The sequence below is a fragment of the Streptomyces sp. NRRL S-350 genome, from assembly GCF_000719705.1.
Taxonomy (GTDB): domain Bacteria; phylum Actinomycetota; class Actinomycetes; order Streptomycetales; family Streptomycetaceae; genus Kitasatospora.
Genome location: NZ_JOHO01000004.1, coordinates 228,498 through 285,397 on the forward strand (window position 1 = coordinate 228,498; position 56,900 = coordinate 285,397).

At 73.3% G+C, this 56,900-nt stretch carries 45 protein-coding genes and 4 tRNA genes (1 of these 49 only partly in view); 28 read left to right on the forward strand and 21 right to left on the reverse strand.

Features of this window, described 5'->3' with window-relative positions; translation table 11 throughout:
- From gyrB to IF30_RS0106445, 8 genes are all read left to right on the forward strand, one after another.
- Positions 1 to 433, forward strand: the 3' end of a protein-coding gene (gene gyrB, locus IF30_RS0106410) for a DNA topoisomerase (ATP-hydrolyzing) subunit B (RefSeq protein ID WP_030233172.1). 1,583 nt of this gene lie to the left of the window's left edge; the window shows 433 of its 2,016 coding nt (coding positions 1,584–2,016); its start codon lies beyond the left edge, outside the window; the stop codon is at positions 431 to 433.
- A 130-nt stretch (positions 434 to 563) separates the two neighbouring features.
- Positions 564 to 3,101: a DNA gyrase subunit A gene (gene gyrA / locus IF30_RS0106415; protein WP_420791124.1), complete on the forward strand. Its 2,538-nt coding sequence runs from the start codon at positions 564 to 566 to the stop codon at positions 3,099 to 3,101.
- 150 nt (positions 3,102 to 3,251) lie between these two features.
- On the forward strand, positions 3,252 to 3,986 hold the full coding sequence (locus IF30_RS0106420; protein WP_030233176.1) for a DUF3566 domain-containing protein: 735 nt from the start codon (positions 3,252 to 3,254) through the stop codon (positions 3,984 to 3,986).
- A 258-nt stretch (positions 3,987 to 4,244) separates the two neighbouring features.
- Positions 4,245 to 5,639, forward strand: coding sequence for an SAM-dependent methyltransferase (locus tag IF30_RS0106425; protein ID WP_078891172.1), 1,395 nt, complete (start codon positions 4,245 to 4,247; stop codon positions 5,637 to 5,639).
- Between the two features lie 16 nt (positions 5,640 to 5,655).
- Positions 5,656 to 5,732, forward strand: a tRNA-Ile gene (locus IF30_RS0106430).
- Positions 5,733 to 5,817: 85 nt separating this feature from the next.
- A tRNA-Ile gene (locus IF30_RS0106435) sits at positions 5,818 to 5,891 on the forward strand.
- Between the two features lie 368 nt (positions 5,892 to 6,259).
- Positions 6,260 to 6,388 (forward strand): DLW-39 family protein, encoded by a 129-nt coding sequence (locus tag IF30_RS49110; protein WP_014137031.1) that lies wholly within the window; start codon positions 6,260 to 6,262, stop codon positions 6,386 to 6,388.
- Between the two features lie 188 nt (positions 6,389 to 6,576).
- A tRNA-Ala gene (locus IF30_RS0106445) sits at positions 6,577 to 6,649 on the forward strand.
- Between the two features lie 82 nt (positions 6,650 to 6,731).
- Here the strand turns inward: IF30_RS0106445 and IF30_RS0106450 are convergent.
- Positions 6,732 to 7,448 (reverse strand): DUF5324 family protein, encoded by a 717-nt coding sequence (locus tag IF30_RS0106450; protein WP_051709341.1) that lies wholly within the window; start codon positions 7,446 to 7,448, stop codon positions 6,732 to 6,734.
- 241 nt (positions 7,449 to 7,689) lie between these two features.
- Between IF30_RS0106450 and IF30_RS0106455 the strand changes: the two genes are divergently transcribed.
- On the forward strand, positions 7,690 to 8,583 hold the full coding sequence (locus tag IF30_RS0106455) for a rhomboid family intramembrane serine protease (RefSeq protein ID WP_030233184.1): 894 nt from the start codon (positions 7,690 to 7,692) through the stop codon (positions 8,581 to 8,583).
- Positions 8,584 to 8,915: 332 nt separating this feature from the next.
- On the opposite strand, the gene crgA is transcribed toward IF30_RS0106455, so the two are convergent.
- Positions 8,916 to 9,164 carry a cell division protein CrgA gene (gene crgA, locus IF30_RS0106460; protein WP_030060915.1) on the reverse strand — a complete coding sequence of 83 codons (249 nt, stop codon included), beginning with the start codon at positions 9,162 to 9,164 and terminating at the stop codon, positions 8,916 to 8,918.
- A gap of 168 nt (positions 9,165 to 9,332) precedes the next feature.
- Between crgA and IF30_RS0106465 the strand changes: the two genes are divergently transcribed.
- The 5 genes from IF30_RS0106465 to IF30_RS0106485 all read left to right on the forward strand — a co-directional run bounded on the left by IF30_RS0106465 (position 9,333) and on the right by IF30_RS0106485 (position 13,076).
- Positions 9,333 to 10,097 carry a DUF881 domain-containing protein gene (locus IF30_RS0106465; RefSeq protein WP_030233188.1) on the forward strand — a complete coding sequence of 255 codons (765 nt, stop codon included), beginning with the start codon at positions 9,333 to 9,335 and terminating at the stop codon, positions 10,095 to 10,097.
- Between the two features lie 69 nt (positions 10,098 to 10,166).
- Complete coding sequence (locus tag IF30_RS0106470; RefSeq protein WP_030060913.1) at positions 10,167 to 10,346, forward strand: hypothetical protein; 180 nt, start codon at positions 10,167 to 10,169, stop codon at positions 10,344 to 10,346.
- A gap of 69 nt (positions 10,347 to 10,415) precedes the next feature.
- A complete protein-coding gene (locus IF30_RS0106475; RefSeq protein WP_030233189.1) occupies positions 10,416 to 11,078 on the forward strand; it encodes an aminodeoxychorismate/anthranilate synthase component II in 663 nt (220 codons plus the stop codon).
- A 5-nt stretch (positions 11,079 to 11,083) separates the two neighbouring features.
- Complete coding sequence (locus tag IF30_RS41035) at positions 11,084 to 12,223, forward strand: class E sortase (protein WP_030233190.1); 1,140 nt, start codon at positions 11,084 to 11,086, stop codon at positions 12,221 to 12,223.
- A gap of 37 nt (positions 12,224 to 12,260) precedes the next feature.
- A complete protein-coding gene (locus tag IF30_RS0106485; protein WP_030233191.1) occupies positions 12,261 to 13,076 on the forward strand; it encodes a class E sortase in 816 nt (271 codons plus the stop codon).
- Positions 13,077 to 13,231: 155 nt separating this feature from the next.
- On the opposite strand, the gene pknB is transcribed toward IF30_RS0106485, so the two are convergent.
- The 6 genes from pknB to IF30_RS0106515 all read right to left on the reverse strand — a co-directional run bounded on the left by pknB (position 13,232) and on the right by IF30_RS0106515 (position 21,746).
- On the reverse strand, positions 13,232 to 15,349 hold the full coding sequence (gene pknB, locus IF30_RS0106490; protein ID WP_030233194.1) for a Stk1 family PASTA domain-containing Ser/Thr kinase: 2,118 nt from the start codon (positions 15,347 to 15,349) through the stop codon (positions 13,232 to 13,234).
- 259 nt (positions 15,350 to 15,608) lie between these two features.
- Positions 15,609 to 17,066, reverse strand: a complete 1,458-nt coding sequence (locus IF30_RS0106495) for a peptidoglycan D,D-transpeptidase FtsI family protein (protein ID WP_030233197.1) — start codon at positions 17,064 to 17,066, stop codon at positions 15,609 to 15,611.
- Positions 17,063 to 18,439, reverse strand: a complete 1,377-nt coding sequence (locus tag IF30_RS0106500) for an FtsW/RodA/SpoVE family cell cycle protein (protein ID WP_030233200.1) — start codon at positions 18,437 to 18,439, stop codon at positions 17,063 to 17,065. Before IF30_RS0106500 ends, IF30_RS0106495 begins: the two co-directional genes overlap by 4 nt.
- Before the next feature lie 160 nt (positions 18,440 to 18,599).
- The gene (locus IF30_RS0106505; protein ID WP_030233203.1) at positions 18,600 to 20,228 is read right to left on the reverse strand and encodes a PP2C family protein-serine/threonine phosphatase; all 1,629 of its coding nucleotides are present in this window, start codon (positions 20,226 to 20,228) and stop codon (positions 18,600 to 18,602) included.
- A 53-nt stretch (positions 20,229 to 20,281) separates the two neighbouring features.
- Complete coding sequence (locus IF30_RS0106510) at positions 20,282 to 20,836, reverse strand: FHA domain-containing protein FhaB/FipA (RefSeq protein ID WP_030233206.1); 555 nt, start codon at positions 20,834 to 20,836, stop codon at positions 20,282 to 20,284.
- Positions 20,837 to 20,882: 46 nt separating this feature from the next.
- Complete coding sequence (locus tag IF30_RS0106515) at positions 20,883 to 21,746, reverse strand: FhaA domain-containing protein (RefSeq protein ID WP_030233209.1); 864 nt, start codon at positions 21,744 to 21,746, stop codon at positions 20,883 to 20,885.
- A gap of 418 nt (positions 21,747 to 22,164) precedes the next feature.
- Here IF30_RS0106515 and IF30_RS0106520 point away from each other — a divergent pair.
- Positions 22,165 to 22,248 (forward strand) — tRNA-Leu (locus IF30_RS0106520).
- 95 nt (positions 22,249 to 22,343) lie between these two features.
- Here IF30_RS0106520 and IF30_RS0106525 read toward each other — a convergent pair.
- The gene (locus IF30_RS0106525) at positions 22,344 to 23,492 is read right to left on the reverse strand and encodes a sensor histidine kinase (RefSeq protein ID WP_030233212.1); all 1,149 of its coding nucleotides are present in this window, start codon (positions 23,490 to 23,492) and stop codon (positions 22,344 to 22,346) included.
- On the reverse strand, positions 23,489 to 24,142 hold the full coding sequence (locus IF30_RS0106530) for a response regulator (RefSeq protein WP_234322617.1): 654 nt from the start codon (positions 24,140 to 24,142) through the stop codon (positions 23,489 to 23,491). The genes IF30_RS0106525 and IF30_RS0106530 overlap by 4 nt, the downstream gene beginning before the upstream one ends.
- Before the next feature lie 337 nt (positions 24,143 to 24,479).
- Between IF30_RS0106530 and IF30_RS0106535 the strand changes: the two genes are divergently transcribed.
- Positions 24,480 to 26,309 (forward strand): phosphatidylglycerol lysyltransferase domain-containing protein, encoded by a 1,830-nt coding sequence (locus IF30_RS0106535; RefSeq protein ID WP_078891174.1) that lies wholly within the window; start codon positions 24,480 to 24,482, stop codon positions 26,307 to 26,309.
- A 277-nt stretch (positions 26,310 to 26,586) separates the two neighbouring features.
- Positions 26,587 to 27,279 (forward strand): hypothetical protein, encoded by a 693-nt coding sequence (locus IF30_RS47545; protein WP_158834796.1) that lies wholly within the window; start codon positions 26,587 to 26,589, stop codon positions 27,277 to 27,279.
- A gap of 57 nt (positions 27,280 to 27,336) precedes the next feature.
- Here IF30_RS47545 and IF30_RS43255 read toward each other — a convergent pair whose 3' ends face one another.
- Entirely contained in the window at positions 27,337 to 30,240 is a 2,904-nt protein-coding gene (locus IF30_RS43255; protein ID WP_063752507.1) for a SpoIIE family protein phosphatase, read from the reverse strand.
- A gap of 276 nt (positions 30,241 to 30,516) precedes the next feature.
- Between IF30_RS43255 and IF30_RS47550 the strand changes: the two genes are divergently transcribed.
- The 5 genes from IF30_RS47550 to IF30_RS0106570 all read left to right on the forward strand — a co-directional run bounded on the left by IF30_RS47550 (position 30,517) and on the right by IF30_RS0106570 (position 36,838).
- The gene (locus IF30_RS47550) at positions 30,517 to 31,770 is read left to right on the forward strand and encodes a rhodanese-like domain-containing protein (protein ID WP_063752509.1); all 1,254 of its coding nucleotides are present in this window, start codon (positions 30,517 to 30,519) and stop codon (positions 31,768 to 31,770) included.
- A 126-nt stretch (positions 31,771 to 31,896) separates the two neighbouring features.
- Positions 31,897 to 32,559: a DUF5819 family protein gene (locus IF30_RS0106555; protein ID WP_051709343.1), complete on the forward strand. Its 663-nt coding sequence runs from the start codon at positions 31,897 to 31,899 to the stop codon at positions 32,557 to 32,559.
- Positions 32,556 to 33,851 (forward strand): HTTM domain-containing protein, encoded by a 1,296-nt coding sequence (locus IF30_RS0106560; RefSeq protein ID WP_051709345.1) that lies wholly within the window; start codon positions 32,556 to 32,558, stop codon positions 33,849 to 33,851. The genes IF30_RS0106555 and IF30_RS0106560 overlap by 4 nt, the downstream gene beginning before the upstream one ends.
- A 9-nt stretch (positions 33,852 to 33,860) precedes the next feature.
- On the forward strand, positions 33,861 to 35,996 hold the full coding sequence (locus IF30_RS0106565; RefSeq protein WP_030233236.1) for an FUSC family protein: 2,136 nt from the start codon (positions 33,861 to 33,863) through the stop codon (positions 35,994 to 35,996).
- Positions 35,997 to 36,085: 89 nt separating this feature from the next.
- Positions 36,086 to 36,838, forward strand: coding sequence for a TrmH family RNA methyltransferase (locus IF30_RS0106570; protein WP_030233239.1), 753 nt, complete (start codon positions 36,086 to 36,088; stop codon positions 36,836 to 36,838).
- Positions 36,839 to 36,861: 23 nt separating this feature from the next.
- On the opposite strand, the gene IF30_RS0106575 is transcribed toward IF30_RS0106570, so the two are convergent.
- The 5 genes from IF30_RS0106575 to IF30_RS0106595 all read right to left on the reverse strand — a co-directional run bounded on the left by IF30_RS0106575 (position 36,862) and on the right by IF30_RS0106595 (position 43,610).
- Positions 36,862 to 38,211 carry a peptidoglycan-binding protein gene (locus IF30_RS0106575; protein ID WP_234322603.1) on the reverse strand — a complete coding sequence of 450 codons (1,350 nt, stop codon included), beginning with the start codon at positions 38,209 to 38,211 and terminating at the stop codon, positions 36,862 to 36,864.
- 219 nt (positions 38,212 to 38,430) lie between these two features.
- Entirely contained in the window at positions 38,431 to 39,360 is a 930-nt protein-coding gene (locus IF30_RS0106580; RefSeq protein ID WP_030233245.1) for a pyridoxamine 5'-phosphate oxidase family protein, read from the reverse strand.
- A gap of 74 nt (positions 39,361 to 39,434) precedes the next feature.
- Entirely contained in the window at positions 39,435 to 39,905 is a 471-nt protein-coding gene (locus tag IF30_RS0106585; protein ID WP_030233249.1) for a VOC family protein, read from the reverse strand.
- Between the two features lie 214 nt (positions 39,906 to 40,119).
- Positions 40,120 to 41,136 (reverse strand): hypothetical protein, encoded by a 1,017-nt coding sequence (locus IF30_RS0106590; protein WP_051709347.1) that lies wholly within the window; start codon positions 41,134 to 41,136, stop codon positions 40,120 to 40,122.
- Between the two features lie 299 nt (positions 41,137 to 41,435).
- Complete coding sequence (locus IF30_RS0106595) at positions 41,436 to 43,610, reverse strand: protease pro-enzyme activation domain-containing protein (RefSeq protein WP_078891175.1); 2,175 nt, start codon at positions 43,608 to 43,610, stop codon at positions 41,436 to 41,438.
- 256 nt (positions 43,611 to 43,866) lie between these two features.
- On the opposite strand from IF30_RS0106595, the gene IF30_RS0106600 reads away from it, so the two are divergent.
- Positions 43,867 to 44,433, forward strand: coding sequence for a CGNR zinc finger domain-containing protein (locus tag IF30_RS0106600; protein WP_234322604.1), 567 nt, complete (start codon positions 43,867 to 43,869; stop codon positions 44,431 to 44,433).
- A 90-nt stretch (positions 44,434 to 44,523) separates the two neighbouring features.
- Here the strand turns inward: IF30_RS0106600 and IF30_RS0106605 are convergent, their stop codons facing one another.
- The 3 genes from IF30_RS0106605 to IF30_RS0106615 all read right to left on the reverse strand — a co-directional run bounded on the left by IF30_RS0106605 (position 44,524) and on the right by IF30_RS0106615 (position 49,279).
- Positions 44,524 to 46,014 carry an FAD-dependent monooxygenase gene (locus IF30_RS0106605; protein WP_030233261.1) on the reverse strand — a complete coding sequence of 497 codons (1,491 nt, stop codon included), beginning with the start codon at positions 46,012 to 46,014 and terminating at the stop codon, positions 44,524 to 44,526.
- Between the two features lie 147 nt (positions 46,015 to 46,161).
- Positions 46,162 to 47,862, reverse strand: coding sequence for a phenylacetic acid degradation protein PaaN (gene paaN / locus IF30_RS0106610; protein ID WP_030233262.1), 1,701 nt, complete (start codon positions 47,860 to 47,862; stop codon positions 46,162 to 46,164).
- Positions 47,863 to 48,013: 151 nt separating this feature from the next.
- Positions 48,014 to 49,279: a membrane protein gene (locus IF30_RS0106615; RefSeq protein WP_030233264.1), complete on the reverse strand. Its 1,266-nt coding sequence runs from the start codon at positions 49,277 to 49,279 to the stop codon at positions 48,014 to 48,016.
- Between the two features lie 129 nt (positions 49,280 to 49,408).
- Here IF30_RS0106615 and IF30_RS0106620 point away from each other — a divergent pair, with 129 nt between their 5' ends.
- A complete protein-coding gene (locus IF30_RS0106620; protein ID WP_030233266.1) occupies positions 49,409 to 49,993 on the forward strand; it encodes a TetR/AcrR family transcriptional regulator in 585 nt (194 codons plus the stop codon).
- A gap of 37 nt (positions 49,994 to 50,030) precedes the next feature.
- Here IF30_RS0106620 and IF30_RS0106625 read toward each other — a convergent pair whose 3' ends face one another.
- The gene (locus IF30_RS0106625; RefSeq protein ID WP_030233268.1) at positions 50,031 to 50,492 is read right to left on the reverse strand and encodes an Lrp/AsnC family transcriptional regulator; all 462 of its coding nucleotides are present in this window, start codon (positions 50,490 to 50,492) and stop codon (positions 50,031 to 50,033) included.
- 149 nt (positions 50,493 to 50,641) lie between these two features.
- Here IF30_RS0106625 and pdhA point away from each other — a divergent pair, with 149 nt between their 5' ends.
- The 4 genes from pdhA to IF30_RS44940 all read left to right on the forward strand — a co-directional run bounded on the left by pdhA (position 50,642) and on the right by IF30_RS44940 (position 56,099).
- Positions 50,642 to 51,781: a pyruvate dehydrogenase (acetyl-transferring) E1 component subunit alpha gene (gene pdhA, locus IF30_RS0106630; RefSeq protein ID WP_030233270.1), complete on the forward strand. Its 1,140-nt coding sequence runs from the start codon at positions 50,642 to 50,644 to the stop codon at positions 51,779 to 51,781.
- Positions 51,781 to 52,782 carry an alpha-ketoacid dehydrogenase subunit beta gene (locus tag IF30_RS0106635; RefSeq protein ID WP_030233273.1) on the forward strand — a complete coding sequence of 334 codons (1,002 nt, stop codon included), beginning with the start codon at positions 51,781 to 51,783 and terminating at the stop codon, positions 52,780 to 52,782. The genes pdhA and IF30_RS0106635 overlap by 1 nt, the downstream gene beginning before the upstream one ends.
- Positions 52,782 to 54,173 carry a dihydrolipoamide acetyltransferase family protein gene (locus IF30_RS0106640; RefSeq protein ID WP_030233276.1) on the forward strand — a complete coding sequence of 464 codons (1,392 nt, stop codon included), beginning with the start codon at positions 52,782 to 52,784 and terminating at the stop codon, positions 54,171 to 54,173. Before IF30_RS0106635 ends, IF30_RS0106640 begins: the two co-directional genes overlap by 1 nt.
- Positions 54,174 to 54,404: 231 nt before the next feature.
- Entirely contained in the window at positions 54,405 to 56,099 is a 1,695-nt protein-coding gene (locus IF30_RS44940) for a globin domain-containing protein (protein ID WP_234322605.1), read from the forward strand.
- Here IF30_RS44940 and IF30_RS0106650 read toward each other — a convergent pair whose 3' ends face one another.
- Positions 56,100 to 56,642: an NUDIX domain-containing protein gene (locus tag IF30_RS0106650; protein WP_030233282.1), complete on the reverse strand. Its 543-nt coding sequence runs from the start codon at positions 56,640 to 56,642 to the stop codon at positions 56,100 to 56,102.
- Positions 56,643 to 56,900 lie beyond the last annotated feature (258 nt).

Genomic DNA, 56,900 nt, shown 5'->3' on the forward strand with positions numbered 1-56,900 from the left:
CGCCGACGTCGACGGTCAGCACATCCGCACCCTGCTGCTCACCCTGCTGTTCCGCTTCATGCGGCCGCTGGTCGAGTCCGGGTACGTCTACCTCGCCATGCCGCCGCTGTACAAGATCAAGTGGGGCAAGGACGACTTCGAGTACGCCTACTCCGACCGCGAGCGCGACGCGCTGATCGCGGCCGGGGTGGAGGCCGGGCGCCGGCTGCCCAAGGACGACGCGATCCAGCGGTTCAAGGGTCTCGGCGAGATGAACGCCGAGGAGCTGCGGGTCACCACCATGGACGCCGAGCACCGCCTGCTGCTCCAGGTCACCCTGGAGGACGCCGCCCGCGCCGACGAGCTGTTCTCCGTGCTGATGGGCGAGGACGTCGAGGCCCGCCGCTCCTTCATCCAGCGCAACGCCAAGGACGTCCGCTTCCTGGACGTGTGACGCCTGCACCCAGGCCCCGCACGTACCAGTCCGCGTGAAAGGAAACTGACCACCAGTGGTCGACGACAACCGTCCCGACGGCGAACAGCCCGAGACCCCCGAGGCCGCCGAGGCCACCACCCAGGCGACCATGCGGATCGAGCCGGTCGAGCTCGAGACCGAGATGCAGCGCTCGTACCTCGACTACGCGATGAGCGTGATCGTCAGCCGCGCACTGCCCGAGGTCCGCGACGGCCTCAAGCCGGTGCACCGGCGCGTGCTCTACGCGATGTACGACGGCGGGTACCGCCCGGAGAAGGGCTACTACAAGTGCGCCCGCGTCGTCGGCGACGTCATGGGCAACTACCACCCGCACGGTGACACCTCGATCTACGACACCGTGGTCCGCCTGGCCCAGCCGTGGTCGATGCGGATGCCGCTGGTGGACGGCAACGGCAACTTCGGCTCCCCGGGCAACGACCCGGCGGCGGCCATGCGCTACACCGAGTGCAAGATGATGCCGCTGGCCATGGAGATGATGCGGGACATCGACGAGGAGACCGTCGACTTCGCGTCCAACTACGACGGCCGCTCGCAGGAGCCGACCGTCCTGCCCGCCCGCTTCCCCAACCTGCTGGTCAACGGTGCCACCGGCATCGCGGTCGGCATGGCCACCAACATCCCGCCGCACAACCTCCGCGAGGTCTCCTCCGGCGCGCTCTGGTACCTGGAGCACCCCGAGGCCTCCAACGAGGAGCTGCTGGAGGCCCTGATCGAGCGGATCAAGGGCCCCGACTTCCCCACCGGCGCGCTGATCGTCGGCCGCCGCGGCATCGACGACTACTACCGCACCGGCCGCGGCTCGGTCACCATGCGCGCCGTGGTCGAGGTCGAGGAGATCCAGGGCCGCCAGTGCCTGGTGATCACCGAACTGCCGTACCAGGTCAACCCGGACAACCTCGCGCTGAAGATCGCCGACCTGGTCAAGGACGGCAAGATCGCCGGTATCGCGGACGTCCGCGACGAGTCCTCGTCCCGCACCGGCACCCGCCTGGTGGTCGTGCTCAAGCGCGACGCGGTCGCCAAGGTCGTGCTGAACAACCTGTACAAGCACACCGAGCTGCAGACCAACTTCGGCGCCAACATGCTGGCCCTGGTCGACGGCGTGCCGCGCACGCTCTCCCTCGACGCCTTCATCCGGCACTGGGTCAACCACCAGGTCGAGGTCATCGTCCGGCGCACCACCTTCCGCCTGCGCAAGGCCGAGGAGCGCGCCCACATCCTCCGGGCCCTGCTGCGCGCCCTGGACATGATCGACGAGGTCATCGCGCTGATCCGGGCCTCGGCGAGCGCCGACGCCGCCCGCACCGGCCTGATGGGCCTGCTCGACATCGACGAGCTCCAGGCCAACGCCATCCTGGAGATGCAGCTGCGCCGCCTGGCCGCCCTGGAGCGCCAGCGGATCATGGACGAGCACGACGAGCTGCAGCGCAAGATCGACGAGTACAACGCGATCCTGGCCTCGCCGTCCCGCCAGCGGGAGATCATCTCCGAGGAGCTCACCGCGATCGTCGAGAAGTACGGCGACGAGCGGCGCTCCACCCTCATCCCCTCCGACGGCGACCTCTCCATCGAGGACCTCATCGCCGAGGAGGACATCGTCGTCACCATCACCCGTGGCGGCTACGTCAAGCGGACCCGCTCCGACCTCTACCGCTCGCAGAAGCGCGGCGGCAAGGGCGTGCGCGGTGCCCAGCTGAAGCAGGACGACATCGTCGACCACTTCTTCGTGACGACGACCCACAACTGGATCCTGTTCTTCACCAACAAGGGCCGGGTCTACCGGGCGAAGGGCTACGAGCTGCCGGACGCCGGGCGCGACGCCCGCGGCCAGCACGTGGCCAACCTGCTGGCCTTCCAGCCGGACGAGCACATCGCCCAGGTGATGGCCGTCCGCACCTACGAGGACAAGCCGTACCTGGTCCTCGCCACCCGGGCCGGCCTGGTGAAGAAGTCCGCGCTCAAGGACTACGACTCCCCGCGCTCCGGCGGCCTGATCGCGATCAACCTGCGCCAGGACGAGGAGGGCCGGGACGACGAGCTGATCGGCGCCGAGCTGGTCTCCGCCGAGGACGACCTGCTGCTGGTCTCCAAGAAGGCCCAGTCGATCCGCTTCACCGCGACCGACGACGCCCTGCGGCCCACCGGCCGCGCCACCTCCGGCGTCAAGGGCATGGCGTTCCGCGAGGACGACGAGATGCTGTCGATGAACGTCGTCCGCCCGGGAACCTACGTCTTCACCGCCACGGACGGCGGCTACGCCAAGCGCACCGGTGTGGACGAGTACCGTGTCCAGGGACGCGGCGGCTACGGCACCAAGGCGGCGAAGATCGTCGAGGGCCGTGGTTCGCTCGTCGGCGCACTCGTGGTCGACGAAACCGACGAGATCATGGCGATCACCCTCTCGGGCGGGGTGATCCGCACCAGGGTTTCCGAGGTTCGTGAAACCGGACGTGACACGATGGGCGTCCAACTGATCAACCTCGGTAAGCGCGATGCGGTCGTGGGCATGGCTCGCAACGCGGAAGCCGAGGACGAGGAGATCGCGGAGGACGAGGTCGCGGGTACCGAGTCCACCGAGACGGCCGAGGGAACGCCGACGGCGGTCGACGGAGACGTCGAGGCCTGAGCCGAACCGCGAGCCGGTGTCGCCGCGTCCACCCAGTGGGCGCGGTGACACCGGACGCCGACCAGTTCCGGGCAATCCCGCCGGGCGCTGGATGACGAGTGACGAAGCAGGGCGGCGCCGCCGTCCTGGTGGGAAGTGCGGGAGGACCAGGTGAGTGGAGCCACGGGTGCTGCGGGAGGGACCTCCGGCGGCCGTCCGGGCGCGCAGGGCGGGGGTTCGTACGGCGTCCCGCAGCCGCCGACCGAGCACTCGGCCGCGTCCACCTCGCTGATGCCGCAGGCCGGCGGCGCGGGTCAGAGCGGCGCGACCTACGGCGGCCAGACGCCCCCGCCGCCGAGCGGCCCGGCGTCCGCCCCGGGCGGCTTCTCGCCGCCGACCACGTACGCCAAGGGGCAGCCGACCCCGGCCCGGGGCACCCGGACCGCCGGCAACACCCCGCCCGGCGGCACCCCCGTGCCCGGGGCGCCGCGCCGCCCCGCGGCCGCGCCCGCGGCCGGCGGCGTCGGCCTCGGCCGGACCCGCAAGGCCCGGCTCCGGGTGACCAAGGTCGACCCGTGGTCCGTGATGAAGGTCAGCTTCCTGCTGTCGCTGGCCGTCGGCATCATCCTCATCGTGGCCGCGGCCGTGCTGTGGATGACGCTGGACTCGCTCGGCGTCTTCGACTCGCTGACCAAGACCCTCAAGGACGTCACGGGCTCCGACACCACCGGCGGCCTCAACCTGATGGACTACGTCGGCTTCGGCAAGGTGATGACCTTCACCGCGCTGATCGCCGTGGTCGACGTCGTCCTGCTGACCGCGCTGTCCACCCTCTCCGCGTTCATCTACAACGCGGCGGCCGGCTTCACCGGCGGCGTCGAGCTGACGCTGGCCGAGGAGGACTGATCCCGGCCGGATCCTGATCCCCGGTCAGTTCGCCGTCCACGGACGGAATGTACGGGCCCCACCGGCTGTTGCAGCCGGTGGGGCCCGTCGGCATTTCGGGTGACAGCCGGCACCCCGCGGCGTGCCGCCCGGAAGCGGGTCGGACGCGGTGGGATTAGCTGGGTGGCGCCCGTTCCGCGCCTGGGAGTGCCGCAGGCCGCCCCCGGTCCGCCCGACCGGGCCGGTTGAGTTCGCAGGACGACTGGACGGAGGCGCGCGGTGGCGAAGCTCGCAGGTCAACTGGTCGAGGCCCTGGACGGGCTGTTGGGGGTGCCGGTACCGCTGCGGGTACAGGCCTGGGACGGCAGCACCGCCGGGCCGCCGGAGGCCCCCGCCATCGTCCTGCGCAACCGTCGGGCGCTGCGCCGCCTGCTCTGGCAGCCGGGCGAGCTTGGCCTGGCCCGGGCCTACGTCGCGGGGGACTTGGAGATCGCCCCCGGCACCGACCTCTACGAGGTGCTCTCGGTCGTCGGCCGGTTCGCCGAGCGGCCGGAGATCCGCACCCTGGACCTCGGGCCGCGCGTCGTCCTGGGCGCCAAGGGCCGCCGGGCCCTCGCGGCAGCCCTGCGCGCGGGGGCGATCGGCCCCCGGCCGGCCCCGCCCCGGGAAGAGGTCCGCAAGGTCGGCGGGCGGCTGCACAGCCGCAGCCGGGACCGCGCCGCCATCAGCCACCACTACGACGTCGGGAACGACTTCTACGGCCTCGTGCTGGGCCCCTCGATGGTCTACTCGTGCGCCTACTGGACGCCGGAGGCCAAGAGCCTGGAGGCCGCCCAGGAAGCCAAACTCGACCTCATCTGCCGCAAGCTCGGCCTGCGGCCCGGAATGCGGCTGCTGGACGTCGGCAGCGGCTGGGGATCGCTCCTGCTGCACGCGGCCGAGCACTACGGCGTCACCGCGGTCGGTGTCTCCATCTCCCGGGAACAGGTCGCGCTGGCCCGCACCCGGGTCGAGGAGGCCGGTCTGGCCGACCGGGTCGAGGTCAGGCTCCAGGACTACCGGGAGATCACCGACGGGCCGTTCGACGCGATCTCCAGCGTCGGCATGGCCGAGCACGTCGGCTCCGAGCAGTACCGGGTCTACGCCGAGGGCCTGTACCGGCTGCTGACGCCCGGCGGCCGGCTCCTCAACCACCAGATCGCCCGCCGCCCCGACCACCCCGGCGAGCCGCACCGCACCAGCCCCTTCATCGACCGCTACGTCTTCCCCGACGGCGAGCTCTCCCCCGTCGGTTCCACCGTGGCCCGGCTGGAGGAGGCCGGCTTCGAGGTCCGGGACGTCGAGGCGCTGCGCGAGCACTACGGGCTGACGCTGCGCGAGTGGGTGGCCAACCTCGAGGCGCACTGGACGGAGGCGGTCCGGCTGGTCGGCCGCGGCCGGGCGAGGGTCTGGCGGCTGTACATGGCCGCCTCCGCGCTCGCCTTCGAGCAGAACCGGATCGGGATCAACCAGGTCCTCGCCGTCCGCAGCACCGACGACGGCGCGGCCGGCCTCCCGCAGACCCGCCAGGAATGGCTGCTGCGCCCGGCCGCCGGCACGCCGCAGCCGGTCGACGGGTTCGGTGCCGCAGCGCCGGTCGGGCCGGATTTGGGGGATCGGCGGTCGGTCCGCTAATCTTTCAGTGCGGCGAGGGCCTATAGCTCAGACGGTTAGAGCGCTTCCCTGATAAGGAAGAGGCCACAGGTTCAAGTCCTGTTAGGCCCACCACCGCGAAGGCCCCGGAGTGATCCACTCCGGGGCCTTCGACGTTTTCGCGGATCGGGCTGGTTCCGGTACGCTCTCTGTTCGGCGAGGGCCTATAGCTCAGACGGTTAGAGCGCTTCCCTGATAAGGAAGAGGCCACAGGTTCAAGTCCTGTTAGGCCCACCTCCCCGAAGGGCCCGGAGTGATCCACTCCGGGCCCTTCGTCGTCCTCCGGGGAGGCGGGCGTGGCGGACCGGACGCGGTCGCCGGACGGCCCGGGAGGTCGGGCCGGGGCGGGGTTTCCCGGGCGGGTCGTGCGCGGGCGGCCCGCCTGCCAGGAGGTGCGGCGTCAATCCTCGGACCGCGCCGCCGGGTTGGCCGCACCGGTGGCTGGTCACGATTGGGATACCGGTGTGTATCATCGGCCGCAAGGGCAGTCTGGCACCCGGCCGCCCGTTCGCGCTCGAAACACAACTGGACTCGTCGGCCCGGTCACTCCGGCCGGTTCCCGGCTCTTGAGTCCACCAACGCAAGAAGGACGAGGTCCCGCGGTGAAGAAGCTTCTCCTGGTCGCCCTGGTCGCCCTCGGCGGCTTCTTTGTCTACCGTCAGGTCCAGGCGGACCGCGCCGAGCAGGACCTGTGGACCGAGGCCACCGACCCGGTCCCGGCCGGTCGCTGAGCCTCCGGGCGATCTGACGATCGACGGTCTTCGGAGGCGCCGACCGGCGCCTCCCGGGCCGGCCGGGCCCGGTCGACCGACCGGTCCCGGCCGGTTCCCCCCGGGAATGGCACTGTCCGGGGGGACGGCGCTTGGAAAGGCGCCGGACCCGGTACGCTAGTGCCCGTCGGCACGCGCGGTGCCTTCGAGGGGCATTAGCTCAGTTGGTAGAGCGCTGCCTTTGCAAGGCAGATGTCAGGAGTTCGAGTCTCCTATGCTCCACAGCGCCGAAAGGGCGGCTGACCTGTAGCAACAGGTCAGCCGCCCTTCGTCGTTCCCGGGCCCGGCCGGCACCGGTCGGCCGTCAGCGGGATTCCGGCCGGTCGTCCTCGGTGCCTTCGGGAGCGGGCTCGACGACCTCCATTTCGGGGCCGGAGCCGTTCACCGGGGCGGTCGTGGCGTGGGCGCCCACCGGCTGGGACTCCGGTGCGACCGGGGGCTCGACCAGCCACTCCGGGTTGCTGTGCCGGCGCCACCGCTGCCAGGCGACGATGCCGCTGCCGATGGCGAGCAGGCCGGCCACCGCGAGGCCGGTGGCCCAGCCGTTGCACCGCTTCTTCCTGGCGTTCCGGGCCGCGAGCCGGCTGATCTCGGCCGAGCTGACGTTGCCCTGCAGGGCGGTCATCGCGGCGGCGCCCCGGGCTTGGGCCTCCTGGGCGACCGGGGTGACGGCGGCGCGGGCTTCCTCGACGGCGTGGGCGACCCGGGGGACGACCGTGGTCCGCGCCTGATCGGCGGCCCGGGCGGCGGAGAGACGGGCCGCCAGAGCCGCCTCCTGGGCCCGGTGCAGCGCCCTCAGGGTGTTCTGCTGGGCCTCGGGGGGCAGGCTGGCGAAGGCATGGCCGAACTGCGGGGCGAGGTGTTTGTCGTAGTGGACGCGGAGATTGTGGGCGGCCTGGGTGGTTTTCGGCCCGAGGGCGTCCAGGGCGGGCCCGAGACGTTGCAGGGCGCCGTCCGCGATGTGCGAGGCGGTGTCGCGGGTCTTGGTGGCCGTCTCACGGGCTGAGTCCGAAAAGCTCACGAGTCTCTCCTCCTGGGTGGCGTCCTATATGCACATATCCACCTGAATGCTGATCATGCATCCTCATTTGTCCGTCGGCATGCCGGGTGGGCCGTACGCGGGGCCGCTGTGGGAAGTGGGGCGGGTGGGGGCGGGGAACGGCAGGAGGCAGGACGGGATGCGGGGGAGCACGGCCGTCGGGAGGGGCCGCGGCAGTAGGCTGGCGGTTTCGGAGGACGCGTACGGGAAGGGGACACCGCTGATGCTCCCGGACGAGCCGCGGTCGTCGGCCGGTCGGTCCCCGGAACCCGGGCCGCCCGGCTGCTACCGGCACCCGCAGACGCCCACCGGGATCTCCTGCACCCGGTGCGGGCGGCCGATCTGCCCGCAGTGCATGGTGGCCGCCTCGGTGGGCTTCCAGTGCCCCGAGTGCGTCGACGACGGCCACGCCGGGACACGGCGGGCGACCACCCGTTTCGGCGGCGCCCTGAACGCCGACGGAGGCCTGGTCACCAGGCTGCTGATCGGGGTCAACGTGGCGGTCTGGCTGCTGGCCGCCTACGTGCTCGCGCCGCGACTGGGCCAGACCTGGTCATTGCTCAGCGCCGGGCGGGACGTCCCCGGCGGGCCGGCCGGCGTCGCGGACGGCCCGGACCAGTGGTACCGGCTGCTGACCGCCACCTTCCTGCACCTGCAGTGGTGGCACGTCGGGCTGAACATGCTGGTCCTGTTCTGGCTCGGCCCCCCGCTGGAGGAGGCGCTCGGCCGGCTGCGCTTCCTGGCCGTCTACCTGGTCTCCGGCCTCGGCGGCAGCACCTTGGCCTTCGTGGTGGCCGGTGACTGGATGAACTCGGTGGGCGCCTCCGGGGCGATCTTCGGCCTGATCGGCGCCACGATCATGGTGCAGTTGCGGAACAGGGGCCCGGTCGGGCCCACGGTGGCGCTCCTGGTCTTCAACCTGATCATCACCTTCTCGCGCCCGGGGATCGACTGGCGGGCGCACCTCGGCGGCCTGGCGCTGGGCGCGCTGACCACGGCCGGCCTGGTGTACGCCCCGCGCAAGCGCCGCGGCCTGCTCCAGGGCCTGGCAGTGGCGGGAGCGCTGGCCGTGGAGGCGGCGATGCTGTTGGTCGGGATGTCCCTCTACGGCGCGTGAGGCCTCGGGCGGTTGTCCACAGTGGGTGCGGGGTTGTGCACAGGCTGTGCGCCGCCTCGGTTGTGGACTGTTGTTCTACGCGTGTCCTGCTGTGCGGATTCCTCGCGCGCGGGGCGTCGTGCACAGCCGTGGACGGTTCCGGGCGAGATGGTTATCCACAGGCTGGGGAGACTTTTCCCCAGTGTGGATAACCATGTGGATAAGCGTGACAGTCGGATGGTGGGGATAGCCGACCGGATCCCCCGGCGCCGGACACGCCGGACCGCCGCCCCGGGGCCTGCGATCCGAAGCGGCGGGAGAAGGCCCGGCGGGGCCTCAGGACGAGCGGGTCGTCACTTCCACTGGGTGGAGACGCCGAACCCCGCGGCGATGAAGCCGAAGCCCACCAGGATGTTCCAGTTCCGCCAGCTCTCGACCGGGTAGGTGCCGCTGGTCACGTAGTAGGTGACGATCCACACCAGGCCGATCAGGAACAGTGCCAGCATCAGCGGCGCGACCCAGCCGCGGCCCGAGCTGATCTTCACCGTGGCCGTGGTCGGCGGGGTGTAGTCGGACTTCTTGCGGAGTCGAGACTTCGGCACGAGGGGATCTCCTGTCGATGCGCTGGGGGACCGCGCAGCGGTGCAGCGGGTGAGTCGGACGGCGGCCTGCTGAGGAGAACGCCCTGGGGACCGCTCCGCACACGCCACCGGCGTCCGTTAGCGTAGTGGCTCGGCGGGTCTTGAGGAGATAAGGGTACGGTGACTAATTTGTCGATTCCCCCTGAGTCGGCCCCTACTCGCCGTTCCGGTATCCGACATGTCGGACGTGTCCTGACCTGCGCCGTGTTCGCGCTCGCCGGCCTGCTCTTCTACATCAGCGCGCAGACCGCCCGCGGCACCGACCTGCGGACCGACAACTCGCTGCTGAGCCTCGGCGACGTGATCCGCCAGCGCAGCGCGCAGAACCAGCAGGCACAGTCCCAGCTCGCCGACCTCCAGGCCCACGCCCAGGAGCTCACCGAGCAGCAGGGCCACAGCCCCGCCGACGCGGCGCGACTGGACGGCCTGCGACTCGGCGCCGCCCTGGAGCCGCTGCAGGGCGGCGGCCTGACCGTCACCCTCAACGACGCCCCGCCGAACGCCACCGCGCGCATCCCGGGCGTCCCCGAGCCCGGCGTCAACGACCTCGTCATCCACCAGCAGGACATCCAGGCCGTGGTCAACGCGCTGTGGCGGGGCGGCGCCGAGGGCGTGCAGGTGATGGACCAGCGGCTGATCTCCACCAGCGCCGTCCGCTGCGTCGGCAACACCCTGCTGCTCCAGGGGCGGGTCTACTCCCCGCCGTACGTGGTCAGGGCGGTCGGAAGGACGGACGGGCTGCGTTCGGCCGTCGACGCGGACCCGACGATCCGCAACTACCTGCAGTACGTCCAGGCGTACGGGTTGGGCTGGAAGGTCCAGGAGAGCGGGGACCTGACCCTGCCCGGGTACTCCGGCACCACCGAGCTGCGGTCGGCGGGCGGGCAGCAGTAGCGGACCGGCCTCACGGCCGTGGAATGCGGGTCTACTCTTGACCCCAGTCCGCTGCGTCGAGGGAGCACCATGTACGGGTTCATCTGGCGTCACCTCCCGGGGAACATCCTGGTGAAGGCCGTCATCTCGGTGCTCCTCATCCTGGGGATCGTCTACCTGCTCTTCACCTACGTCTTCCCGTGGGCGGAACCGTTGCTCCCCTTCGGTGACGTCACAGTGGACGGCGGCGACGGCGCCGCGGCCGGCTGAACCGGCGGGCCCGGCACTTCCATCCAGCTCCGCCCCCCCAGCACCGCATCCCACGGAGACCACGCGCGCATGACCACCGAGCCGACCCCGCCCCGCATCCTGGTGGTGGACAACTACGACAGCTTCGTCTTCAACCTCGTCCAGTACCTGTACCAGCTCGGCGCCACCTGCGAGGTGGTGCGCAACGACGAGGTGACCGTCGAGCACGCCGTGCGCCGCGCCGGGGCCGAGGGCTTCGACGGGGTGCTGCTCTCCCCGGGGCCGGGAGCGCCGGAGGAGGCCGGGGTCTGCATCGAGATGGTGCACCACTGCGCGCGCATCGGACTGCCGGTGTTCGGCGTCTGCCTGGGCCTGCAGTCGATCGCGGCCGCGTACGGCGCGGTGGTCGGCCGGGCGCCGGAGCTGCTGCACGGCAAGACCTCACTCGTGGAGCACGAGGACGGCGGGGTGTTCGAGGGTCTGCCCTCGCCGCTGACCGCGACCCGCTACCACTCGCTCGCGGTCGAACCGTCCACCGTTCCGGCGGAGTTGGTGGTCACGGCGCGCACCGGCAGCGGGGTCGTCATGGGCCTGAGGCACCGTGAACTGCCCGTCGAGGGAGTGCAGTTCCACCCCGAGTCGGTGCTCACCGAGGGCGGTCACCGGATGCTCGCCAACTGGCTCGCGGAGTGCGGCTTCCCGCAGGCCGTGGACAGGTCGGCCGGGCTCGCCCCGGTGATCGGCCGGGGCTGAGCGGCGTGACCGCGCTGCGTCCGGAGGGGCGTTACCAGCCGGAGGCGGCCCCGTACGGCGGGTCGCAGTACGGAGGCCCGGAGTACGACGGCTCGCAGTACGACGGGAGCCGGTACGAAGGCCCGCAGTACGCGGGGTCGCAGTACGACGGCTCGCAGTACGGCGACGGGAGCCACGGCGGCCGCGCCCAGGCCGTGCCCGAGGACGCCTGGGGCGTCTACGAGCAGGCCGAGTCGCCCCTCGTGGGCGGCCCCGAGTACCCCTGGCTGCCCGACCAGACCCTCCAGTTGAGGCTGCCCGGGATCGGTGCGGAGGCCGCCGAGCCGACCCCGACCACCGGTGGCCGGGCCGAGCGCCGCAGGGCCGCGCAGGGCCGCACCGCGATCCGGTCGGGCAGCGGCCGGCGGCGGGCGAGCAGCCGGGCGGGCGGGCGGGTGCGGCCCAAGGAGTCGGCGGCCGTGGTGGCCGCGCGGCTCGTGGGCGAGCTGTGCATAACGCTCGGCATGGTGATGCTGCTCTTCGTCGCGTACCAGCTCTGGTGGACCAACGTGCAGGCCGACGCGGCCGCGGACGGGGCCCGCAACCAGCTGGAGCAGCAGTTCGACGCGCCCCCGCCGCCCGGCCAGCCGGGGCAGCCGGCCCCGGATCCGAACAAGCCCGAGGTGTTCGAGCCGGGCAAGGGCTTCGCCATCATCTACCTGCCCAAGCTGGGGCTGAAGTTCCCGATCGCCGAGGGCACCTCCAAGTCGGCGGTGCTCGACAAGGGGCTGGTCGGCCACTACCCCGGCACCGGCATGCCGGGCGACAAGGCGGGCAACTTCGCGCTGGCCGCCCACCGCAACACCCACGGCGAGCCGTTCCGGTACATCAACCAACTGTCCAAGGGCGACAAGGTCGTGGTGGAGACCGCCGCCGGGTACTACACCTACGAGATCACCGGGGGCATCCCGGAGACCTCCCCCAGCAACGTGAGCGTGATCAAGCCGGTGCCGAACGGCGCCGGGTACGCAGGCCCGGGCCGCTACATCACGCTGACGACCTGTACCCCGGAGTTCACCTCCAAGTTCCGCCTCATCGTCTTTGGGAAGATGATCGAGGAACGGCCGCGCAGCCAAGGCAAACCGGCCGCGATCTCGGGCGGGTAGCCGCCCGGCCGCCGGGCCCGGAGGGGGAGCACCGCAGATGCAGGACGACGAGAACGAGCAGTCGGCCGAGCCGGGTCCGGAGGCCGCAGGCCTGCCCGATCGGCCGGCGGGAGGGCGTCGACGGAGCCGGGCGCTGGCCGCGCTCGGGGTGTTCGGCGAGCTGCTGATCACCATGGGCCTGGTGCTCGGCCTGTTCGTGGCCTACTCGCTGTGGTGGACCAACGTGCAGGCCGACCGGTCGGCCGCGGCCGCCGCCGACCGGCTGCGCGGCGCCTGGACCGCCGGCCCGACCGCAGCCCCCTCGACCGCGCCCGGCGGCACCCCCGCCCCCGGCGCCCCGCCCGCGCCGAAGCGGTTCGCGGTCGGTGACGACGTGGGCTTCCTGCACGTGCCGGCGATGGGCCGGGACTTCCAGGTGCTGATCCGGATGGGCACCTCCACCGAGGTCCTGGACGAGGGCGTGGCAGGGGTCTACGAGCAGCCGTACCAGGCCGCGATGCCCTGGGACCAGACGGGCAACTTCGCGCTGGCAGCCCACCGGGACGGCCACGGCGCCAAGTTCCACGACCTGGACGCCGTGCACAAGGGTGACGCCGTCGTCGTCGAGACCAAGGACAAGTGGTACGTCTACAAGGTCGACAGCACCCTGCCGGAGACGACGAAGTTCGACACCGGCATCGTGGCGCCCGTCCCGGCGCGCTCCGGGTACGCCGGCCCCGGCCGCTACATCACCCTGACCACCTGCACGCCGGTGTACACCTCGCGGTACCGGATGGCGGTCTGGGGGAGCCTGGTGCGGGTGGACGACGTGGACGCCAAGCGCACCCCGCCGCCGGAGCTGCGGCACTCCTGACGGCCGGGGCGGCCCCGGCACGGCTCCGGACGGGACGGAACGCCCGAGGGCCCGCCGCATCCGCTGCGGCGGGCCCTCGGGCGTCGTCCTCCGGTACTACCGGGCTTCCGGCTCCTCGTTCACCGGTTCAGTTGAACCAGGGGAATATCGGAGGCCTAGTGGTCCCCTTTGGCGGGTGGGGTGGTGGGGTCGCCCCCTTTGGGCGGCTCGGCGGCCTTCGTGAAGAGCTGGACCTGGGTGTTCGGGTCCAGCATGGTGCCGGCGCCCGGGTTGCTCATCTGGACGACCGCGTTCGGGTCCTGCGGGCCGACCACGGTGTAGCCCAGGCCGGCCTTCGACAGCTGGGAGATGGCGTCCGACAGCTTGACGTTCTGCAGCGGCGGGACCTGGGCCTTGTCCGGCGCCTTGAAGATCGTCAGGATGATCTTCGTGTTGGTCGCGGCCTTGGTGTTGGGCGGGGTCGACTGCGAGGCGACCGTGTTGATCTTGGTCGGATCGTTGGTCTGCGTGGTCTTCGTGGAGTCGACCTGGAATCCGAGGCCCGTCAGCGTGGCCTCCGCGGCCTCCTTCTGGGCGCCGACCACGTTCGGGACGTTCACCTTGGCCTTGCCCTGGGAGACCGTCAGCTTGATCGGGGCGGTCGGGTCGGCGGACCCGTTCGCCGGCGGGTCCTGGGCGGTGACGGTGTCTTGCGGGGCGGTGTCGTCGTCCTTGTACTCCGGGGTGCCGACGTTGGTGAAGCCCGCCGCGGCCAGGGCCGCCAGCGCCTGGTCCTTGGGCTTGCCGACCACGTTCGGGACCTGGGCCTTGGCGGGGCCGGAGGAGACCTGCACCGTGATGGTGGCGGTCTCGGCGACCTGGCTGCCGGCCGCCGGGGTCTGGGTGCAGACCTGGTCCTTCTTGACGTTGGCGTCCGGGCAGGCGGTCTTCTCGCCCTCGGTCACCACGAGCTTGGGCCCGGCCGCGGCGGCGGCGGTCCTGGCGTCGGCCACGCTCCTGCCGACCAGGTTCGGCACGGTGACCTTCGCGGCGTCCTTGTTGCCCTTGTCGTTGAACATCGCCTGGGCCACGAAGAAGGTGCCGACCAGGACCAGCACGGCGGCGACCGCCAGCACGATCCAGGAGGTGTTGCTCTTCTTCGGCTGGTCCTCGCCGCGCCGGCCGCCGCGGCCGTGGCCGTCGTCGTAGCCGTCGTTGCCGCCGCCCGGGGCGCCGGCGTAGGTCTGGCCGTAGCCGTCGTCCTGGTAGCCGCCCTGCTGCCCGTAGCCGGGCTGCCCGGAGGCCTGCGGCAGGACGGTGGTCGGGCCGCCGCCGGGCTGCTGCGGCAGCATGTTGGTCTGGCCGTACGGGTCGTGCTGCGGGTAGCCGTTCTGGTCGTAGCCGTAGCCGGCCGCGCCCATCCCGTAGGCGGCCTGCTGGGCCGCGGCCACCGGCAGGCCGTCGAGGAAGCGCTCGATGTCGTCGCGCATCTCGTCGGCGCTCTGGTAGCGGTAGTCCCGGTCCTTGGCGAGCGCCTTCAGCACGATCGCGTCGATCTCGGGGCGCACCTCGGGGTCGAAGACCGACGGCGGCTGCGGCTCCTCCCGGACGTGCTGGTAGGCCACCGCGACCGGCGAGTCGCCGACGAACGGCGGGCGGACGGTCAGCAGCTCGTAGAGCAGGCAGCCGGTGGAGTAGAGGTCGGAGCGGGCGTCGACCTGCTCGCCCTTGGCCTGCTCGGGGGAGAGGTACTGGGCGGTGCCGATGACGGCCGAGGTCTGGGTCATGGTCATCCCGGCGTCACCCATCGCACGGGCGATGCCGAAGTCCATCACCTTGACGTTGCCCTGCCGGGTCAGCATCACGTTGGCCGGCTTGATGTCGCGGTGCACGATGCCGGCCCGGTGCGAGTACTCCAGGGCCTGGAGGATGCCGATGGTCATCTCCAGGGCGCGCTCGGGCAGCAGCCGGCGGCCGGAGTGCAGCAGTTCGCGCAGCGTGGACCCCTCGACGTACTCCATCACGATGTACGGGATGGAGATGCCGTCGATGTAGTCCTCGCCGGTGTCGTACACGGCGACGATCGCGGGGTGGTTCAGGGACGCCGCCGACTGTGCCTCGCGGCGGAAGCGGGCCTGGAACGACGGATCCCGGGCCATGTCGGCCCGGAGCGTCTTCACTGCGACGGAACGGCCGAGCCGGGTGTCATGGCCGAGGTACACCTCTGCCATGCCGCCGCGTCCGAGGACGCCGCCGAGCTCGTACCTGCCGCCTAGGCGACGAGGCTCTTCCATAGTTCCGACCCTCTCCCTCACCCGCCGGTGAGGTTGTGACGTAGGTGTCCCCGCACGCTCTGGGTGACGCCGCGCGGTCCGCCGCCGGTTCTCCGGCCGGGCCGTTCGGTGCCTCGCGGGCGGCAACGGGCACACCCGCTGCTGGCGGATACGCTACCGGTCGCGCCGCATCCGACCGGAGTCAGCCGTCGGCCGATACCAGACCGGTATCCGGATGGGGCTGTCGCTCGTGACATTCCCCTCACTGCGCACCCGGCCGCTACTTGCCGAGTGCGGCCTGCATCACCGCCTTGGCGATCGGGGCCGCGAGCCGGCCGCCGCTGATGCCGTCGCGGTTCTGGGAGCCGTCCTCGACCACCACCGCGACCGCGACCGACCGGCCGTCCGAGGTCTTGGCCCAGGACGTGAACCAGGCGAAGGGCAGCCCGGCGTTGTCCTCGCCGTGCTGGGCGGTGCCGGTCTTGCCGCCGACCTGCACGCCGGGGATCTTGGCGTTGGTGCCGGTGCCCTCCTCGACCACGGAGACCATCAGGTCCTGCATCTTCTGCGCGGTGGTCGGGCTCATCGGCTGGGAGAACTGCTTCTCGGTGTGCTTGGAGATGGTGGTCAGCGAGGCCGAGCGCTCCTGGTCGACCAGGTACGGCTGCATCAGGGTGCCGTTGTTGGCGATCGCGGCGGAGATCATGGCCATCTGCAGCGGGGTGGCGCGGGTGTCGTGCTGGCCGATCGAGTCCTGGGCGGTGCCGTCCAGGCTGGCGCTGTTCGGGAAGATGCTCTTCTCGGAGCGGACCGGGGTGTCGATCGTGCTGTTGAAGCCGAACTTCTCGGCCTGCGCCCGCATCTTCTCCTTGCCGAGGTCGGCGCCCATCTTGGCGAAGACCGTGTTGCAGGACTGGTCCATGCCGGACTTCACGGTGGCGTTCTCGCACCGCTCGTTGGGGCTCTCGTTCTTCAGATTGGTCTGGGTGCCGGGCAGCGTGTACGGCTCCGGGGTCGAGGTGACGTCGTCGACGTTCTGGTAGAGGCCGTTCTCGAACGCCGCGGTCGCGGTGACCAGCTTGAAGGTCGAGCCGGGCGGATAGGTCTCCTTCAGCGCCCGGTTGAGCATCGGCTTGTTCGGGTCCGCGTTGAGATCCGTCCAGGCCTTGGAGTCGGCCGACTCGCTGCCGGAGAAGGCGCCCGGGTCGTAGGACGGGGTGGAGACCAGCGCCAGGATCGCGCCCGTCTTCGGGTCGATCGCGACCGCCGCGCCCTTCTTGTTGCCCAGGCCGTCGAAGGCGGCCTTCTGGACCTTGGCGTCGATGGTCGTCAGGACGTCGCCGCCGCGCTTCTGCTCACCGGTCAGCATGTCCAGGGTGTTGCGGAAGAACAGCCGGTCGTCGGTGCCGGAGAGGATGCCGTCCTCCAGGTTCTCCAGCTGGCTGGAGCCGAACACCTGGGAGGAGTAGCCGGTCACCGGTGCGTACATCGGGCCGTCGACCCAGGAGCGCTTGTACTTGTAGCGCAGGCCGTTGACGAAGTCGGACTTCGTGACCGGCTGGCCGCTGACGATGATGTTGCCGCGCGGGTGGGCGTAGCGGTCGTACAGCTGGCGCTTGTTGTTCGCGTTGGTGGCCCAGGAATCGGCCTGGACGCCCTGCACCCAGTTGGTGCGCAGCATCAGGGCCAGTATCAGTACCAGGCAGAAGATCGAGACCCGGCGGATCGGCTTGTTCATCGGACGGGTCCTCCCTGGCCCTCGGTGGCGGGGGCCGGTTCGACCCCCGGACGGCGGGCGCTGTCGCTGATCTTCAGCAGGATCGCGACCAGCGCCCAGTTGGCGACCACCGACGAACCGCCCTGGGCGAGGAACGGCATCGTCATACCGGTCAGCGGGATCAGCCCGGTGACACCGCCGGCCACGACGAACACCTGGATCGCCATCGCCGAGGAGAGGCCGACGGCGAACAGTTTGCCGAACGGGTCGCGGGCGGCGATCGCGGTGCGCAGGCCGCGCTGCACCAGCAGGGCGTACAGCAGGAAGATCGCCATCAGGCCGGTCAGTCCGAGCTCCTCGCCGAAGGAGCCCAGGATGAAGTCGCTCTTCGCGGCGAAGGCGATCAGCCACGAGCGGCCCTGGCCGAGGCCCGAGCCGGTGACCCCGCCGGAGCCGAGCGCCATCAGCGACTGGCCGATCTGCTCGGTGGCGCCCTTCGGCGGGTGCGGGCCGAAGGCTGCCATCGGGTCGAGCCAGGCGTCGATGCGGACCTTCACGTGGTCGGCGGTCGAGGCGACCGCGACGGCGCCGCCGACCGACATCAGCAGGCCGAACAGGATCCAGCTGGTCCGCTCGGTGGCGACGTAGAGCATCACCACGAACAGGCCGAAGAACAGGAAGGACGTGCCCAGGTCGTTCTCGAAGATCAGGATCAGCAGGCTGAGCAGCCAGATCACGATGATCGGGCCGAGGTCGCGGCCGCGCGGCAGGTACAGGCCCATGAACCGGCGGCTGGCCAGCGCCAGGGCGTCCCGCTTGACCATCAGGTAGCCGGCGAAGAACACCGTCAGGACGATCTTGGCGAACTCGCCGGGCTGGATGGAGAAGCTGCCCATCCGGATCCAGATCTTGGCGCCGAAGTCCTCCGCCCGGGCCGGGAAGAAGGCCGGTGCGGCGAGCAGGACCAGGGCCACCACCATCGAGATGTAGGTGTAGCGCTGGAGCACCCGGTGGTCCTTCAGGAGGACCATCACCACGATGAAGCCCGCAATGCCGAGGCCCGACCACATCAACTGGTTCTCGGCCGCCGGGTAGTTGCCCCGGAGCAGCTTGCCCGCCTTGTCCAGCCGCCAGATCATCACCACCCCGAGCCCGTTGAGCAGGGTGGCGATCGGCAGCATCAGCGGGTCCGCGTACGGCGCGAAGCGGCGCACCAGCAGGTGCGCGACCAGTGCCAGGGCGCCCATGCCGAGCCCGTAGCCGAGCATGCCGGCGGGCAGCTTGGAGTCCATCGCGAGGCCGACGTTGGCGTACGCCAGGACCGGCAGCAGCACCGCGAAGAGCAGCAGGGCCAGCTCGGTGTTGCGCCGGTTGGGCGCCTCCTGCGGGGAGATCGTGGTGTTGCCCCGCCGCCGGGGGACGGCGCGGCCGGCCGAGGGCCGGCGCCGGGCGGACCGGCCGGTGTCTTCACTCAGGTCGTAGCTGCTCACGTGGTGACCGCTCCCTGACGGCCGGCAAGCCCGCTCGGGGCGGGCCTATGTCGGATCACGGCGGTCACTGCTTCGGGCAGGAGTTGGCCCGGCTGAGTTCGTCGTCGGTCAGCTGGGGCTGGTCGCCCTGCGCGCCGGCCGCCGGCGGCGTGGCGTTCGGCGCGGGGGCGGACGTGCTCGGGGCCGGTGTGCTCGGCGCGGTCGGCGTCGGCGTGGTCTGCGGCGTCGAGGTCGGCGCCGCCGCGGCCGGGCCGCGGCTCTTCTCGCCCGGGGTGGGCGTGGTGGCCAGGAACGCGGCGTGGGTGGCCTGCGGCGCCTGGGCGCCCTGTGCGGGGGCCGTCGCCTTGGCGGCCTTCTGGCAGAGCTGGACCCAGCCGTCGAGTTCCTGGACGGTCGACTGGGCGTCCTTCAGGCTGCTGACCGAGATGGTCTTGCTCACGTGGGCGCGCTGGTCCTGCGGCAGCCACTTGAGCTGGACGCCGCTGTACGAGGAGTGCACCGAGGACAGGCTCAGGCCGGCCAGGTTCTGGTTGATGCCCTGGTAGACCGCGACGTGGTCGCCGTCCTCGCCGATGTAGTACTGGTCCTGGGTCCACTGGTAGCCGAAGTAGCCGGCGCCGCCGAGCAGGCCGAGCGCGACCAGGACGGCCAGCGGGATCGTCAGGCCCCGGCGCTTGCGCTTCGCGGGAGGCTCCTCGTCGAAGTCCTCGGTGCCGTACACCGAGGGTTCGGCGGAGCCGTAGCCGTACTCGCCCTCGTAGCCCTCGGCCGGGCCGAAGCCGCCGGGGCCGCCCTCGTAGCCCTCGGCGGGGCCGAAGGCGCCCTGCGGGCCGCGGCCGAGGCCGGCGGCGCGGCCGGCCGGGGTGTCGGCGATCGAGCGGTCGGCGGCGGCCGAGGACGGCGGGGCGTCGGCGACCGCGCCGACGACCACCGGGACGTCGTTGAACCGGCCGCTCATGGTGTCCGTGGCGCCGACGTCGATGACGTCGGCCACGATGCAGGTGATGTTGTCCGGGCCGCCGCCGCGCAGTGCGAGCTGGATCAGCTCCTGCACGGTCTGCTCGGGCGCGTAGAAGCTGCCGAGGGTGTCCTGGAGGGTCTGGTGGCTGACCGGGCCGGAGAGGCCGTCGGAGCAGATCATGTAGCGGTCGCCGGCCCGGACCTCGCGGATCGACAGGTCGGGCTCGACCTGGCCGCGGCCGTCCAGCGCCCGCATCAGCAGGGAGCGCTGCGGGTGGGTCTCGGCTTCCTCGGGCGTGATCCGGCCCTCGTCGACCAGGCGCTGCACCCAGGTGTGGTCCTGGGTGATCTGCACCAGCGCACCGTCGCGCAGCAGGTACGCGCGGGAGTCGCCGACGTGGACCATGCCCATCCGCTGACCGGTCCAGAGCATGGCGGTGAGGGTGCAGCCCATGCCCTCCAGCTGCGGGTCCTCCTCGACCATCTGCCGGAGCCGGTCGTTGGCGCCCTGGACGGCGTCGCCCAGCAGGGTCAGCAGGTCGGCGCCCGGCACGTCCTCGTCCAGCCGGACGATCGAGCCGAGCACCTCGGAGGAAGCGACCTCGCCGGCCGCGGCGCCGCCCATGCCGTCGGCCACGGCAAGCAGCCGCGGCCCGGCGTAGCCGGAGTCCTCGTTCCCCTCCCGGATCAGTCCCTTGTGGGAGCCGGCGGCGAAGCGCAGCACCAGGGTCATGCGACCTGTGCCCCCCTCTGGGTCATGGACGGGATGCTGTCCCTCATGCGCTACTACTTCCGCAGTTCGATGACGGTCCTGCCGATACGGATCGGCGTGCCCGGCTGGAGCGGGGTGGGCGCGGTCAGGCGCTGCCGGTCCAGATAGGTGCCGTTGGTGGAGCCTAGATCCTCGACCGTCCACTGCCCAGTCTGATCCGGATAGATCCTGGCATGCCGGGAGGACGCGTAGTCGTCGTCCAGCACGATGGTGGAGTCGTGCGCACGGCCGAGCGTGATGGTCTGTCCCTGCAGCGCCACGGTGGTCCCGGCCAGCGAGCCCTGGACCACGACGAGCTGGGTGGGGGCGCCGCGGCGGCGCCCGCCGCCGCCCTGGGTCTGGCCCGTCGCCGCCGTCGCGGCGGAGGCGGCCGGGGAGGGCGTGGGGCGACCCGCGGCCGTGGGGGACGCGCCGCCGCCGGCCGTGGCGCTAGCGCCGCGACGGGAGGACCGCGGGTTCACCTTGGTGCCGAAGAGGTCGCTGCGGATCACCTGGATCGCGACGATGACGAACAGCCACAGCACGGCCAGGAAGCCCAGCCGCATGACCGTGAGGGTCAGTTCTGACATGGCCGTCCCGCCAGTCGGTGAGCGAGGCGCGCGAACAATTCGGACACTACCCTTCGACCTGCCGGTAGACGATGGTGGTGGAGCCCACGACGATTCGCGAGCCGTCGCGGAGCGTAGCGCGCTGGGTGTGCTGTCCGTCCACCACGATGCCGTTGGTGGAGCCCAGGTCGAGCACCATCGAAGGGGTTCCGGGCCGGATCTCGGCGTGCTTGCGGGAGACTCCGGGGTCGTCGATCCGCACGTCCGCCTCGGTCGAGCGGCCGAGCACGCAGGCCGAGCCGGTGATCTGGTGGCGGGCGCCGTTCACCTCGATCCAGCGGCGGAGCGAGGTGCCGCCGTGGCCGGCGCCGGGGAAGGCCCGGACGTTGCCGCCGGCGGGCGCGGGCTGGCCCGGGGGCATCGCGGGGGGCGCGGCCGGCGGCGGGGGCGCGCCGTACGCGCCGGCGCCGGGCTGCTGCCACGGTGCGCCGGGGGCCGGGGCGGCCGGCGGGCGGTCGTAGCCGGGCTGCTGCTGCGGGGCGTACTGCTGGGGCTCCTCGGCGGCGAGGGTGCGGCTGCGCACCCGGTACAGACCGGTGTCGAGGTCGTCGGCCTTCTCCAGGTTCACCTGGAGCGGGCCCATGAAGGAGTACCGCTGGGCCTCCGCGTACTCGCGAACCATGCCGGCGAGCTCGGTGCCGAGTTGGCCGGAGTACGGGCTGAGGCGCTCGTGGTCGTGCGGGCTCAGCTCGACGATGAAGTCGTTCGGCACGACGGTGCGGTCGCGGTTCCAGATGCTCGCGTTGTTGTCGCACTCGCGCTGCAGCGCCCCGGCGATCTCCACGGGCTGGACCTCGGACTTGAACACCTTGGCGAAGGTGCCGTTGACGAGACCCTCGAGCCGCTGCTCGAACTTCTTCAGCACTCCCATGGGGCACCCCCTTCCAGGGTTCGTTCGCCTGCCTGCCGGCCGGATCCCGACGGGGAAACGGTCGCGCCTACTTGCGGTACTTCCGTACTGATCGTATCCACGCCGGGCCCTTCCATACGGTTCCCGGACCGTGTGGTGGCCGGGGGTGGGCTCGGACACACAGGGTGACGCATCCCGGGTGCGGGACGCCAGGTGTGCCCGTCGGAGCGCCGCCCGCCCTTCGTGCACGCGTTCGTCGAGCTTCCGTTCGGATGCGGTCGGTCCCGTCCGACGACGGATTCGGAGCTGCCCTCCTGGTCGTGCTAATGTTTTCCACGTCGGAAGGGCCGCCCGGAAGGGAGGCCGGTCCAAGGAAACGCGAAGTCCTCATGGTACCGAGCGGTTCGGAAGATCGGTCGGCAACGAGGACAACACCCATGCGCGGGTGGCGGAATAGGCAGACGCGCTGGATTCAGGTTCCAGTGCCCGAAAGGGCGTGGGGGTTCAACTCCCCCCTCGCGCACAGCGAAGCCCCGCAGATCTACGGATCTGCGGGGCTTTCTCGTCGTTCCGCGCTCCCGGCCCGCGACTGCCCGCCGGGAGCGGGCCGCGATCGGATCAGGAGCGGGTGGCGGGCAGGTCGGCGCGGACCTCGAAGCCGCCGTCCTGGGTCGGGCCGGCGGTGAGGGAGCCGCCCAGCAACTGGGCGCGCTCGCGCAGGCCGACCAGGCCGTGGCCGCCGCCCGGAAGCGTCTCGGCCGGGCGGCCCGGCGGAGCCCCGTTGCGCACCTCGACCCGCAGCCGGCGCCCCTTCGCCCGGACCCTCACGTGCACCGCCGCCTCCGGGGCGTACTTGGTGATGTTCGTCAGCGCCTCCTGCACCGTGCGGTAGGCGGCCCGCTCCACCGCCTCCGGCCACGGGCGGTCGCCGGGGCTCAGCTCGGCCTCGGCGGCCAGGCCGCTCTCCGCGATCAACCGGGGCAGGTCGGCCAGCCGGGGCTGCGGGGCGAGCGGGGCGTCCGGCAGCCGGCCGGTGGTGCCGCGCAGCACCCCGACCATCTGGCGCAGCTCTTCCAGGGTCCGGACGGACAGCTCGCGGATGGTCCGGGCGGCCGTGACCGCGGCCGGGTCGGCGGTGCTGACCTGGAGCGCGCCGGCCTGGATGCTGATCAGGCTGACCTGGTGCGAGACCACGTCGTGCATCTCCCGGGCCAAGCGGCCCCGTTCGCTGATCAGGACCCGCTCGGCCAGCAGCCGGCTCTCCCGCTCCTGGCCGCGGGTCAGTTCGTCCAGGCGGGCGGCCAGCTCCTGCCGGGTGCGGGCGAGCAGACCGGTGGCGGCCGGCCCGGCGGCCAGCATCACGTCCTGGATGGCGTCCAGGGCGGTGCTCCGGCTGAGGTCGACGAGCGGGGTCGGCAGCGGCCAGTGGAAGAAGGTGACCAGGGTGAACAGGGTCGCGCAAGGGAACAGCACCTTGGCGGCGGAGCGCTGGGTGGCCACCGTGTACACGGCGGTGATCGGAGCCAGCCAGATCGCCTCCACCCAGGTGCCCGGCATGGTCGCCAGCAGCACCGTCACCGGGAAGCGGCGGCGCCAGAACAGTGCGACGGCGGCCAGCGTGGAGAGTGCCATCTGCCACCAGGTGGCGTCCCGGGCCACCAGCGCGGCGTCCACCAGGGAGTACAGGACGGGCAGCAGCAGCATCAGCCAGGGGGCGGTGCACCAGGTCGGCAGTCGTCTGGACGGCGGCTGGCCGGTGGGCGTCATGCCCCGTCGCCGGGCTTGGGCCGGACCAGGCCGGCCCGGTGGGCGAGGACCGCGGCCTGCACCCGGTTGGCGGCGCCCAGCTTGCCCAGGATGGCGCTGATGTGGTCCTTGACCGTGCCGGTGCCGAGGAAGAGCCGGTCGGCGATCTCGGCGTTGGACAGGCCCTCGCCGAGCAGCGCCAGGACGTCGAGCTCCCGGCCGGTGAGGGTGCGGGCGAGCGCGGTGGCCTCGGCGTCCGGGCCGCCGCCGTCCACGTAGCCGCCGATCACGGTGCGGGTGACGGTCGGGGAGAGGATGTTGCCGCCCGCCGCGAGCACCCGGACGGCGTGCACCAGCTGTTCCGGGGCGGTGTCCTTGAGCAGGAAGCCGGTCGCCCCGGCGCGCAGTGCGGTGCCGATGAACTCGTCGGTGTCGAAGGTGGTGAGCATCGCCACGGCGGGCGGGTCGGGCAGGGCGCGCAGGCGGCGCAGCACGGAGATGCCGTCGAGGTCCGGCATCCGGATGTCGAGCAGCACCACGTGCGGGCGCAGCCGCTGGACGTGCTCCTCGGCCTGGCCGCCGGAGCAGTCGCCGACCACCTCCAGGTCGAGGGCGGAGCCGACGATCAGGCCGAGGCCGGAGCGGACCAGGATCTCGTCGTCGACGATCAGCACGCGGGTGGTGGTGATGGTGCCTCCTCGGTTCGGGGCGGCCGGGTCGGGGCGGTCCGCGTGGGTCGCTTCGAGGGTAGGGGTAGCCGGGGCGGGGTGCCGAACGCTCGGGGGCGGCCACCCCCGCCGTTCGGCGGGGGTGGGAATCCGCTACCCGGTTCACGCAATTCTCAGGCTCGGTGGGGAACCATGGAGTTGGCTGACTCTTTCCGGCCCGACCGCCACCTGGGCGGACGTCCGAGCGGGGGTCGCCGGTCAGTCCGTCGGCCCCGTGCGGGCGCTCGGCGTCGGGCCGTTCGCGGATGCGCTCCACCATCTGATCGTTTGGAATTGAGCTGTGTCGTCCACTGTGAAGTCGGAGCCGTCCGCCACCTCCAACGGGCCCCGGCCCGTCGGCGTGCTCGCCCGCTGGCGTCCGAGGGCCGCCGTGGCCTCCGTCTGGTACCTGCGGCTGATCGCGCTGCTGAACGTGGCCACCGTGCTGCTGGTGCCCTTCCGCGACCAGGTCAGCGAGCACAACGAGGGTGAGTACTTCACCCCGTACCTGATGACCTCGGGCCTGGCCAGCGCGGTGCTGTCGATCTTCCTCGCCGTCGCGATGCGGCGGCGCAAGCGGGCCGCGTGGATCTTCAACATGGCGCTCGGCGGGGCGTTCGCGCTGCTCTACCTGGCGGCCATGCTGGTGCCGGACGAGCGGTTCGACAAGCACCTGCTGAACTACTTCTCCACCGTCCTGACCTGCCTGTTCGTCCTGGCGCTGGTGGTCGGGCGCAAGGAGTTCACGTCCAAGGGCGACAGTTCCAACCCGAAGACCGCGGCGGCCACCTTCGTCGGCGGGCTGGTGGTCGGCGGCGGTCTCGGCGCGCTGCTGGTCTGGATCACCAACGAGCTGTCCGGCGCGGACTTCTGGGACCTCTTCCGGTACTCGGTCGGCCGGATGATCACCGTCACCCCGTCCGAGCACCTGCGTTCCGTGATCACCGCCCCGACCTGGGTGAACGCCGCGATCAACGCGATGGGCGCGGTGCTCTTCCTGCTCGTGCTGTACGTGGCCTTCCGCAGCCCCCGGGGCAAGGAACTGCTCAACCCGGAGGACGAGGCCAAGCTGCGCGGCCTGCTGGAGAAGCAGGGCGAGCGGGACTCGCTCGGCTACTTCGCGCTGCGCCGGGACAAGGCGGTGATCTTCTCGCCCAGCGGCAAGGCGGCGGTCACCTACCGGGTGGTCGGCGGGGTGTCGCTGGCCTCGGGCGACCCGATCGGCGACCCGGAGGCGTGGCCGGGGGCGATCGACGCGTGGCTGGCCGAGGCGCGGGAGCACGCCTGGGCGCCGGCCGTGATGGGTGCGTCCGAGGAGGCCGGGGTGATCTACGCCCGGCACGGGCTGGACGCGTTGGAGCTGGGCGACGAGGCGATCGTCGAGCTGGACGAGTTCTCGCTGGACGGCCGGGCGATGCGGGTGGTCCGGCAGGCCTACAACCGGGTGAAGCGGGCCGGGTACACGGTGCGGATCCGCCGCCACGAGGACATCTCCGAGGCGGAGATGGCCGCGCTGGTGGCCAAGGCCGACGAGTGGCGCGACGGGGCGACCGAGCGAGGCTTCTCGATGGCGCTGGGCCGGCTCGGAGACCCGGGCGACGGCCGCTGCGTGATGCTGGAGTGCAGCGACGGGGAGGGCGAGCTCAAGGCACTGCTGAGCTTCGTCCCGTGGGGCCCGGACGGGCTCTCGCTGGACCTGATGCGCCGGGCCCGGGACACCGAGAACGGCCTGATGGAGTTCATGGTGATCGAGATCCTGCAGCGCGCCGAAGAGGTCGGACTGAAGCGGGTGTCGTTGAACTTCGCGATGTTCCGATCCGTTTTCGAGCGCGGTTCGCGCCTGGGGGCCGGCCCGGTGCTGCGGCTGTGGCGTTCCGTCCTCGGATTCTTCTCGCGCTGGTGGCAGATCGAGTCGCTGTACCGCGCCAATGCCAAGTACCGGCCGATCTGGGAGCCGCGCTACCTGCTCTTCGAGAAGAGCAGCGAGATCCCGCGGATCGGCATCGCGAGCGCGCGCGCCGAGGGTTTCATCGTCGCGCCGAGCCTTCCCGCCCTGTTCCGACGCCGGCACGCCCGGGCCGCCGTGGTGGCGCCCCGGACGCCGGTGGCAGCGCGGGACGGGAAGGGGTAGCCCTCCGTCGGGGGGCGGAGGGGGCCAGCGGCCGGATGGGGGTCCGGTGGGGGATCTTTCTCCCCCCTGAGGATGACCCTTATCCCCATCCATGCCGATGTGCCCTTTGTTAACAGGCTTCTAATGTTGGAGTAGACAGAAGTTCGGGGATTCGGAGAAAACGGTTGTGATTCACAGGACCCACGCGGGGGGCGTGCGACCGGGGCCGCTGGCGGTAGCCAGAACGGCCGTTGTCGCCGAGTGGGGAACGTTGTTCGCGGTGGTCCGGGAAACGGTGGTGCGAAAGAAGTTCGCCGCCGTTCCGCTGGCCACGCTGGCGACGTCTCTGATCCTGCTGTTCAGCATCGTCCAGCACCTGCCGGGCGGTGAGCGCTTCGTCAGTCACATCGGCGTGGTGCGGGCGGCGCTGCCGCTGGAGGTCTCGCTGCTGCGGACCCCGCTGTCGTTGTACGTGCCGGCGCTGGACCTGCCGGTCTGGGGGGCGCTGGCCCAGGTGTTCGTGGTCTTCGCCATCGCCGAGATCGTGCTCGGGCGGCGGATGACCCTGGTGGTGGCCTACGCCTGCACCCTGGCGGGCACGATGTTCGCCCGGTTCGGGGTGGCGATGGGGCCGGGCCACCTGTTCGGCTTCCCGAAGTGGGTCGCCTACGTGCGGGACACCGGGCCGTCGGCCGCGGTGGTGGCGCTGGCGATCTGCATCGCGTTCCGCTGCCGGGCCTGGTTCACCGCCGGCCTGGTGGTGACCCTGATGGTCGGCGAGGCGGTCGTGCTGCCGAACCTGGCCGGCCTGGAGCACGTGGTGGCGGTGATCACCGCGCTGCTGATCGCCGTCGCCGTCGAGGTCTTCGGGGACTTCTGGCCGCGGGTGCTGGCCGGGGTCGGCGCCGCCACCTCGGTGGCCACGGCCGCCTCCCGGGAGGTCGCGGCGGAAGCGCGGCGGCGCCGGTCGGCGGGGGCCGTCGCCCCCTGAGGAGCACGGGATCCGCTCTGACGGCCTGGGTACGGGCGGGCGCCCGTACCCAGGCCGTCAGGCGTGCGGGAGGGGGAGTTCGAACCAGACGACCTTGCCCACCGCCTTGCGGGCGGTGCCCCAGCGTTCGGCGAGCTTGGTGACCAGGGTGAGGCCCCGGCCGGTCTCGCCGAACTGCTCGGCCGGCTCCAGCGACGGCAGGTTGTGGTTGTCGTCGCTGACCTCGACCAGCAGCTTGTCCACCCGGATCAACTGGAGCTGGACACGGTCCCGGGCGACCCGGACGGCGTTCGTCACCAGCTCGCTGACCAGCAGTTCGGTGGTGTCGCTGAGCGCCTCCAGGTGCCAGCCGGCCAGCCGCTCGCGGACCAGCGCCCGGGCCCGGCGGACCTCGCGGTGGTCCACGGTGAGGTCCCAGGTGGCCACCTCCGTGGGGGCGACCCCGTCGAAGCGGGCCACCAGCAGGGCGACGTCGTCCTTGCGGTCGTCCGTGTGCAGCCGTCGCAGCACCTCGTCGCAGGCCTGCTCGGGGCTCTGCTGCGGGTCGATCAGGTTGCCGCAGAGCGCGGCCAGGCCCGCCCCTATGTCCCCGCCCCGCACCTCGACCAGGCCGTCGGTGCACAGCACCAGCATCGAGCCGTCCGAGACGTCGATGGTCTTGGCGACGAACGGCACCCCGCCCACGCCGATCGGGGCGCCGGCCGGGATCTCCAGCAGTTCGCCGGTGCCGTCCGGGTGCACCAGGACGGGCGGGACGTGGCCGGCGCTGGCCAGCTCGCAGGTCCGGTTGATCGGGTCGTAGACGGCGTACAGGCAGGTCGCGAGGTGGTCGTCGCCGAGCTTGTGGGCCAGGTTGTCCAGGTGGCGCAGCAGCTGGCCGGGCGGCAGGTCCAGGGCGGCGAGGGTCTGCATCGCGGTGCGGAAGCGGCCCATCGCGGCCGCCGAGTGCAGGCCGTGGCCCATCACGTCGCCGACCACCAGGGCGACCCGGCTGCCGGGCAGCTGGATGGCGTCGAACCAGTCGCCGCCGACCTCGGCCTTGGGGTCGCCGGGCAGGTAGCGGTGGGCGATCTGCACGCCGGGGATCTGCGGCGGGCGGGTCGGGATCATCGAACGCTGCAGGGTGGTGGCGACCCTCGCCTCGGCGCGGTGCAGCCGGGCGTTGTCCAACGACAGGGCGGCGCGGACGGCCAGTTCCTTGAGCGTCGCGGCGTCGCTCTCGTCGAAGGGGGCGCGGTCGGGCAGCCGGAGCAGCTTGAGGATGCCCAGCACGGTGCCGCGGGCGGAGAGCGGGACGACCAGCATCGAGCGGCCGGAGACCACCGGGGCCAGCCGGACGCCGCCGAGCGCGATCGCGTAGTCGACCGCGACGTCCGCGCTGACCACCGGGACCAGCACCGGCTGGTTCAGCTGCAGGGCCATCCCGGGCGGGGTGCGGCGGGGCATGCTGACCAGCGAGCCCTCGGAGAGCACGTGGTCCCAGGCGCCTCCGGTCTCGTTGCAGACCAGGGCGACCCGGCGCAGCATGGTGTCGTCGTCGGGGCGGGAGACCGGCAGCTCGGAGTCCGAGATCAGCCCGTCCACCAGGTCCACGCAGGCGAAGTCGGCGACCCGGGGGACCAGCACCTGGCACAGCTCGTGGGCGGTGAAGCCGAGGTCCAGGGTGGTGCCGACCTTGCCGCCGACCTCGTTCAGCAGGGCCAGCTGCTCGCCGGCCTGCCCGTTGGTGAGGAACGGGCCGAGCCGCCCGGGCGGCGGCACCGCGGGGCTCGCGGGGGCGGGGACGGGCACGGTGCCGGGCGGGGCCTGGTCGGCGCTCGGCGGTGGGTGGCCGTTGGCGGACGGCTCGACGGCGGCGCGGTCGATGGCGTCTCCTCCTGTGCCGGACGGGGGTGCCTCCCGGCCGGAGGCCGGGGGAGGGACGGACGGGCCGCTGCCCGTCGGGGCGCCGCCGACGGAGGCCACCGGCCGGGCGACGGGCAGGGCGGCCGACGGGACGCCACCGGCGGTGCCGGACAGGACGGTGCCGGACGGGACGGTGCCGGACGGGACGGTGCCGGACAGGACGGTGGCGGGCCGGGTGGTGGCCTGGCCGGCGGGCTGGGGGGCCGGCCGCTCGGCGGCCTCCCGTGGGGCGGCCTCGCGCTGGGCCGGCATCGGGGTGGTCGGGCGGCGGCCGGGAGCGGCCTGCTCTGGCTGCGGCGGCGGGCCGACCCGGGCGGCGCGCTGCTGGGGCGTCGGGTAGCGGCGGCCCAGGCCGGCGGCCGCGTGCGCCGTCCCGCCCGGGGCGTCGGCGGGCAGCACCGGCAGCACGGTGCCGGCGTCCAGCCGCAGGGCGGGCAGCCCGCCGTGTTCGACCGCCGCCAGCAGCGGCGCGCGCAGGGCGGCGGGCAGCAGCCCGGCCAGGGGCTCGGGGACGCGGTCGGCGGGCGCGGTGAGCGCCGCGGTCAGCCCGTGGAAGCCGCCCCGGGCGGCGGAGGCGGCGGTGAAGGGCAGCAGCCGCTCGCCGAGCGCCAGCCGGGGGCCGGCGGTGCGCAGCGGGCGGGCGTCCGCGGCCAGCGCGAGCAGGCCGCCGGACGGGCCGGACAGCGGGTACGCCCACCAGAGCACGTCGCGCTGGTGCTCCTCGCGGTCGGTGACGGTCAGCCGGCCGGCCCAGGGGCGGCCGGTCGAGGTCAGCTCGGCGAGGGTGTCGAAGGCGTCGCAGGGGCGGCGGACGGAGCAGCGGCCGTGCGCCCGCGACTCCACGGCGGGCAGCAGGCCGGAGGCCGGGCGGTCGTGGGCGACCTCGGCGCGGTGCCCGAACAGTTCCTCGGCGGCCCGGCTCCACTGCGCGATCCGGCCGGACCGGTCGACCAGGACGAGGGCGAGCCGGACGAGGGCGGCCACCCCCGTCGGGCGGTCGCCCGGTGCGGCCCCGTCGGCCGCCGGACGCGGTGTGGAGTTGGACTCGGCCACCATGGATTCGCTCTGCTCCCGCCTGGCCGCCGCGCCTGGAGGCGGCCGTCGCTCCGGAGGAAGGCACGCTGTGCGGATACCAGCGAAGCACGGACCGGGGCGGGCACGTCACCGAAACGGGGAGATTCCTCAGTATCGGTTGCGTGTCGCGCGGCGCACGCCGGTCGCCGCCTCCGGTTCACCCGGTCGGGGCTTTCGCGCACGGCGGTAGGGTGGCAGGCCGGGCCGCCCGTACGGGGCCCGCAGGACGCAGCCGGCCGGACGAGACAGAGGCGAGAAGTGAGCGCGCAGAGCCCCGCCCGCTGGACGGACCCGGAACAGCAGGAGCTGGAGGAGCGGGTCGCCGCCGCCGAGCTCGCCTGGCTCAGCATGGACGTGGACGTCCAGACGCTGCGGGTCGAGATCGACAACTTCGCCCTGATCCACCACCAGCTGCTCGGCCCGCTCTACGCCCGGCTGGACGAGCTGGACGCGCTGGTCGCCGAGGCCGTCGCGGCCCGCACCGGCCGGCCCGAGGACCGGCGCAGGGCCGCCGAGGCGCGCCGGCAGGTCGAGGAACTGCCCGACCTGGACGCGCTGTTCGACTCCGTCCGGGAGCAGTCCGGTCAGGGCCAGGAGGCCGCCCCGCCGCCGCCCGCCGCGCCGACCCGGGTGCGGCCCGGCAAGGACGCCCAGCGGATCTACCGCGATCTGGTCCGCCGCGCCCACCCGGACCTGACCACCGACCCGGACGAGCAGCAGCGCCGGGCCGCGTTCCTGGTCCGGGTCAACGAGGCCTACGCGTACGGGGACGCCGCCGCGCTGGAGGGCCTGGCCGCCGAGTGGTCCACCGCGCCCGAGGCCGCGCCCGCCGTCGACTCCCCCGACCGGTCGGACTGGCTGCGCCGCCGGCTGGACTGGCTGACCGCCAAGATCGCCGAGACCGCCACCGAGCAGGTCCGGCTGGAGCAGACCCCGATGGGCGAGCTCCTCGCCCTCGCCCCGCAGGACCCGGACCGGCTGCTGGAGCAGCTCGCCGAGGAACTGCTGGCCAAGGCCGCCGAACGGCAGGCCGAGCTGGAGCGGCTGCTCGGCGGCCGCGCGCCGGCGGGCGGCCAGGTGCCCGCGGACGGCCGCGCACCGGCGCCGGTGGGCGACAATGGCACGGACCCGACCCTCCCCCAGCCTCCGGCCGGGAGGCACCCCGATGCCCAGGAGAGCCACACGATGTTCGCGCAGATCCCCACCGCCGACGCCGCCGCCGTGCCCGCCGACGCCACCCTGCTGGACGTGCGCGAGCAGGACGAGTGGGACGCCGGGCACGTGGACGGCGCGCTGCACATCCCGCTGGGCCAGGTGATCGCCCGGCTCGGCGAGCTGCCCGACGACAAGCTGTACGTGCTCTGCCGGGTCGGCGGCCGCTCCGCGCAGGTCGTCCAGTACCTGGTGCAGCAGGGCCGCGACGCGGTGAACGTGGACGGCGGGATGTACGCCTGGCAGAGCGCGGGCCGTCCGATGGTCAGCAGCACCGGCCAGGAGGCCTTCGTCCTCTAGGGGCTGGTCCCCGGGGCCGCTCCCCCCGGCAGGGCCCTCGGGCCCGGCGCCCGGTAGGGCAGGATGGGCGCGCGCGGGCGCGCCGGTACCGGGCCGGGGCCGCCCGCGGACCGGGCTGGGGGGGCCATGGCGGAGACGACGGACCGGGCGGACCACGGGCGGGCCTGGTCGGGGCCGGCGCGGCTCGTCCTCGGCCTCGCCGGGGTGGGGCTGGTCGGGGGGACCGGACTGTTCCTGGGCGCCGTGTTCCTGCACGTCGCGCCCGCCAACTCGCTGTCGCGGCAGTACCGCGCCGAGGTCGACGGCATCGTCTACCCGGAGTTCGAGCAGAACTGGAAGCTGTTCGCGCCCAACCCGCTGCAGCAGAACGTCAGCCTGGACGCCCAGGTGCGCACCGTCGCGCCCGGCGGGGCGACCCGCACCCACGACTGGACCGGGCTGACCGCGCGGGACATCGCGACGATAAGGGGCAACCCGGCCCCCAGCCACGTCGACCAGAACCTGCTGCGCCGGGCCTGGGACTTCTACGACGGCTCGCACGACCCGCAGGACGAGAAGCCGGCCACCCCGCGCGGCAAGCTCGCCGAGCAGTACCTCAAGCGGATCGCGCTGCAGCGGATCGGCCGGGCGGCGGGCGGCGAGCGGATCCTGGAGATCCGGTTCCGGGTGACCACGGCCACCGTCCCGCCGCCGGCCTGGAGCGGGGAGTCCGCGCCGCCGGAGCCCAGGGTGCGGGAGCTGCCGTGGTGGCCGGTGGCGGACGAGGACTACCGGGGGCTGCTCGGATGAACGAGGTGTCGGAGCGGGCCCGGCGGCCGGACGGGACACGGCTCCCGGACGGCGCCGAGGGGCGGGCCGGAGCCGGGCAGCCGCCCGTACCCGGGCCGGACGCCCCGGCGCCGCGGCGGGCGGGGGCGGGGACGGGCGCGGCCGGACTGCTCGGGCGGGCCGCGGGGGCCTTCACCGGGCGGGTGCTCGGGCGGCACCAGGCCGCGGTGGTGCGGATCGGGTTCGGGCTGGTCTGGCTCGCCTACCTGCTGCGCGAGTGGCCCAACCGGCGGGTGCTGTACGGCGACCGCTCCCCCCTGTCGATGGAGCTCGCCGTGCGGCTGCTCGGCGACGACGGGGCGTTCACCGTGCTGCCCTGGTTCGGCGGCCAGCTCTGGTTCGAGCTGGTGTACCACCTGGCGGTGCTGGCGGCCCTCGCCGTGCTGCTGGGCTGGCGGACCAGGGCGAGCACGGTGCTGTTCCTGGTCACCGTGCTGTCGCTGCAGAACCGCGACGTCTTCCTCGGCGACGGCGGCGACAACGTCGTCCACCTGATGGCCGTCTACCTGGTCTTCACCCGCTGCGGCCGGGTGTGGTCGCTGGACGCGCGGCGGGCCCGGCTCGGGCGGACGGGGTGGACGGAGTGGACGGGGGTGGCGCTCTGGGCCGTCCTCGGGGCGGCCCTGGCCGTCTGCCAGGCCGGCGACTTCTCCGGGCGCAGCCTGACCTGGACCGGCCGGACGTTCCCGTACCTCGGCTGGGCCCCGCTGTTCTGGGGGCTCTGGGCGGTGGCCGGGCTCTGGTGGGTGCTCGGGCGGCTGCGGCCGGACGGCGAGCCGCGGGCGGTGCTCGACGCGCTGGCGACCATGGTGCACAACTGCGCGATGCTGGTGATCGCCGTCGAGGTGGTGCTGATCTACGCCACGGCCGGCTGGTACAAGGTGCAGGGCACGCGCTGGCAGGACGGAACCGCGCTGTACTACCCGCTGCACCTGGACTACTTCACCCCCTGGCCGGGGCTGTCCGCGCTGGTCGGCTCGGCGCTGCTGCCGGTCTTCCTGGTCTCCTACGGCACGGTGATCGTGCAGGTGGCCTTCCCGTTCACCCTGCTGAACCGGCGGGTCAAGAACGTGCTGCTGGCCGTCATGATGCTGGAGCACGTGGGGATCGCGGTGGTGCTCGGGCTGCCGGTGTTCTCGCTCGCGATGATCGCGGCGGACGCGGTGTTCCTGCCGACGGGCGCCCTGCTGTGGCTGGCGGCGCGAGCCCGCCGGATCGGTGCCCGCCCGATGGGGCGCGAGCCCGCGCCCTAGGATGTCGGTATGTCCTGGTTCGCCGCGCTCCGTGACACCGCGCGGACCGGACTCACCCTCGACCGGGCGCTCACCGACCCGAAACGGGCCGTGCGCGGGGCGGTCGCCGTGGCGCTGGTGCTCTTCCCGACGCTCGCCCTCGGCGGGGTCGGCCTCGCCACCTCCGCCGCGATGGGCGCGTTCATCGCCGGCTCCGCCACCTTCCAGCGCAGCTTCCGGCCCCGGGCCAGCCTCGCCGTCGCGGCCGGGGCCGGACTCGGGATCAGCACCTTCCTCGGCTACCTGGCCGCCGGCGTCCCCGGACTGTTCCCGGTGCTGCTGGCGGTGTGGGCCTTCGGCGCCGGACTCGCCTGGGCGATCGGGCCCACCGCCGGCGTGGTCGCGACCAACACCGTCTCGGTGATGCTGATCGTCGTGCAACTGCCCGTCAGCGCGACCGCCGCGCTCGGCCACGGACTGGTCGCCGCCCTCGGCGGAGTCGCCCAAGCCGTCGTCATCACCGTCTGGCCGATCGGGAGCTGGACCGCCCAGCGGGACGCCCTCGCCGACACCTACGCCGAACTCGCCGACTACGCCCGCCGGTTGCGGCAGGACCCGACCGCGCACGTCGACCCGGCGCCGTTCATGACCGCCCGGCACGCCGCCGCGCTCACCCCCTGGCAGGACCGCCACCGGCCACCCGAACTGCGCGGCCTGCGCGGTCTCGCCGAACGGATCCGGCCCACCCTCGCCGCCCTCGCCGACCCCGGGATCGGCGCCCCCGAGGAAGGCCCGGAACGCGACCGGGCCCGGGAGGTGCTGGCCGCCGCCGCCGAGGTCATGGACGCCCTCGCCCGGGCGATCCGCACCGGCGACCCCGTCCGGCTGCCCCGGTCCGCCCCCTCGCTGACCCTGGTGCGGCCGGACGACGACGGCCCCCGGCTGCAGGGCGCGGCCCGGCGCTCCGCCCGGCGGCTCGGCGGACTGCTGCGCAAGGCCGCGGACACCCTGGACCGCGGCGACGAGGACACCATCACCACGCCCGTGGTCGGAGCCGGCGGAGCGCTGCACAAGCCGTCGATCGTCCGGATGCTGCCCGTCGCGCTGCGGACCGTGCGGCGCCAGTTGCGGCCGCGGTCGGCGGTCTTCCAGCACGCCGTGCGGCTCACCGGGGTGGTGACCGTCGCCTACCTGCTGGCCCGGCTCGCCGGGTTCCACCACGGGTACTGGGCGCCGATGACCGCCGCGATGGTGATGCGGCCGGACTTCGCGCAGACCTACAGCCGGGGCGTCGCCCGGCTGGCCGGGACGGTCGTCGGGGTCGCCGTCTCGACGCTGGTGGTGCAGCTCGCCCACCCCGGGGAGTGGGTGCTGGCCGTGCTGGCGGTGATCTGCATCGGCGGGGCGTACCTGGCGTTCCGGACCGGGTACGCGCTGACCACCGTCGGGATCTCCACCTACGTGGTGTTCCTGCTCGGGCTGCAGGAGGGCGATCCGCTGGTGACCGCCGTCGAGCGGGTCGGGCTCACGCTGCTCGGCGGGTCGATCGCGCTCGTCACGTACGCGCTGTTCCCGACCTGGCAGACCGCCAGGCTCGGCGAACGGCTCGCCGAATGGCTGGCCGCGGCCGGGCGGTACGCGGGCGCCGTGGTCGCCTGCTACGAGCAGCCGGCGCAGCCCCGCGGCCGGGCCGTGCGGAGCGCACTGCTGGACTCGCGGGAGGCGCGCTCCGAACTCATCCAGGCCATGCAGCGGGCCGACGCCGAACCGGGGCGGCACGCGTCCGGGCTGGCCGGGGTGAGCCGGCGCCAGATCGACCGGGCCCGGGCCGCCGTCGGGCACCTCGGGCGGGCGGCGCTCCTGCTGGAGGCCCACCTGCCGGCGGCGGACGCCGAACCGGTGCCCGGGGCGGGCGAGTACGCGGAGGAGCTGAGACTGGCCACGGCGCTCGCGGGCGCCGCGCTGCTGACCGGACAGCCGGTGGAGTTCGGGGCGGTGCGGGACGCCCAGGCGCGGCTGGAGGAACGGCTGGCGCAGGCGCCGGCGGGGGTGCAGCGGGACGTGGTGCGGGCGGGGACGCGGCTGGTGGGTCAGGCGCTGCGGGACCTGGAGCGGGCGCTGCGGGGGAGCGCGGAGGGGCCGCCGCCGGGGAGGGTGGGAGAGTGAACGCCATGGACGACACCGTGGACGAGCCCGTTGACCAGCCTGGGGACGGGCCTGGGGACGAGCCGACGGACGGGCTCGTGGAGGGGCCGATGGACAAGGACGAGGTGGTGCGGGCGTGGCGGGCCGCCGAGCGGGAGCCGGGAGCGGTCCTGCTGGACGGCTTCCACGCGCTGAAGCACGCGCTGCGCTTCGGCGGTGACGTCCGGCGGATGCTGACCGCCGACCGCACCGCCCTGCGGGCGCTGGCCGCCGAGCTGGCCGGGGACGTCGCCCCGGCGGTGGACGCGCTCGCCGTGGAACTGCCGCAGGCGGTGCTGCGGACCCTGGCGCCTCGGCTGCACCCGACCGGGGTGATCGCGCTCGCCGTCCGGCCCTCCCCCGAAGCCAACCTGGCGGCGCTGGCCGGGCGGCCGCGCCGGGCTCCGGTGGTGCTGCTGGAGAACCCGCGCAACCTGGGCAACGTCGGGGCGGTGATCCGGCTGGCGGCCGGGTTCGGCGCCACCGGGGTCGTCACCACCGGTGACCTGGACCCGTGGCACCCCACCGTGCTGCGCGGCAGCGCGGGCCTGCACTTCGCCACCGCCGTGGAACGGCTGGCCCTGCCGCAGCTGCCCGCCGGACCGCTGTACGTGCTCGACCCGGAGGGCGCCGACATCCGCGACCTGCCGTTCCCGGACGACGCGCTGCTCGCCTTCGGCACCGAGCGGCACGGCGTCTCGGCGGAGCTCAAGGCGCGCGCCGACCGGCTGGTCGCGGTGCCGATGCAGCCGGGGGTGTCCAGCTTCAACCTGGCGACCAGCGTGGCGATGGGCCTGTTCCACTGGATGTCCGGCAAGCGCTGAGGGGGCCGCCCGGGGGCCGGGCGTCAGGAGAAGAGCCGGCGCCAGGTGTCCGGGCCGGGGTAGCCGTCCGCCTCGCCGCCGCGCCAGCCCTGGGCCTGCTGGAAGGCCTGGACGGCCCGGCGGTCGCTCTCCGTCCAGCGCGGGCCGGGTCCGACGCCGTACGAGCCGCCGAAGCCCTTGCGGACCAGTTGCTCGCCGAGCTGCCGGACGTGGTCGTCGTCGCGGCCCGGGCCGAAGTACTGCACCCCGGGGAAGGCGGGCGCCCCGGTGACGGGCGGCGGCGGGGGCAGCGGGGTGCCGGCGCCGATGTCGCGGCCCTTGCCGTTGACCAGGTAGTCCCAGGTGTCCTTGCCGGGGATGCCGTCGGCCTCGCTGCCGCGCCAGCCCTGGGCGAGCTGGAAGGCCTGGGTGGCCTTGCGGTCGGCCTCGCCCCAGCGCGGGCCGGGGCCCTCGGAGTAGAAGCGGGCGCCGCCGCGCTGCACCAGCATCCGGCCGAGCCTGGTGACGTACGCGTTGTCGGCGCCGGGGCCGAACTTGTCGGCGCCGGGGAAGGCCGACGAGGAGGCGCCGTCGCTGCTGCCGCCGTTGCCGCCGCCGGACAGGCCGGTGTAGCGGTACGGGACGTAGGAGCCGGAGTTGCTCCAGTACGCGTACGGGGTGGTGCGCTTCCTGGCCCCGGGGGAGGTCTGCTCGTAGGCGACGTAGCGGGTGCGGGAGGAGTCCGTCCAGCCGCCGAAGATCGTCACGTGCGAACCGGCCTGCGGATCGGCCGGGTTGTTGCGGATCAGCACGTCGCCGGGCTGGAGGTCGTTCTTGCCGATCGGCTCGGCGACGTCCGGCAGGGTCCAGGTGGTCTGGCTGCTGCCCAGGCCCCAGGCCATCGAGACGAAGCCGGAGCAGTCCTGGCGGTAGCCGTCCGACCAGTAGCGGCTCATGCTGTACGGCACGCGCTGGTCGATCCAGCTCTGCGCGCGCTTGATGATCTGCGCCCGGGTGACGGGCCGGGCGGTGGCGCGCGGTGACGCGGCGGAGGAGCGGGCACCGGGATCCTCGCCGTAGAGGCCGCCGACCTCGCCCTGGGGGTTCTGCGGCGGCTGGGCGGTGCTGCTTCCGCCCGGGGCGGGGCCGGGCGCGGGGGCGGCGACGGCCGCGCCGGCGGCGGCCGTCCCGCCGCCCACCGCGGTGCCCAGGGCGGCCACCAGCACGGCGGCCCGGCGGCGGACGCTGCGGGCCGCGGCGTGGCCGCCCTCGTGGACCGGCGCGGCGTGCAGTCGGGCGCGGCGGCGGGCGCTGCAGCCCCCGCATATGCAGTCGTCCGCCGGTTCGACGTCGTCGAACTCCATCAGCGGCGACAGGGCGTCGGTCAGGGTCATGCTCGGCCTCTTTCCCGCGGTCCCTCCTGGTCACGGCCTGACGGCGTGACAGGACCGGCTTTCCCGGGCCGGCTCCGCGTGTCATCGGGACCAAAGTCCCAAAGCGGGCGGGGTGCGGCGCGGCGGATTGGGCCGGGCGGGTGGCGACCGTTCGGTTCGCGGGCGTGGCGCGGGCGGGCGGGGGCCGTCGGTGCGGGCCCGCCCCGGCCTGACCCGCGGTCAGCGCGGGATGGCGGGCGAGTACTCGGGCCCGGTCCAGGTCAGGGGGGTGGCGTCGGCGAGTTCGACCACGCCGGTGACGGTCAGTTCGACCATCCGCTCGGCGCCCGGGACGGCCTGCCGGGCCTGCTCGGACCAGTCGGTGCGGGCCTCGCCGGTGACCAGCAGCGCCCCGCCGGTCTCCCAGTCGGGCAGCAGCAGGCCGGCCCGCGGGTCCAGTTCCAGGTTGCCGAGGGTCATGAACATGCTGTTGCCGGGGTACTCCGGCCAGCGCAGCCGGTCCGGCGCCACCGCCGCCAGGACGCCGGGGAAGCCGCCGCGGTGGGAGGCGTCCACGCTGCCGTCCGGCCCGACGGTGGCGATGAAGAAGGTGTCGGCGGTGGCCGCGGCCAGGGCCTGCGCGGTGGTCAGCCGCGAGCCGGTGGCGACCGCGCGGGCCGGGCCGGCGGCCGGGCGGTCCAGCGGGGTGCGGCGCTGGATGTACTTCGGGCAGTTGGAGACCACCTCGTCGGCGCTGATCAGCAGGCCGCCCGGACCGTCCGGGCCGCCCCGGCCGTCCGGCACGGAGCTGCCGTTGAGCCGCATCCGGCGCCGGCCGGCCGGGTCCAGGGCGATGGTGCCGACCCTGGCCGGGCGGGCCAGCGCCGCGGCCAGGGGGTCGGCCTCGGCCGGGCGGGCGGCGACCGCCATGGTCCGCTCGTCCGCGGCCCGCAGGAAGCCGGCCGGTCCGGCCAGCTGGGTGGCCCAGAGCCGGCCGTCCGGGTCGGCGGCGCCGACCACCAGCATCCGGCGCTCGGTCAGGAAGCGGGCGGCGACGGCGGGGATGGTGTCGCGGATCGACCGGCCGGCGTGGTCGGCCCGGTCGGTCCGGCCGGCCCGGGCCTGGGCGGCCCGCTCGCCGGCGTGGTACGGCGTGCTGGTGGTGGTCATGGTCGGCTCTCCCTCCGGGGCTGGTCGGCCCGGTCGGCATCGGTGGCAGCCGCCGGCCGGGTGGCGGCGAGGGCCTAGAAGAAGCCGCAGGTCGGGGCGCCGCTGGTGGGGGCGGCGGCCGCGGTCTCGTCCACGCCGCTGCGGGTGTAGATCTCCAGCCGGATGCCGTCCGGGTCGGTGAAGAAGATGCCGCCGGAGGCCGAGCCCTCGCTGTGCGGGACGACGCCGTCGTGGGCGAACCCGGCGCCCAGCTCGCGCAGCAGCCGTTCGGCGGCGCGGACCTCGTCGAGGCTCGCGACCTCGAAGGAGAGGTGGTGCAGGCCGGGGCTGGCGGTGGGGAAGGTGCCGGTGCTCTGCTGCCAGAGGGTCACCACCAGGCGGCCGTCGCGGCCGAGGAGGGCGTAGCGGCGCTCGGGGTCGGTGCCCTCGTGGGTGACCTGGAGGCCGAGGACGGCGCGGTAGAAGTCGACCGAGCGGGCCAGGTCGGTGACGTTCAGGCCCACGTGGCCGGTCTGCAGGGTGGGGAGCAGGGTGGTGTCGGACATGTCTGGTCACTCCCGGGACTGGGGCGTCCGGCCAGGCTGCTGCCTAACCGATACTCACGAGAGTAGGAGTTAGGTGATGCGGCGTCAACCAGTACGAGGCGTAGAACCGGTTAGGTTGGTCGCGGGGAGCCGGCACCGGCCGGGAAAGCGACGGCCCCGCCGGACGGGAGGTCCGACGGGGCTCGGTGAGGACGCGGGCAGGCGGGCGGCGGGGCTACGCCCACTCCCAGCGGATGCCGATGTGGCCCGGCTGCTGGTCCGGCGCCAGGACGTGGGCGCTGGCCGAGGCGCCGATCCACAGCTGCTCGCGGCGGTGGTCGACGTCGGCGCCCGGCTCGCGGTCGTAGCGCTCGCAGTGCGCCGGGACGGCCGCCGGGTCGAAGTGCACCTGCAGCACGTACTCGCGCACCGGGGTGGCGAAGCGGCGGCTGTACTCCATCGTGGGGCCGCCGGGCGGGATCTCCACCTCGTACTCGAAGACCGTGCTGTCGCCGAGCGCCAGCGGGCGGTCCAGCATCAGCTCGCCGACGGTCAGGCCGACCTCCGGGCGACGGCGCACCCGGCCCAGCCGGCCGTGCCGCACCGCGGTGATCTCCGGGCAGCCGGTGGCCTCCTCGTCGGCCTTGTGCACGACCAGGCAGCGGCTGACGCCGCCGACGGTGGCGCGCACCACCTGGCGCATCCGCAGCAGGTTGGCGCGCCGCTGGGCGTCCACGTAGTAGGAGTCGTGGATGCTCAGGCGCTCCAGCTCGCCGGCCGGTGGGGCGTCCAGCTCGGCGAAGATCGAGGCGATCTCCTGCTCGCCCGGCCAGACGTCCTCCAGCCCGAGGTGGCAGGTGTTGGCGGCGGCGGCCCAGCGGCCGCGCGGGCGCGGCGGTCCGAGCAGCGAGGAGAGCGCGCTGTGCGGCAGGCCGAGCAGCTCTTCCAGCAGGTGGACGGCGCGCAGCGAGCTGGCGCGCTCGGGCTGGCTGCGGCCGCGGCGCCAGTAGCTCAGCGTCGTGACGCTGACCCTGACGCCCCGTTGGGCGAGGGCGGCGCGGATCCGGTCCAGGCTGAGGCCGCTGGCCTCGATGGCCAGGTGCAGGGTGTCCGCGAAGCCGCCGACCGGGGCGAGCCGGGCGGCGGGCGAGGCCGGGGTCGGGGCCGAACCGGGCGCGGGCGGCCCGGGACGCTCCGGGTGCGTTCCGACCAGCCGCAGCCGCGCGGCGTCCTGAGGCTGCTGTGCGACCATGCGATGACCCTCCCCACCAGGTGAGTTCGGTGGGACCGGACCGACGCCGGGGCGCGCCGCGAGCGGCTTCACCGAGCTTTGGGGAACCCTATGCACGGTCGAGAGGCTACGTCATCAGTCGTGCGTATGACAGTGGTCACGGCGGGTCGACCGGATGGTTATCGATCTTGAAACAGTCCGGAAACACGGGGCGCCGGACCGGGCCGCGGATCCGGGCGGTCCGCCGGACGCGACACCGCCGGGGCGGGCCCTGACGGCGCCGCCCCGGCGGGGGTATCGGTGGTGCTGCCGGTCGAGGGTCAGCCGACGTTCACCGCGACGTCGTCGATCACGAAGCTGGTCTGCTGGGACGAGTCCTCGGTGCCGGTGAACTTGATGGTCACGGTCTGGCCGGCGAAGGAGGTCAGGTCCAGGGTGCGCTGCACGTAGCCGGCGGCGGCGTTCGCGTTGGAGTACGTCGCCAGCGTGGTGCTGTTGGCCTGCACGGTCAGCTTGTCGTACGCGGTGGAGCCGCTCTCCGCGGTGTCGATGTGCAGCCAGAAGGTCAGCTTGGCGGAGGTGCAGCCGGCCGGGATCGAGACGGTCTGCGACATGGTGTCGGTGTGGGCCGAGCCGTAGCCGTCCATCCAGGCCTTCCAGCTGCCGCTGTGGGCGGCCTGGGAGGAGCTGTTGTCGACGACGCCGCTGGAGGCGGTCCACGGCGAGGCGGAGCCGGTCTCGAAGCCGCCGTTGTTGACCAGCTGGGCGGCGGTGCAGCCGCCGGGCGGCGGGGTGGTGCTGCCGCCGCCCAGCAGGGCGGTGGTCAGCGCGTCGGCGACCGGGGAGCCCCAGCCGGTGACCTGGTCGTAGCCGGCCTTGGCGGAGAAGTCCTGGTTGGCGCCGGTGGTCACGTCGTGGAAGGTGCTGCCGTAGCTGCTGCTGTTCGCGACGGAGTACAGCCGCGGGCTCGCCTCGCCGAGGGCCGGCTGACCGGCGGCCTTGGCCTTCTGGTTGAACTGGGCCGCGTAGCCGGACCAGAGCGGCGCGGCCGCGCTGGTGCCGCCGTAGACCTGCCAGCCGCCGGCCGTGTAGATCGCGAAGCCGCTCGCCGGGTCGGCGTTGGAGGCGACGTCCGGGACGGTGCGCATGGTGCCGCTGACGCCGGTGCCGGTCTGCCAGCTCGGCTTGCTGAACACGGTGGAGACGCCGCCGCCGGCGGTGCTCCAGGCGCTCTCCGAGGAGTAGACGTTGCCGCTGCCGACCTTGAGGTTGGTGCCGCCGACACCGGTCTGGTGCGGGCTGGAGGCCGGGAAGTCGACGGCCTTGACGGTCGAGCCGCTGGTGGAGCGGGTGCAGTCGCGCGAGCCGTCGTCACCGGAGGCGGAGAAGATCGAGATGCCCTGGGCGGCGGCCTGCTTGAAGGCGTTGTCGACGGCCGTCATCGAGGCGGCGGTGGTGTCGGGCTCGCAGGAGCCCCAGGAGATCGAGATGACCGAGGCCCGGTTGTCGGCCACGATCTTGTTGGCCATGTCGATCTCGCCCTGGTCGCTGTTCGGGGCCTCGTAGACCAGCTGGGTGGCCTTGGGCGCCGCGCCGCGGACGATCTCGCTGTCCAGCTCGACCTCGCCCTGGCCCTGGCCGGGGGCGGAGTCGTAGCCGGCGCCGTCCACCGAGACGGTGGAGACGGCCGGGCCGGTCAGGCCGTACTGCGAGTCGTAGGTGGTCAGGTTCGACGACTTGTAGCCGTCGAACTCCCACAGCGCGACGGTGACGCCGGTGCCGTCCGCGCCGGTCTTGGTGAGGTTGTACGCGCCGGTGTACTGCGCGGGGGACATGCCGCTCGGGCTCGCGGTGGCGGCGTTCGGGGCGATCGCGCCGGGTGCGGCCGCGTTGGGCTGGGCCAGGCGGTTCTTGCGCACCGCGTGGTTGTCCAGGCCGCTGACGCCCTGGACCACGGCGGCCAGGTCGGAGGGGATCGAGGCGGCGGCGTCGTTGGCGAAGAAGGCGCGCTGCAGCTGCGGGTCGACGTAGGAGCTCTCGTGGGTGCCGAAGGCCTGCGAGATCTGCGCGGCGGTGCCGCGGGCGTTGACGACCTGGCGGTTGGCGCTGACGTCGGAGACGGTCAGGCCCTGCTGGGCCAGGTAGGTCTTGACCTGCTCGACGTCGGCCTGGGTCGGGCCGAACCGGGCGGTGAACTGCTCCGGCGTCAGGTAGCGGCCGAACTCGGGGGTGCCGGGGGTGGTGACCGCGGCGAGGAAGCGGTCCAGCGCGTCGGCGTTGCGCAGCTTCAGGCTGACGGACACCGAGATCTGCTGCTCGGAGGGGACGTCACCCTTCTTCTCCGAGTGGGCCACCGCGGGGTTGACGGTGTTCGGCAGGGAGACGCGCGGGGCGGCGTTCGGGGTGGCGGCCTGTGCGGTGGAGACACCGAGCGAGACGGCGGTCAGCGGCAGCACGGCTATCGCCGCAGCGAGAGCGAGGGAACGGGGGCGCACGGGATCCTCCTGCGGCCGGCTGTGGGGGCCGGCTAGGGGCCAGGCGTTCCGGGGTCGAGAACGCTGGCTAGAACATGACAGAACCTCTGTGCGAAGTGGCTCATGGCCAGGCAATTCGTTGCTAAAAAACAGTCAAGTGTGGAGGCCGGAAAACTTCCTGGTTCCATACAGTGAATGATCGGAATTCCGGAACGGGTCCATACCAATTCGCCCTGCCGGACGCGGACGTAGAATCGGGTGGAGCCGAGGGAGAACGATGACTGACGTGATGGCAGACCCGCGGGATCCACGACCGCTGACCGGCGAACCGCTCGCGCTCGACCTGCTCAACACGCGCTGGGCCGGGGCGCCCGTCAACGACCTGCTCACCGGAGTCGACGGGTACGGCATCTGGCTCTCCTCCGCCGGGCTGAGCGGGCGCTGCGCGGCCGACGAGGCGGGGCTGGCGGCGATCCGGCAGGCCCGCGAGGCCATCCACCTGGCGGCCCAGGACGCGCGCCGGGACGGCGAGTTGGGGGCGGCGGCGCGGGACGGGCTGGACGCGGTGCTGGCGCACGGGCGGATCCGGCGGACGGCCGGGCCGGGCGGCCCCGAGGACGTGGCCGAGACCGACGCACCGCAGTGGCTGGCGCCCTGGCTGGCCGCGGACGACTTCCTCGCCCTGCTCGGACAGGGCGCCCAGCGGGTCAAGCAGTGCGCGCACGAGGCGTGCATCCTGCATTTCTTCGACGCCTCGCAGAACGGGCGTCGGCGGTGGTGCCGGATGGCGGTCTGCGGCAATCGCGCGAAGGCGGCGCGGCACTACGTGAAGGCGCGGGGTTAACCGACGACCGAACGATGGTTCGGGGCGGCGGGGTTCGGGCCGGGGGCCGGGCGGGTGCGCCGGTGAGGGCACGCCCGCCCGGACCGACGGTCAGGCGGGGGTGCCGAGCCAGGCGGTGAGGGCGGCGCGGAGTTCGCCCTGGCCGGGGTCGACGGCGGCCCAGGCGACGTAGCCGTCCGGGCGGATCAGCAGGACGGTGTCGCGCAGCTTGCCGTGCGGGTCGGCGGGGGCGGCGGAGACCATGCGGTCGGCCCAGGGTGCGGCGGCGGCCAGTTCGTCGTTGCTGACGAGGACGAACCGGCCGGCGCGCAGCGCCTCGTAGAGCCGCTCGGGAGCGGCCGGGGCGCCCTCGGCGGGCTTGCTGAGGGCGGTCAGCCGAAGGTCCGGGACGCGCTTGCCGACCTGCGGGTGGGCTTCCTTGGGCGCCGGGTAGGAGACGGCGAGGCCGGAGACCAGCCGGGCGCCGCGCTCGCTGACCACGTCGAGGTGGCTGCCCAGCGCGGTCAGCGCCCCGCGCAGGGCCCGGGTGGGGGCGGACTCGGCGAGGGCGAGCCGGATCAGCGCACCGGAGGTGCGCAGGACCGTCCTGCCGACCGGGTGCCGCTCCGTCTGGTAGGTGTCCAGCAGGGCGTCGGTGGCCCGGCCGCGCACGGTGGCGGCGAGTTTCCAGGACAGGTTGGCGGCGTCCTGCAGGCCGGTGTTCATGCCCTGGCCGCCGGCCGGGGAGTGGCAGTGGGCGGCGTCGCCGGCCAGGAAGACCCGGCCGGAGCGGTAGTTGGGGGCCTGGCGCTCGTCGCTGTGGAAGGTGGAGCTCCACCGCACGTCGTGCAGGCCGTAGTCCTCGTCGAGGACGGACCGCAGGAGGGCGGTGAGCTGCTCGGGCGTCGCGGCGGTGCCGTCCTGGAAGCGCTCGTTGCGGTCCCAGGCGATGACCCGGTACCAGCCGTCGCCGAACGGTGCGATGAAGGCGAAGCCGCTCTCGCCCGCGCCGACGGTGATCGCCTCGGCGGGCTCGCGCTCCAGCCGGACGTCGGCCAGCACCACGGAGTCGACCACCGACTCACCGGGGAAGGGGATGCCGAGCAGGTCGCGGACAGTGGAGCGGACGCCGTCGGTGCCGACCGCGTAGGCGGCGCGGTGGGTGTGCCCGTCCGCGGTCTCCAGCGTCACGCCGTCGGCGTCCTGGCGCAGCCCCGTCACCTCGGCGCCGCGCACCAGGATCGCGCCGGCCTTCTCCGCGCGCTCCAGGAGCAGCCGCTCGACGTTGTACTGCGGGGTGATCAGGACGAAGGGGAAGCGGGTGGGCAGCGAGCCGAGGTCGACGCCGAGGCGGTTGAACATCTTCAGCGAGTCGAGCGGCCGGCCGGTGGCGATCAGCTCGTCGGCCAGGCCCCGGGCGTCCAGCAGCTCCAGGCTGCGGGCGTGCACGGCGAAGGCCCGGGTGAGGTTGGACTCGGCGCCCCGCTTCTCCAGGACGGTGACGCCGACCCCGGCGGCGGCGAGGTCGCCGGCCAGCAGCAGCCCGGTCGGTCCGGCACCGACGATCAGGACGTCGGTTTCGGTCGTCGGCTTCACGGTCATGTATCAGCTCCCGTTGTTCGGAGGGCGGTCGGACGCCGTTCCCGGCGTTCTCCCAGCCTCCATCATCGCGGGCCCGGCGGGAGCTGTGAACCGCCGGGCCCCGGCGGTGGGTGACCGCCGGGGCCCGGGAGTGCCGGAACGGGGGGCTCAGCCGTGCCGGCGGACCTCCACCGTGCGGAACCGGTTGGCGACGAACGCGCCGTCGCAGTAGGCCGAGTTGGCGGCCGGGTTGGCGCCGGTGCCGTGCAGGTCGGAGAAGGCGGCGGTCTGGTTCGGGTAGACGCCGCCGGTCAGGTTGAGCGAGAGCGAGACGCCGGAGTCCAGCGCGGCCTCGACCAGCAGCGCCTCCACCTCGGGCGAGGTGGTGTAGCCGGAGGCCGTCATGGCGCCCTTCTCGCGGACCGTGGTGCGCAGCAACTCGATCCCGGCGGCGGTGGATTCGACGGCGACGGCGAAGGAGACCGGGCCGAAGCACTCGCTGCGGAAGACCGAGCGGTCGTCCGGCTTGTCGGCGTCCAGCTTGACCAGGGCGGGGGTGCGGACGGTCGCGCCGGGGAAGTCCGGCGAGGTCACCGCGCGCGGGGCGAGGACGAGTTCGCCGTACTCGCCGCCGGCCGCGGCGGCCGAGCGCTGCAGCACGCCGGGGTTGACGACGGCGCCGAGGATGGCGGCGGCGCGGGCGTCGTCGGAGAGCAGGCCCTGGATCGCGCCGGCGAGGTCGCCGACCACCTCGTCGAAGGACTTGTCGCCCTGGTCGGTGCTGATGCCGCCGCGCGGGATCAGGACGTTCTGCGGGGTGGTGCACATCTGGCCGCTGTAGAGCGAGAGCGCGAAGGCCAGGTTGCCCAGCATGCCCTTGTAGTCGTCGGTGGAGTCGATGACGACCGCGTTGACGCCGGCCTTCTCGGTGTACACCTGCGCCTGCTTGGCGTTCTCCTCCAGCCAGTCGCCGAAGGCGGTGGAGCCGGTGTAGTCGATCATCTTGATCTCGGGGCGGACGGCGAGGGTCTGGGCGATGGTGCCGCCCTCGTGCTCGGCGGCCAGGCAGACCAGGTTGGGGTCGAAGCCGGCCTCGGCGAGCACCTCGCGGGCGATCCGGACGGTCAGTGCGAGCGGCAGCACGGCCCGGGGGTGCGGCTTGACCAGCACCGGGTTGCCGGTGGCCAGCGAGGCGAACAGACCGGGGTAGCCGTTCCAGGTGGGGAAGGTGTTGCAGCCGATCAGCAGCGCGAGGCCGCGCGGGACGACGGTGAACTCCTTGGTCATCACCAGCGGCTCGCGCTTGCCCTGCGGCTTGGTCCAGCCGGCCCGGCGCGGCAGCCGGGTCTGCTCGGCGTAGGCGTAGGCGACGGCCTCCAGGCCGCGGTCCTGGGCGTGCGGGCCGCCGGCCTGGAAGGCCATGCCGTAGGCCTGGCCGGTGGTGTGCATGACGGCGTGGGCGAACTCGTGGGAGCGGGCGTTGATCCGGTGCAGGATCTCCAGGCAGACGGCGGCGCGCTCCAGCGGGGAGGCGGCGGCCCAGCCGGGGCGGGCGGCGGTGAGCGCGGCGATCAGGGCGTCCGGGTCGGCGTGCGGGTAGGTGATGCCCAGCTCGACGCCGTACGGGGAGGCCTCGCCGCCGACCTGGTCGCCGTCGGTGGGCTGGCCCTCCAGGGCGAAGGGCGCACCGAGCAGGGCGTCGAAGGCGGCCTTGCCGTCCGCCGGGCCGTTCTCGCCGTAGGCCTTCGGGAACTCGGGGTAGGGCGACCAGTAGTCGCGCTTGGCGGCGGCGTCGAGCGCGGCGTCCAGGGTGGCCTGGTGGCGCTCGACCAGCTCGCTGACGAGGGGGTGGGTGACCGCTGCGGACATCTGTGCGCTCCTCAGAGGGGAGGACGGGACACGTCACAGAGTAACCGAACGATCGGTCGGCTCAAGAGGGTGCAGCGGTGGGAATCCGCCGGAACGGACGGAGGGCGCGTCCGTGGCGGACGCGCCCTCCGGGGCCCGGGACGGCCCGGGGCTACGGCACGCCCAACTCGAAGAGCACGTACCCGCCGTACCAGCCGGAGGCGACCGCGCCGGTGCCCAGCACCACGGCCAGGACCGGCCAGCTCAGCTTGCGCATCCCGATCGCGAGCGCGATCGACAGCGGGAACGCGGGCAGCAGGTAGCGCGAGGTGTTGCCGAAGATGCCGAGACTGCCGAGCACCGACACGATCGTGGCCAGCGTGTAGGCGGTCAGCACCAGCGGCGGGCGCAGCCGGACCATCAGCACGATCAGGGCCGGCAGGCCGAGCACGATCAGGGTGGCGAGGAGGTCCGCCACCGGGAAGGCGAAGGGATAGTCGTTGCGGCCCAGCAGCACCCCGCGGATCGCGTGCCAGGTGCCCTGGCCCCCGTCGAAGTAGTGCAGCCAGGCGTCGTGCTGCAGCCGGAAGTAGCCGCCCCACTCGCCCGTCCGCCAGCCCACCCAGCCGACGTAGCCGAGCAGGCCCACGGGGGCCAGCGCCATCGAGGCGAGCGGGCGCAGCACGCCGCTCTCCCGCCGGTACAGCTCGACCAGCGCGGCCAGGCCCACCGCGCCGATCAGCGCCGCCGCGGTCGGCCGGTTGAGCCCGGCGACGAGGGTGATCACCCCGGCCGCGACCCACTGCTTGGTCATCACGCAGTAGCAGGCCCAGGCGGCCAGCGCGACGAAGGTCGAGTCCGAGTAGACCGCCCACTCCGCGCCCGAACCCGGGGCGATCGCCCAGATCCCGGCCGCGATCACACCGGCCCGCACGTCCCCCGACAGCTTCACCACCACGGCGTGGATCCCGGCGGCCGCCAGCAGCGACGCCACCACCGAGACCAGCATCCCGGCGCCGTACAGGCCGAGGCCGGTGACGTCCGAGGTCAGCCGCATCAGGCCCGGGTAGAGCGGGAAGAAGGCGGCCGAGTTCTGCTCGATGTTGAAGCCCTCCGGCCCCGCGATCGGGACCAGCGCCGGGTGGTAGCCGAACTGGGCCACCTGCTGGTACCACCAGCCGTCCCAGCTGCCCACCACGTCCCACGGGTTGGCGCCGCCGCCGAACCGGGCCGGCTTGGTCGCGTAGCCGCCGGCGAAGGACAGCAGCTTCATGAAGACGGTGAAGCCGATCAGCTTGAGCACGGCGTAGCACCACACGGCCGGGCCGAAGCGCACGACCAGCGCGCGGGCACGCTCCCGCAGGCCGCCCGAGGCGCCCTCCGGATCCCCGCTGCGCTGGTCGGGCACGTCGGAGGCGACTGCCGGTATTGCGTTCATCAGCCGTGGACCCCAGCCTGCTGCACGTGGACGGATCGTCCGCAGATTCTAGGGCCTGCACCCTCCGGCCAGGGCGGGCCGGAAGGACCCGATCGCGTACCGGGCGGGGCCGCCGGGGATACTCGGGGGATGGCCGATCACACCACGCGCACCGCCTACACCGTGGAGTCACTGCTCGCGGTGACCGTCGACGTCTTCAACGAGCGCGGCTACGACGGCACCTCGATGGAGGACCTGTCCCGGGCGGCCGGGATCTCCAAGTCCTCGATCTACCACCACGTGCGCGGCAAGGAGGAACTGCTCCGGCTGGCGGTGGGGCGGGCACTGGACGGGCTGTTCGCGATCCTGGCCGAGCCGGCCGCGGTCGGGGGCCCGGCGGTGGAGCGGCTGGAGCACGTGGTGCGGCGCACCGCCGAGGTGCTGCTCGCGGAGCTGCCGTACGTGACGCTGCTGCTGCGGGTGCGCGGCAACACGGCCACCGAGCAGTGGGCGCTGGAGCGCCGCCGGGACTTCGACCACCAGGTCGCCGAGCTGCTGCGGGCGGCGGTCGCGGACGGTGCGCTGCGGGCGGACGTGGAGCCGCGGCTGGCGACCCGGCTGCTGTTCGGGATGATCAACTCGATCGTGGAGTGGTACCGGCCGGGGCTCAGGGGTGCCGACGGCGTCGCAGACGCGGTGGTGCACCTGGCCTTCGACGGGCTGCGGGCGCGGTAGCCGGCAGCCGGTCGTCGCGGGGCCGGGGGCGGGGCCGTCAGTCCGGGGGGACCTGGTCGGTCTCCTCGAAGACCAGCATGGTGCGGGTGCCGAGCACCTGGGGGATGGACTGGATGCGGTTGAGCACGAGCTCCCGCAGCACCCGGTTGTCGGCGGTGTGCACCAGCAGCAGGACGTCGAAGTCACCGCCGACCAGTGCGATGTGCGCGACGCCCGGCAGCTCCAGCAGCTGCTCCCGGACCGTGCGCCAGGAGTTTTGGACGATCTTCAGGGTGACGTACGCGGACGCGGTCTGACCGGCCCGTTCGTGGTCGACCCTGGCGGTGAAGCCGCGGATGATGCCGTCCTCGACCATCCTGGAGATCCGGGCGTACGCGTTGGCCCGGGACACGTGCACCCGCTCGGCCACCGAGCGGATGGAGGCGCGGCCGTCCTGCTGCAGCAGCCGCAGGATCGAACGGTCGACCCGATCGAGTCTGGACACCTGTTCAGCCGACATGACCCCCCACCCTCACCGATTGGACGTACTGCCACCAGTCGACCGCCGCTCGGACCGAATGTCCACCACCTTGTCACGCTTCTGGTCAAGATGAACAGACGACCGAACAATCGGTAGGGAGCCCCCGCAACCCCTGGAGGTGCCCCGAGATGACCGTTCTCGACCACAGACACCACACGGGCGTGCCGGGCTGGCTGCCCGGGGCCACTGCCCCGCGCACCGACCCGGCCCCCCTGCTCCCGGACCTCTCCCCCGTCCGGGTGCTCGGCACCCCCGCACTGGAGAAGTACGACCCGACGCTGCTGCGCAAGCTCTACCGCCGGCTGGTCGTCGGCCGCCGGTACAACCAGCAGGCGACCACCCTGACCAAGCAGGGACGCCTCGCCGTCTACCCGGCGTCCACCGGCCAGGAGGCCTGCCAGATCGCCGCCGCGCTGGTGCTCGGCGAGCGCGACTGGCTCTTCCCCAGCTACCGCGACACCCTCGCCGTGGTCTCCCGGGGCGTCGACCCGCTGGAGGCACTGACCCTGCTGCGCGGCAACGCCCACACCGGCTACGACCCGCGCGCCAGCCGCACCGCCCCGCTCTGCACCCCGCTCGCCACCCAGGCCCCGCACGCCGTCGGACTCGCGCACGCCGCCCGGCTCAGCGGCGAGCCGGCGGTCGCGCTGGCGCTGCTCGGCGACGGCGGCACCAGCGAGGGAGACTTCCACGAAGCGCTCAACTTCGCGGCCGTCCTCAACGCGCCGGTGGTCTTCCTCGTGCAGAACAACGGCTACGCGATCTCCGTCCCGCTCAGCGCACAGTCCGCCGCGCCCAGCCTGGCCCACAAGGCCGTCGGCTACGGCATGCCGGGCCGACTGGTCGACGGCAACGACGCGCCCGCCGTGCACTCGGTGCTCACCGAAGCGGTCGAACGGGCCCGCGGCGGAGGCGGCCCGACCCTGGTCGAGGCGCTGACCTACCGGATCGAGGCGCACACCAACGCCGACGACGCCACCCGCTACCGCACCGAACCCGAGGTGGCCGCTTGGCGGGAACACGACCCGATCCTGCTGATGGAGCGTGCGCTGCGCGGGCTCGGCGTGCTGGACGACCGGCTGGTGCAGGACGCCGCGGACGAGGCGGAGGCGCTGGCCGCCCGGATGCGGGCCGAGTTCCACGCCGAACCCGAACTCGACCCGATGTCGCTGTTCGCCCACGTCTTCGCCGAGCCCACCCCGCAACTGCGCGAGCAAGCCGCCCAGTTGTCCGCCGAGCTGGCCGCCGAGGCCGAGGTGCAGCACTGATGCCCACGGTCGTCTCCTCCCCCACCGCCTCCATGGCGCAGGCGCTCAACTCCGCGCTGCGCGACGCCATGCGCGAGGACCCGGCGGTGCACGTCCTCGGCGAGGACGTCGGCGCGCTCGGCGGCGTCTTCCGGATCACCGACGGCCTGACCGCCGAATTCGGCCCGGACCGCTGCCTGGACACCCCGCTGGCCGAGGCCGGCATCCTGGGCACCGCGATCGGCATGGCGATGTACGGGCTGCGCCCCGTCGTCGAGATGCAGTTCGACGCGTTCGCGTACCCGGCGCTGGAGCAGCTGTTCTCGCACGTCGCCAAGATGCGCAACCGCACGGCCGGCCGACTCCCGCTGCCGATCACCGTGCGCATCCCCTACGGCGGCGGCATCGGAGGGGTCGAGCACCACAGCGACGCCTCCGAGGCCTACTACACCAGCACCCCCGGCCTGCACGTCGTCACCCCGGCGACGGTGGCCGACGCGTACGGGCTGCTGCGCGCGTCGATCGCCTCCGACGACCCGGTGGTCTTCCTGGAGCCCAAGCGGCTCTACTGGGGCAAGGCCGAGTTCGACCCCGCGGCGCCGGTCGAGCCGATCGGCAGGGCCGTGCTGCGGCGCACCGGGACGTCCGCCGTGCTGATCACCTACGGCCCCTCGCTGCCGGTCTGCCTGGAGGCGGCCGAGACCGCCAAGGCCGAGGGCTGGGACCTCGCCGTGCTGGACCTGCGCACCCTGGTGCCGTTCGACGACGAGACGGTCTGCCGGGTGGTGCGCTCGCTCGGCCGGGCCGTGGTGGTCCACGAGGCGAGCGGCTTCGGCGGCACCGGCGCGGAGATCGCCGCCCGGGTCACCGAGCGCTGCTTCCACCACCTGGCCGCGCCGGTGCTGCGGGTCACCGGCTTCGACGTCCCGTACCCGCCACCGATGCTGGAGCACCACCACCTGCCCGGGGTGGACCGGATCCTGGACGCCGTCGCCCGGCTTCAGTGGGAGGACGGAGCATGATGCCCGTCGTGCGCGAGTTCCGGCTGCCCGACCTCGGTGAGGGGCTCACCGGGGCGGAGGTGGTGCGCTGGATGGTCGAGGTCGGCGAGGTGATCGCGGTCGACCAGCCGGTGGTGGAGGTGGAGACGGCCAAGGCCGTGGTGGAGGTGCCCTGCCCGTACGGCGGGGTGGTCACCGCGCGGTACGGCGAGGAGGGCGAGGAGATCGCCGTGGGCGCGCCGCTGGTGACGGTCGCGGTGGCGCCGGCGGACGGTTTCTCGGACGGCTTCTCGGACGGGTCCTCGGACCGGCCCTCGGACGGGTCCGCGTCCTCGGTGGGCGAGACCGTCGAACGGCCGTTGGTCGGGTACGGCGTCGTGGAGCCCGGGAAGGGCGGCCGGCGGCGCCGGGTCGGGGCGGGTGTTTCGGGGTCCTCGGGGGCCTCGGGGGCCTCGGGGGCCTCGGGGGCCCTGGGCGCGGTCGCTTCGGGGGCCTCGGCGGTGGCCGCTCCGGTCACGGTCGTGCCGGTGGCCGCTGGCCCGGCCGTGGTGCCCGTGATCTCGCCGCTGGTGCGGCGGCTGGCCCGGGAGCAGGGGGTCGAACTGGCCTCGCTGACCGGCAGCGGGCCGGACGGCCTGATCATGCGGGCGGACGTCGAACGGGCGGTCGCGGCGAAGGTGGCCGCGCCCGTGGCGCCCAGTGCGGCCTTCCCGGCGGCCGCGCAGGAGGGCGTCGTCCCGCTGCGCGGACTGCGCAAGGCGGTGGCCGAGAAGCTCAGCCGCAGCCACCGGGAGATTCCGGCGGCGACCTGCTGGGTGGATGCCGACGCGACCGAACTGATGGCTCTTCGGCGGCAGTTGAATGCCACGCCGGGACCGAAGGTGAGCGTGCTGGCGCTGCTGGCGCGGATCTGCACGGTCGCGCTGGCCCGCTTCCCCGAGCTCAACTCCTCGGTGACCGAAGACGGTTCGGGGATCGTCCGGCACTCGGCGGTGCACCTGGGCTTCGCGGCGCAGGGCGAGCGCGGCCTGGTCGTCCCGGTGGTCCGGGACGCGCAGGCCCGCAGTACCGAGCAACTCGGCGAGGAACTGGGCCGGTTGACCGAGGGGGCCCGCAGCGGCGCGCTCACCCCGGCCGAACTGACCGGTGGCACCTTCACGTTGAACAACTACGGTGTGTTCGGCGTGGACGGCTCCACCCCGATCCTCAACCACCCGGAGGCGGCGATGCTCGGGGTCGGTCGGATCGTCGCCAAACCGTGGGTGCACGAGGGGCAGTTGGCGGTGCGCGAGGTGACGCAGCTGTCGTTCACCTTCGACCACCGGGTCTGCGACGGCGGGACGGCGGGAGGCTTCCTGCGCTTCGTCGCGGACTGCGTGGAGCGGCCGGGCATGCTGCTGCGGCAGCTCTGAGCGAACCGGCTCTGAGCAGGGCGCGGTCGCCCTGGGTGGACGGGGGACCACCGAGGGCGACCGCGATCGAGTGAGAGTAGCGCGTTCCCCGGGCGGGCGTCCGGGCTTCGCGCGATTTGTCGGATGAGCAGTTCGGCCGTGCCACGCTGCCTAGGCGTCAGCAGAGACGAGCCAGGGTGGCGCAGGGCGGTCGGAGGCGAAACGATTCTCTTGGGTACTCGAAACGTAGCGGTGAAGTCCCGCAGAACACTTCTGGTCCGTACCGGGCACGGCTCGGCGGCGGCCACCTCCGTACCGGGCCTGCCGGAGCTCCCGCCGACGGCCACGACGGCAACGGGCGTGACGGCAACGGGCGTGACGGCGGGGGTGCCGGCGGCGCGCGTGACGGCGGAGGCGCCCACGGAGGTCCTGCCGACGGCGCCCGTCGGTCCGGTGATCCCGGCCATGCCGTCCGAGCCGCCGGCCGTCCCGGCGCCGAGCCGCCCGGAGGCGGTCTCGACCACCGGGACCTCACCCGCCTTCCGGCCGCTGTTCACCGATGCTCCCGGGCTCAACTGGTCAGGCCCCGGAGACGGTCGGAGCGATGCCTGGGCCGCGCGGGGGCCCGCCGGGCAGCCCCCGGCCGCACCGCCGTTCGGGTCGCCGCCCGCGTGGCCACCCACGCCGCCCTCGGCGCCACCCGCACCGCCCTGGGCGCCACCCGCACCGCCCTGGGCGCCACCCGCACCGCCCTCGGCGCTGCCGAGCCTGCCGACGCCCGTCGGGCAGGCCGCGCCGGACGTCGAACTGCCCCTCACCGCACGGGACATCGAGCTGATCCGGGCCAGCCTGGCCGCCGTCGAGCCGGTCGCCGACCGGGCCACCGCGCACTTCTACGCGCTGCTCTTCCTGCACCACCCCGAGGTACGCTCGCTCTTCCCGGCCGCCATGGACGTCCAGCGCGACCGGCTGTTCCGCGCCCTGCTGTCCGCGGCCCGCGGCGCCGAGGATCCGGTGGCCCTGCGCGCCGGACTGAGCGCGCTCGGCCGCGGCCACCGCCGGTACGGCACGCTGACCGGCCACTACGCGCCGGTGGGGGAGTGCCTGGTGCAGGCGCTCGCCCGGTACGCGGCCGGCCGCTGGGACGCCGACACCGAACTGGCCTGGCGCCGCGCCTACCGGCTGATCTCCTCGACGATGATCGAGGCCGCCGAGGAGGCCGCCCGCACCTCCCCGCCCTGGTGGCAGGGCGAGGTCGTCCGGCACGAGCGCCGCACCCCGGACGTCGCGGTGATCACCGTCCGCCCGGACCAGGCGTACCCGTTCCGGGCCGGGCAGTACACCAGCCTGGAGACGCCCTGGTGGCCGCGGGTCTGGCGGCACTACTCCTTCGCCTCCGCGCCCCGCCCGGACGGCCTGCTGACCTTCCACGTCAAGGCCGTGCAGGCGGGCTGGGTGAGCAACGCGCTGGTCCACCGGGCCGCACCCGGGGACGTACTGCGGCTAGGCCCGGCGGCCGGCGAGATGACCGTCGACCACACCGGCGGCCCCGACCTGCTCTGCCTCGGCGGCGGCACCGGCATCGCGCCGATCCGCGCACTGGTCGAGGAGGCCGCCGCGCACGGCTCGCCCGGCCGCCGCGTCGAGGTGTTCTACGGCGCCCGCCGCGCCGCCGACCTGTACGAACTGGACGGCCTGTGCGAGCTGGCCCGGGCCCACCCCTGGCTGACGGTGCGGCCGGTGCTCTCCGGCACCGGCCCGGCCGAGGGCGCCCTGACCGGCGAACTGCCCGAGGTGGTCGGCCGGTTCGGCCCGTGGGCGGGGCACGAGGCGGTGCTCAGCGGGCCGCCCGCGATGGTGCGCCGGGGCGTCGGAGTGCTGCTGCGGGCCGGGGTGCCGGCCGAGCGGATCCGGCACGACCTGGTCGGCGATCTGGCCGCCGGGTGATCACCCGAGATCGGGCGCGAGCAGCGCCCGGATGCCCTCGATGTTGGCCGCCAGGTACGCCCGCAGCCGCGGTGGGACGACGTTGACCGAGGTGACGCCCTCGCGGGTGAACGGCAGCCGGACCACCTCGTACTCGCCGTTGGGCTCCGTCACCTCGGGGCCGTGCCGCCGGCTGAGGTCCATCGAGGCGAGCCGGCAGACGAAGAAGTGCTGCACCTTGACGCCGTGCGGGTGCAGCGGGGTGCCGTCGTCGTGGAAGGGGTGGCTGATGGTGTCGACGAAGGCGGGCACCACGTCCACGACCTTGCCGCCCAACTCCTCGTCCACCTCGCGGTGCAGCGCCTCGACCACCGTCCGGTCGCCGCGCTCGACCCCGCCGCCGGGCGTGATCCAGTACGGGTGCGGCGCGCCGGGCCGGACCCGCCGGATCAGCACGATCGAGGCCGGGCCGTACGGATCGTCCGGATCCAGCTCCAGCAGGATCGCCCGTGCGGTGCGCTTGACCACCGGGCGCGGTGGCGGGATTCGGTTCTCGGTGCCCATGGCCACCTCCGGGGCTGGCGCGTTGTGCGGGAGTCTCCCGCGCGGGGAAAGGGTCGAAACACGGGAAATGGACCGAAACGCCGACCCGGTCGGGTGCGTCCGTTCGGGGCGCCGCTGTGCTGCAATGGGCGGCTATCGGGCACATCGGATGTTTCGCTCCACATGTCCGTTCTGGGCACGGGCGTGGATGGGTTGCATAAACCGTCACAAAAACCGTCGAAACCATGCCCTGGCAGCCATCGGACCCAGTAAGACGAA

Coding starts and splice junctions, on each gene's coding strand:
- IF30_RS0106635 (WP_030233273.1), top strand. CDS start 51,781: ATGCCCACGGTCGTCTCCTCCCCCACCGCCTCCATGGCGCAGGCGCTC.
- pdhA (WP_030233270.1), top strand. CDS start 50,642: ATGACCGTTCTCGACCACAGACACCACACGGGCGTGCCGGGCTGGCTG.
- pknB (WP_030233194.1), bottom strand. CDS start 15,349: ATGGAAGAGCCTCGTCGCCTAGGCGGCAGGTACGAGCTCGGCGGCGTC.
- IF30_RS43255 (WP_063752507.1), bottom strand. CDS start 30,240: ATGGTGGCCGAGTCCAACTCCACACCGCGTCCGGCGGCCGACGGGGCC.
- IF30_RS0106510 (WP_030233206.1), bottom strand. CDS start 20,836: ATGTCAGAACTGACCCTCACGGTCATGCGGCTGGGCTTCCTGGCCGTG.
- IF30_RS0106525 (WP_030233212.1), bottom strand. CDS start 23,492: ATGACGCCCACCGGCCAGCCGCCGTCCAGACGACTGCCGACCTGGTGC.
- IF30_RS0106565 (WP_030233236.1), top strand. CDS start 33,861: ATGTCCTGGTTCGCCGCGCTCCGTGACACCGCGCGGACCGGACTCACC.
- IF30_RS0106570 (WP_030233239.1), top strand. CDS start 36,086: ATGGACAAGGACGAGGTGGTGCGGGCGTGGCGGGCCGCCGAGCGGGAG.
- IF30_RS0106615 (WP_030233264.1), bottom strand. CDS start 49,279: ATGAACGCAATACCGGCAGTCGCCTCCGACGTGCCCGACCAGCGCAGC.
- IF30_RS0106640 (WP_030233276.1), top strand. CDS start 52,782: ATGCCCGTCGTGCGCGAGTTCCGGCTGCCCGACCTCGGTGAGGGGCTC.
- IF30_RS0106590 (WP_051709347.1), bottom strand. CDS start 41,136: ATGGTCGCACAGCAGCCTCAGGACGCCGCGCGGCTGCGGCTGGTCGGA.
- IF30_RS0106600 (WP_234322604.1), top strand. CDS start 43,867: ATGACTGACGTGATGGCAGACCCGCGGGATCCACGACCGCTGACCGGC.
- paaN (WP_030233262.1), bottom strand. CDS start 47,862: ATGTCCGCAGCGGTCACCCACCCCCTCGTCAGCGAGCTGGTCGAGCGC.
- IF30_RS0106580 (WP_030233245.1), bottom strand. CDS start 39,360: ATGACCACCACCAGCACGCCGTACCACGCCGGCGAGCGGGCCGCCCAG.
- IF30_RS0106475 (WP_030233189.1), top strand. CDS start 10,416: ATGACCACCGAGCCGACCCCGCCCCGCATCCTGGTGGTGGACAACTAC.
- IF30_RS0106585 (WP_030233249.1), bottom strand. CDS start 39,905: ATGTCCGACACCACCCTGCTCCCCACCCTGCAGACCGGCCACGTGGGC.
- IF30_RS0106650 (WP_030233282.1), bottom strand. CDS start 56,642: ATGGGCACCGAGAACCGAATCCCGCCACCGCGCCCGGTGGTCAAGCGC.
- IF30_RS0106505 (WP_030233203.1), bottom strand. CDS start 20,228: ATGACCCTGGTGCTGCGCTTCGCCGCCGGCTCCCACAAGGGACTGATC.
- IF30_RS0106495 (WP_030233197.1), bottom strand. CDS start 17,066: ATGAACAAGCCGATCCGCCGGGTCTCGATCTTCTGCCTGGTACTGATA.
- IF30_RS0106625 (WP_030233268.1), bottom strand. CDS start 50,492: ATGTCGGCTGAACAGGTGTCCAGACTCGATCGGGTCGACCGTTCGATC.
- IF30_RS0106470 (WP_030060913.1), top strand. CDS start 10,167: ATGTACGGGTTCATCTGGCGTCACCTCCCGGGGAACATCCTGGTGAAG.
- IF30_RS0106485 (WP_030233191.1), top strand. CDS start 12,261: ATGCAGGACGACGAGAACGAGCAGTCGGCCGAGCCGGGTCCGGAGGCC.
- IF30_RS0106620 (WP_030233266.1), top strand. CDS start 49,409: ATGGCCGATCACACCACGCGCACCGCCTACACCGTGGAGTCACTGCTC.
- IF30_RS0106455 (WP_030233184.1), top strand. CDS start 7,690: ATGCTCCCGGACGAGCCGCGGTCGTCGGCCGGTCGGTCCCCGGAACCC.
- IF30_RS0106605 (WP_030233261.1), bottom strand. CDS start 46,014: ATGACCGTGAAGCCGACGACCGAAACCGACGTCCTGATCGTCGGTGCC.
- IF30_RS0106515 (WP_030233209.1), bottom strand. CDS start 21,746: ATGGGAGTGCTGAAGAAGTTCGAGCAGCGGCTCGAGGGTCTCGTCAAC.
- IF30_RS0106555 (WP_051709343.1), top strand. CDS start 31,897: ATGGCGGAGACGACGGACCGGGCGGACCACGGGCGGGCCTGGTCGGGG.
- IF30_RS0106575 (WP_234322603.1), bottom strand. CDS start 38,211: ATGACCCTGACCGACGCCCTGTCGCCGCTGATGGAGTTCGACGACGTC.
- gyrA (WP_420791124.1), top strand. CDS start 564: ATGCGGATCGAGCCGGTCGAGCTCGAGACCGAGATGCAGCGCTCGTAC.
- IF30_RS0106560 (WP_051709345.1), top strand. CDS start 32,556: ATGAACGAGGTGTCGGAGCGGGCCCGGCGGCCGGACGGGACACGGCTC.